This is a genomic window from Ramlibacter sp. G4-7, from assembly GCF_057784995.1.
Genome location: NZ_JBYNTT010000025.1, coordinates 1 through 55441, shown reverse-complemented (window position 1 = coordinate 55441; position 55441 = coordinate 1). Strand labels below are relative to the sequence as shown.

Sequence of the window (55441 nt, the reverse complement as noted above, 5' to 3'; positions counted from 1 at the left end):
CACCGCTCTCGCGCATGGATTCGCGGAAGAACAGGCCCACCACGCCGCCGCCGATGCCGAGCGCCGGCTCCGAGATCACCAGCGGGACGGGCAGCACGCCCTTGCGATCGAGCAGCCACTCCGACAGATCCAGCCGCCCGTCCTGCGGATCGCGAAAGCCTTCCAGCCAGTCGGCGCGCGCGCAGGCAGCGAGCAACAGCAGGCAGGTGGCGAAGGCACGGTGGTGCGGCACCCGAGCGATTCTTCGCACGCGTCCTGGGCGTGCCATGGGACCTTTGTCCAATGATGGGCAGGCGCGCGCGGCGGAGACACTGATCGCATGCGGCTTTGCCTCTTCGCGCTGCTGCTGGTGTGCGCCGGATTGCTGGCCGGCTGCGGGACGGTCGTGCCGCACCTGGCTCCCACCCCGGCGGTGATCAAGGACCCGCGGCTGGACTTCGCGCGCCACCTGCCACCCGCGCTGCGCACGACACAGGTCCCGGTGTTCTTCGCCACGACGCGCCAGGCCACCGACGGCCCCGGGCACTTCGGCGACGGGCAGGCCGACGGCGTCTCCCTGGGCGTCGCGACCGTGCGCCTGGGCGAACCCGGCTGGACCTGGGACCAGCTGCTCGCTTCCGACCTCGCCAGCAGCGTGCACGAGCCGCGGCCCGGCGCCGTCGAACTCGTGCAGGTGATGGGGCCGGCGGGGCGCGGCGAGGACCTGACGCAGGCGGACCGCGAGTTCATCGCACAGGTGGACGCGCAGGTCTCTCGCACCAGCAATCGCTCGGTGGTGCTGTACGTGCACGGCTACCGCGTGACCTTCGACGAGGTCGCGGTGCAGATGGCGTCCTTCGCGCACTACCTCGGGCAGGGCGCCACCGTCACCTTCCAGTGGCCCACCGGCACGAAGTTCTGGAACTACGTGAGCGACTGCCCCAGGGCGCGGCGCTCGATTTCCGACATCGCCCGGCTGGTGGCCCTGCTCGGGCGCACGCAGGCCCGCCAGGTGAACCTGCTTGCCTACAGCTGCGGCTCGCCCCTGCTGGCGTCGGCGCTGGCGCAGCTGCGCGCGCAGCACGCGGGGCTGGACCCCGCGCGCCTGCAGCAGCGTTTTCGCATCGGCAACGTCATCTTCGCCGCCTCCGACGTGGACCTGAAGACCTTCGCGCGCGAACACGTGAAGCCCGCGCTGGACCTCGCCCAGCAGGTGATCGTGTACTTCTCGCGCTCCGACCGGGCGCTTGGCTTCTCCTCGCTCCTCGCCGGCGCATCGCGGCTCGGTTCACCGGAGCTGGACGACCTGCAGGAGCTGAGCCAGGCCGAGCTGCGCGTGATGTCGCAGGAACCGCGCTTCCAGGCGATCGACGTCACCGACGTGCGCGGCGCCCACGAGACGGGTGGGATGAAGGGCCACGGCTACTGGTACGCCAACGAGGTGATCTCCACCGACGTCACGCTGTCGCTGCGCTATCCGATCCCGCCGGAGCAGCGCTGCCTGCGCACCAAGCCGGGCTCCAGGGTCTGGCGCATGCCGGACGGCTATGCCGACTGCGTGGCGACCCGGCTGCTGGAGGCGTACCCGGTCCTGCGCCGCTGAACGCCGCGCCTCGTGCTGCCGATGCGCGTGGTCATGGGTCCGCCGCGGCGAAGCCTACCTCTACGCGCGCGTCCTCCGGCAGGCCGGGGATCCAGGGCAGCAGCAATTCGACCACGCCAGGACGCTGGAAGTGGTCCGGCTTGGTTTCCGGATGCGGGTAATACCAGAGCCCCTGGTGCACGCTGCCCGCATGGCGCAGGGCCACTGGGGTGAGGACGAATCGCTCCTCCAGCCCAGTGAACCAGCGAAGCCGGCCGTCGAACACGGGTCGGCCCGGCGGCGGGGTGTGCGGCGCCAGGTCGACGTTCAAGGTGCCCGGGAAATACGGCGACAGGTCGACGCCCCGCTCCCGGAAGAACGGGGCCTGCAGCACGACCGTCCCCGCCGGATACGGGCTGGCCGCGGCGCGACCGCTCGCCACCCCGTAACCGCGGATCCGCCGGCCCGGCAGCCACCGCCAGGGTGCGTCATGGTGCGAATTTGCGACGTCCATGCCGGCTATTCCTGTCTGGGCGGGGTGAAAGGGCCGCAGGGTACACCTCGTTGCGGCGGCATGCGAGTTGCTACACCGTTGGGTTAGGGCCCATCCCTACAATCCCGTCCCTCTGGGAGATGTACCGTGCCGCAGTTCGGGCTCGTCAATGGAAAGCCGCGCCATCCGATGGACGCGGAAATCGCCTCCGCCATCCAGGACGCGCGCTGTCGTCCGGCGGGCGAACCACGCCTGTTCCTGGGGGTGGTCAACGAGGGCGGCGAGCTCTACCGCTACGTGACGCTCTCCGGCCTGTCGCAGGAACGGCACCTGCGCGCGCGCCTGCGCGAACTCGGCCTGAGCACCGAGTGGGACCCCGGAGTGTTGCGCAGGCTCGGCACCATCTGAAGGGCGGGACCACCCCTTTCCGGAAGCCGTCGCGCTGCGACTGGAGCCCGGCTCCTACAAGGACGCTCGCGCGCGCCCTGTGCAATGGCAAGGTACTACTTCCATGGCACACAGGCTTTTCATCGCCGAGGACAACCCGCATGCAGTCGATTCGCTGGTCGAACTGCTGCAGGCGCTCGGCGGCATGGACGTGGTGGGAACGGCCGGGTCCGAGCTCAGCGCGGCGGACTGGCTGCTGAGCCGCCCGGACGCCTGGGACGTCCTGATCACCGACCTCATGCTGCTGCCCGGCGGAACCGGTTTCGGACTGATCCGCCATGCCCGTTCGCTCGGCAACGGCCACAAGGTGGTCGTCTTCAGCGACTTCGTGACGCCCGTGGTGGCCGAGCGGTGCAAGGAACTAGGCGCGGACGCCGTCTTCGCCAAGGTCGAACTGGAGCAGCTGCTGGCCTATCTTCGTGCCCTGGACGACGCCCCCGCCGCCGACGCTCAGAACGGGATGTCGTCGTCCATGTCGTCGAACCCGGAGGCCGGCTTCGACGCGCCGCCGCCGGCACCGCCGGAGCGCGGCGCCGAGGAAGCGGGTGCGCGGCTGGGCGGCGCGGACCGGCGCGGCGCGGCCTCGTAGCCCCCGTCGTCGTCGCCGCCACCCGCCGGAGAGCCCATGCCCTCGCGCTTGCCGAGCATCTTCATCTCGTCGGCGCGGATCTCGGTCGCATACTTCTCGACCCCGTCCTTGTCCGTGTACTTGCGGGTGCGCAGGCTGCCTTCGACATAGACCTGCGAACCCTTGCGCAGGTACTCCCCGGCGATCTCGGCCAGCCGGTCGTTGAACACGACCCGGTGCCATTCCGTGAGTTCCTTCATTTCGCCGGACTGCTTGTCCTTCCAGCGTTCCGTGGTCGCGATGGTGACGTTGCACACGCGCCCGCCGCTCGGGAAGGTGCGCGTCTCGGGGTCGCGCCCCAGGTTGCCGACGATGATGACCTTGTTGACGGATGCCATGGTGTTCCTCTGTTCAGGACGGATTATGTCGCCTGCGCTTCGTCGGCCAGCACCTCCTCGGCCGACTGCCGCACCACCTGCGGCGCGCGCATGGGCCAGGCGACCACCAGCCACAACAGCATCATGGCCGCGCAGGCGCCGAACAGCCCTCCCCAGCCAACGTGCTTGGCGAGCCAGCCGCCGACCGCACCGCCGGCAAAAAGTCCCAGCGACTGGAGGGTGTTGTACACACCGAGGGCGGCGCCCCGCGACTGGGGCGGGGCGAGGCGGGACGCCAGGCTGGGCTGGGTGGCCTCCAGCACGTTGAAGCCGCAGAAGAAAAGGAACAGCAGCACGGCCAGCGCCATGATGCTCGGGTGCACGGAATCCGCCCATAGCCCTGCCTGCACGACCAGGACGAGGGCGATCGAGACCAGGAACACCGCGCGCAGGTAGCCGCGCCGCTCCAGCGGGAACAGCACGCCCCCCATCAGCACGAAGGAAGCGAGCACGGCGGGCAGGTAGACGTGCCAGTGCTGCTCCTTCGGCACGCCGGCTTGCACCAGCAGGGCCGGCACCGCCACCCACATCGCCAGTTGCACCGCGTGCAGCACGAAGACGCCCACGTTCAGGCGCACCAGCGGTGCGTAAGTGAGCACATCCGCGAGCCGGCCGCGCGGTTGGCTGACCTTCTGCTGCGGCGCCGGCGGCGTCCACCACAGCAGCACCCCGATGCAGGCGAGCGCCAGGCCGCCGGTGATCGCGAACAGGCCGTGCAGCCCGACGCGCGCCGCCAGCAGCGGCGCGGCCACCAGCGACAGCGCGAACATCAGGCCGATGCTGGCGCCGATCATGGCCATCGCCTTGGTCCGGACGATGTCCCGCGTCTGGTCCGCCAGCAAGGCCGTGACGGCGGCGGACACGGCGCCCGCGCCCTGCAGCGCCCGGCCCGCGATCAGCCACCCCAGGCTGGGCGCCGCCGCCGCCAGGAAGCTGCCGATGGCGAACACCAGCAGGCCCAGCACGATCACGCGCTTGCGGCCGAACCGGTCCGAGGCCAGCCCGTAGGGGATCTGCAGCAGGCCCTGGGTGAGGCCATAGATGCCCATGGCCATGCCCACCAGCGCGGGGTCGTCGCCGCCCGGGTAGCGCTGCGCCTCCAGGGCGAACACCGGCAGGACGAGGAACAGCCCCAGCATGCGGGCGGCGAAGATCAGCGCGAGCGACGCGCTGGCGCGGCGCTCGCCCGGGGTCATGCGGCTGGAGGCTGGGGCGGGAGTGCGATTCACGTGGACGGGGGCGGCCGCGGGCAGGTCTGCCCGCGAAAAGAGCCGATTGTCCCGTATGTGGCGACGCCGGGCAGGGCCCGGCATCAGGTGGGAACAGGCGAGGGCCTACTTCGGAATCCCCGCAGCGAACCAGGAGCCGCCAGTATTGACGATGAGCAGGATCGGGTTGCCGCACGTGGTCGGGACCGCCGGGATCAGCGGCTCGTCGAAGCGGAAGTCGCCGGCGGCGTCGAGCGCGACCAGGGTTGTGTCATGGGTGGACTGAATGCTGACGCCGTCGTTGCAGATCAGGCGTGCGCGCACGCTCTGGCCACCGTTGCGTCCGACGGCGGAGCCGCCGCCCAGCAGGAGCCCGCGGCCGTCGACCTTGGCGTTGCTGTTGGCGCCGATCCGTGCCGTGAGGCGTTCGATGACCCACGGGCGCCCGCCCGGGTTGATGCCCAACACGTCATTGGCCAAGCCACCAGCGCGCAAGGGCTGCGAGCCGATGCCGCCGTCGAAGCGGAAGGGCCCGTCGTCGGCCCGCGCGGCCGCAGGAACCATCGCAGCCAGCGCCAGCAGCGCGGCGGCGTACGCGCCGAGCAGGCGGCGATCGCAGGTGCGCAGGTGGGACCGCAGGGAAGTTTTCTTCATGCAGGGCTCCTCGTGGTGGTATGCCGCATGAACGCGGCGGCGACCGCAGCCCTTCCGCGCGGATACAAATGGCGAAACTGCTTACGCGTGGACGCCGACCGACCCGCTCGCCCTATCATGTCGGGTTTCCCTTGCCGCGGCCGAATCCCTTGAACACCACCAGCGAAGGCAAGTACCTGCACGAGGCCCTGGGCCAGCGCATCAGCATCCGCGGCGCCCGCACCCACAACCTCAAGAACATCGATCTCGACCTGCCCCGTTACCGGCTGGTGGTGATCACGGGCCTGTCCGGGTCGGGCAAGTCCTCGCTCGCCTTCGACACCCTGTACGCGGAGGGACAGCGGCGCTACGTGGAGAGCCTCTCGGCGTATGCCCGCCAGTTCCTGCAGCTGATGGACAAGCCGGACGTGGACATGATCGAAGGCCTGTCGCCGGCGATTTCCATCGAGCAGAAGGCGACCAGCCACAACCCCCGCTCGACGGTCGGCACGGTCACCGAGATCCACGACTACCTGCGGCTGCTGTTCGCCCGCGCCGGCACCCCCTACTGCCCCATCCACGACATCCCGCTGCAGTCGCAGACCGTCTCGCAGATGGTGGACGCGGTGCTGGCCCTGCCCGAAGACACGCGCCTGATGGTGCTGGCGCCGGTGGCCCGCGAACGCAAGGGCGAATTCACCGAGCTGTTCGCCGAGATGCAGGGCCAGGGCTACGTGCGGTTCCGTGTGGCCGGCGAGGTCTACGAGTACGAGAACCTGCCGAAACTGAAGAAAGCCGAGAAGCACGACATCGACGTGGTGGTGGACCGGCTGAAGGTGCGCAGCGAGGTGCAGCAGCGCCTGGCCGAGAGCTTCGAGGCGGCGCTGCGCCTGGCCGAGGGCCGCGCGGTGGCGGTGGAGATGGACACTGGCAAGGAACACGTCTTCAACGCCAAGTTCGCCTGCCCGATCTGCCACTACTCGATTTCGGAGCTGGAACCGCGGCTGTTCTCCTTCAATTCCCCGGTGGGCGCCTGCCCGGCCTGCGACGGCATCGGGACCATGGAGTTCTTCGATGCGCAGCGCGTGGTCGCCTTCCCCGAGCTGTCGCTGGCCGGCGGCGCCATCAAGGGCTGGGACCGGCGCAATCCCTATTACTTCGCGCTGATCGAAAGCCTGGCCAGGCACTACAAGTTCGACGTCGACGCGCCGGTGCAGGACCTGCCGCCGCACGTGCGCAAGGCGCTCCTGCACGGATCGGGCGAGGAGGAGATCCGCTTCAGCTACGCGCTGGAGTCCGGCGCGTCCGCCGGCCGCAAGGTGACCAAGAAACACGTTTGGGAAGGCATCCTGCCCAACATGGAGCGCCGCTACCGCGAAACCGATTCGCCTGCGGTGCGCGAAGAGCTCGCCCGCTACCGCAGCCTGCAGCCCTGCCCCGTCTGCGAAGGCACCCGCCTGCGCAGCGAAGCGCGCCACGTGCGGCTGGGCGAAGGCGAACAGGCGCGGGCGATCTTCCAGATCGGCCACATGACGCTGCGCGACAGCCAGCAGTGGTTCGAGGACCTGGAGCTGCGCGGCGCCAAGGCGGAGATCGCGGACAAGGTGGTGCGCGAGATCTCCAACCGCTTGCGCTTCCTCAACGACGTCGGCCTGAACTACCTGAGCCTGGACCGCAGCGCCGAGACGCTCTCGGGCGGCGAGGCGCAGCGCATCCGGCTCGCATCGCAGATCGGTTCGGGCCTGACCGGCGTGATGTACGTGCTGGACGAGCCCAGCATCGGCCTGCACCAGCGCGACAACGACCGCCTGATCGGCACGCTGCAGCACCTGCGCGACCTGGGCAACAGCGTGCTGGTGGTCGAGCACGACGAGGACATGATCCGGGCGGCGGACTATGTCGTGGACATGGGTCCGGGGGCGGGCATCCACGGCGGCGAGGTGGTGTCGCAAGGCACGCCGATGGAGGTGGTGAGCGACGCGAACTCGCTCACCGGCCGGTATCTCTCCGGTGCGCTGGCCATTCCGGTGCCGGCCAGGCGGGTGCGCCTGGGCGAGCAGCCGGATCCGCAAGTGATCCGCATCTCCGGGGCGCAGGGCAACAACCTGAAGAACGTGACCGTGGACATCCCGGTCGGCCTGCTCACGTGCGTCACGGGCGTGTCGGGCTCGGGCAAGTCCACGCTGGTGAACGACACGCTGTATGCCGCGGTCGCCCGCGAGCTCTACCGCGCCCACGAGGAGCCGGCGCCGCACGAGAGCATCGAAGGCATCGAGCACTTCGACAAGGTGATCAACGTCGACCAGTCGCCGATCGGGCGCACGCCGCGCAGCAACCCGGCGACCTACACCGGCCTGTTCACGCCCATCCGCGAACTGATGGCCGAGACCGCCACCGCCAAGGAGCGCGGCTATGGCCCGGGGCGCTTCTCCTTCAACGTGGCCGGCGGCCGCTGCGAAGCCTGCCAGGGCGACGGCGTGGTGAAGGTGGAGATGCACTTCCTGCCGGACGTGTACGTGTCCTGCGACGTCTGCCGCGGCCAGCGCTACAACCGCGAGACCCTGGAAGTGCAGTGGAAGGGCCGCAACATCGCCCAGATCCTGGACATGACGGTCGAGGACGCCTACGAGTTCCTCAAGCCGGTGCCGGCGATCGCCCGCAAGCTGCACACGCTGATGGAAGTCGGCCTGTCGTACATCAAGCTGGGCCAGTCCGCCACCACGCTGTCGGGCGGCGAGGCGCAACGCGTAAAGCTGGCGCTGGAATTGTCCAAGCGCGACACGGGCCGCACGCTCTACATCCTGGACGAGCCGACCACCGGGCTGCACTTCGCCGACATCGACCTGCTGCTGCGGGTGCTGCACCAGTTGCGCGACGCCGGCAACACCATCGTCGTGATCGAGCACAACCTGGACGTCATCAAGACCGCCGACTGGGTGATCGACATGGGTCCGGAAGGCGGAGACGGCGGTGGAACCGTGGTCCTCGCCGGCACGCCCGAGGAGGTGGCGGCGCATCCGCAGAGCCACACGGGGCATTACCTGAAGCGATTCCTCAGCTGATTCGCACCGGCCGGACCAGCCAGCGCCTACAGGAGGCCGGCTGCAGCCTGCCTAGGATGGCCTCGTCTTTACAAGGAAAGGGAGTTCAACCATGGCCATCCTGACCATGATCATCGTCGGCTTCGTCGTCGGCCTGCTGGCCCGCGCGCTCAAGCCGGGCAACGACCGCATGGGCATCATCCTGACCACGCTGGTCGGCATTGCCGGTTCCTTCCTGGCGGGCTGGGCCGGCCAGGCCATGGGCCTCTACACGCCCGGGCAGCCGGCCGGCTGGATCGCGTCCATTCTCGGCGCGATCGTGCTGCTGGTGATCGTGAGCCTGGTGCGCGGGCGGCGGTACCGGTAAGGCACTGCGCGCTTCGGTGGGGTTCACGTAGAGCGAACCCCACCGATCACTCCTTCGCCGCCTCCAGCAGGTCCCGCGTGCGCTTCGCCTCCCGCCGCGCCGCATCGGCGAAGTCCTCGCCCGAGGACGCATAGAGGATCGCGCGCGACGAACTCACCACGATGGGCGCATCGGGACGCCAGCCCGCCTTCACCGTGGCGGCGGCGTCACCGCCTTGCGCGCCCACCCCCGGGATCAGCAGCGGCACCGTGGGCGCGAGGGCGCGCACCCGCTCCACCTCCGCCGGGTAGGTGGCCCCGACCACGAGCCCCAGTTGCCCATTGAGGTTCCAGCCTCCCTGCGCGAGCCGGGCAACGTGTTCGTACAGCAGCGGCTGGCCTTCGACGGACGCCAGCCGCTGGTTCTGCAGGTCGTCGCCGCCCGGGTTGGACGTGCGGCACAGGAGGAAGGCGCCCTTGCCCGGGTACTTCAGGTAGGGCTGCACCGAATCGAAGCCCATGAAGGGTGACAGCGTGACGGCGTCGGCCTCGTAGCGTTCGAAGGCTTCGCGCGCGTACTGCTCCGCGGTGGAACCGATGTCGCCACGCTTCGCATCCAGGATCACGGGGACCTGGGGGAAGGCCGCGTGCATGTGCCGCACCAGCTGCTCCAGCTGCGCCTCGGCGCCGTGCGCGGCGAAGTACGCGATCTGCGGCTTGAAGGCTATGGCGAGGTCGCCGGTCGCGTCGACGATGCGGGCGCAGAAATCGAAGATGCGCGCCGCATCCCCTTTCATGCCGGCGGGGAAGCGCGTCGGCTCCGGATCCAGCCCCACGCACAGCATGGAGCGGTTGCGCTGCTGCGCGCCCAGGAGCATCTCGAGGAATGTCATGCGGAGATTCTAGTTTCCGGGCTGCAAGCAGAATGGCGCCCCATGCATGTCCTCACCCCCCGGCAACTGGTGATCCTCGTCCTGCTCACGCTCGTGTGGGGCGTCAACTGGCCCGTGATGAAGCTGGGCGTGAGCAACTACCCGCCGCTCACTTTCCGCGCGCTGTCGATGTGGATCGGCCTGCCGGTGCTGGCGCTGGGCCTCGCGGTGCTGAAGGTGCCGTTCCGCATCCCGCGCCGTGCCTGGCGCGAACTGGTCTGGCTGGCGGCGACCAACATGTTCGTCTGGCACGTGTGCATCATCCTGGCGGTGCGTACGCTTTCCAGCGGGCGCGCCGCCATCCTGGGCTACACGATGCCGATCTTCTCCGCGCTGATCGGCGCCCTCTTCTACGCGTCGCCGCTGTCGCGCCGCGCCTGGACCGGCGTGAGCGCCGCCGCCCTGGGCGTGTTGCTGCTCCTGTGGCACGAGCTGACGCAGCTCGCGGGCCGGCCGGTCGGCGTGCTGCTGGCGCTGGTCGCCGCCGCGTGCTGGGCGCTGGGGACGCAGGAGCTGCGCCGCACGCGCATGGAGGTGCCGGCGCTGGCGATCTCCTTCTGGATGACGCTGCTCACGGCCGTCCTCATGGGCGTGCTGGCCTGGTTCTTCGAGGCGCCCCAGTGGACCGCGCCGAATTTCACCGCGACCTGGACCATCCTGTTCAACGCGGTCCTGATCTTCGGGTTCGCGCACGCCGCGTGGACCTACCTCGCGCGCGGGCTGCCGCCGGTCGCATCCACCCTCAGCGTGATGCTGATCCCGGTCCTCGGCGTGTTCAGCGGGGCGGTGTGGCTGGGCGAGGCGGTGCACTGGCAGGACTGGGTCGCCGTCGGACTGATGATGGTCGCCATCGCTTCGGTGCTGTGGCCGGCGCGGCGCGTTCCGGCTTGAGCGCTGGCGCGTGGTGTGACAAAGCCACTGCCGGCCTGTAGGACGAGGCCGCGTCACGCCGGGTCACGCACAGCCTAAGCACATGCGATTTACATAATGGCGGACCCATGACCCCGTCCCTCGGCTTGCAACCCGGCAACGGCCTCGACCAGAGGCTGCAACTCCTGATCGAAGCCGTCACGGATTACGGCATCTTCATGCTGGATCCGGACGGCCACATCATGTCCTGGAACACCGGCGCCCAGAAGCTCAAGGGCTGGCGGCGCGAGGAGATCCTGGGCCAGCACTTCTCCGTGTTCTACCCCGCCGAGGCGGTCGCCTCCGGCTGGCCGCAGGAGGAGCTGCGCCTGGCCAAGGCGCGCGGCCGGTTCGAGGACGAAGGCTGGCGCCTGCGCAAGGACGGCAGCCGCTTCTGGGCCAACGTGGTGATCACGGCGCTGTACGGGCCCATGGGCGAGCTCACCGGCTACGCCAAGATCACGCGCGACCTGACCGAACGGCGCCAGCACGAGGAGGAATTGCGCGAAAGCGAGGAGCGCTTCCGCCTCCTCGTCGACAGCGTGCGCGACTACGCGATCTTCATGCTGGACCCGCAGGGCATGGTCCAGAGCTGGAACGCCGGCGCGCAGGCGATCAACGGCTACGAGGCGAGCGAGATCGTCGGCCGCCATTTCCGCGCCTTCTACACGCCGGAAGACGCCGCCGCGCGCAAGCCGGAGAAGGAGCTGGAGGACGCGCTCGCGCACGGCCGCGTCGAGAACGAAGGCTGGCGCGTGCGCAAGGACGGGTCCTTGTTCTGGGCCAACGTCGTGGTGACGCCGGTGCGGGACGCCGAGGGCGCGCTGCGCGGCTTCGCCAAGATCACGCGCGACATGAGCGACCGCCGGCGGCTGGAAGAACTCGAGAGCACCAGCCGGCGGATGAACGAATTCCTGGCGATGCTCGCGCACGAGCTGCGCAACCCGCTCGCGCCCATCCGCAACGCGGTCACGATCATGCAGCTGGAAACGCTCGCGAGCCCGGTGCTGCGCAACTGCCGGGACGTGATCGACCGGCAGCTCACGCACGTGACCCGCCTGGTCGACGACCTGCTGGACGTGGGTCGCCTGACCACCGGCAAGATCAAGCTGCGCAAGGAACTGGTGCGGCTGTCCGACGTCGTCGCGCGCAGCATCGAAACGGCGCGGCCACTGATCACCGCGCGCCGGCACACCTTCACCGTGGAGCAGCCGCCGCAACCGGTGTACGTGAACGGGGATTCCACGCGCCTGTCGCAGGTGCTGCAGAACCTGCTGGTGAACGCCGCCAAGTACACCCCCGAAGGCGGCCACATCACGCTGAAAGTCGAATCCGTCGACAGTTTCGTCTACGTGCGGGTGCAGGACGACGGGCGCGGGCTCGCTCCGGAGCACCTGCACACCATCTTCCAGCTGTTCATGCAGACCGAGGTCGGCACCTCCGCCGGCAGCGACAGCGGCCTGGGCATCGGCCTGACCCTGGCGCGTTCGCTGACGGAAATGCACGGGGGCTCGCTGGAAGCGCAGAGCCCGGGCCTGGGGCAAGGCAGCACGTTCACGGTCCGCCTGCCGATCTCCACGCAGCAGGCCGTGCCGCTGGACGACGAAGACCCCGAGGACGCCGAGGGCGGCCTGCGGGTGCTGGTCATCGACGACAACCGGGATTCCGCCGACAGCGCCAGCGACGTGCTGCGCCTGCTGGGCAACCACGTCGAGTGCGCCTACGACGGCGAGAGCGGCGTCGCGGTCGCCGCGCGGCTGAAGCCGCAGATGATCCTGCTGGACCTGGCCATGCCCGGCATGGACGGCTTCGAGGCGCGCCGGCGCCTGCGCGAGCAGAACGCCTCGGAAGGTGCCTTCCTGGTGGCGATGACCGGCTTCGGCAACGAAGACGACAAGCGCCGCACGCGCGCGGCCGGCTTCGATGCCCACCTGACGAAGCCCGTGGAACTCGATGCCCTGATTTCCTTGCTCAACGAAGCGCGCGAGCGCTCGGGCAAGCCGCCGGACACGCGCTGAGCCGCGGGCCGGCGCCCCTCAACCGACGCTGTGCCGCTGCACGCGGTCGGACACGCGCTGGCGCAGGCGCAGCCGCGCGGCGTCGGCCAGCATGCGGCCCGCCCAGCGGTAGACGTTGTATTCGTGGACGGTGCTGCGCAGGCTGGCCATGCGTTCGCGCTGCTCCGCCGGCGGCATGGTGAGGGCCTGCTGCAGCGCGTCGGCCGTCTCCTCCACGTGGTACGGATTCACCACCAGCGCCTCGGGCATTTCGCGGGCGGCGCCGGCGAAGCGGCTGAGGATCAGCACGCCCCGTTCATCGTCGCGGGCGGCGACGAATTCCTTGCACACCAGGTTCATGCCATCGTGCAGGCTGGTCACCATGCACACGTCGGCCGCTCGGTACAGGCGCATGACCTGGTCGTGGTCGTGGTGCTGGGCCAGCAGCCGCACCACCGGCGCTTCGGGCGTGCCGAAACGCGTGTTGATGCGCTCGGTGGCGCGCTCGATGCGTTCGCGGAAGGCGCGGTACTCCTCCAGCGCCCCGCGCGAGGGCGCCGCCACCTGCACGAAGGTGAAGCGCCCGCGCCATTCCGGATGCTTTTCCAGCAGGCGCTCGACGGCATTGAGCCGCTCCAGGATGCCCTTGGTGTAGTCGAAGCGGTCCACGCCGACGCCGATGCGGTGCCCCTCGGGGATCTGCAGGCGCTCGAACAGCTCGGCGCGGCACTGGCCGGGCGAAGGCCACTCGCGCGCCTCCTCGGGCGAAGGCCACTCGATGGAGATGGGATAGCTCTCCACCAGCGTGTCCTCGCCGCCGAAGGTGATCGTCGAGTGCTCGTGCTCGATGCGCGCCTCCAGGTAGCGGTCCACGGTCTCGATGAAGTTCTTGCAGTGGTAGCGCGTGTGGAAACCCAGGATCGTGCTGCCCAGCATCCCTTCGAGGATCTCGCGGCGCCACGGGCAGATCCCGAACGACTCCGGGTTCGGCCAGGGGATGTGCCAAAACGTGAGGATGGTCGCGCGCGGGAGCTTGCGGCGCACCATCGCCGGCAGCAGCGCGAAGTGGTAGTCCTGCACCAGCACCACGGGATCGTCGCCGCGTGCCTCCGCCACCACCGCATCGGCGAACAGCTGGTTCACGTGCCGGTAGTGCTCCCAGTCCTGCTCCCGGAACACGGGCCGCACGTGCGCCACGTGGCACAGGGGCCAGAGCCCTTCGTTGGCGAAGCCATAGTAATAGCCTTGCTCCTGTTCCTCGGTGAGCCACAGGCGCCGCAGCAGGTAGTCGTCCTCGCCGGGCGGCAGCGCCACGCGGTCGTGCCGATCCACTGCCTCGCGGTCGCCGCTGCCGCTGCCGTGCGCGATCCAGGTGCCCGAGCAGGCGCGCATCACCGGCTCCACTGCGGTGACGAGGCCGCTGGCGGGACGGTGCACGGCAAGGCTGCCGTCCGGCTGCTTCTCGTGGATGTAGGGCTCGCGGTTGGACACCACGATCACCTGGTCGCCGCGCAGCTGCGTGCGCAGCAGCGACTGCAGGCGCTCCGCGCTCCAGCCTTCGTCCGAGCGTGGCATGCGCCGGTACTCGTCCTCCAGGTCGCGCAGCCTCTCCCGCAGGTCGGCAGCGAGCGGCGCGAGCTCCGGGACGGGGGGCAGCATCGGCTTGAGCAGCCCTTCCCCGCGCAGCAGCGCCTGCGCGCCGGACACCCAGCCGCGCCAGCTCAGCTGGGCGACGATCACCGTGACCAGCGCGATCGCGCCACCCAGGGCGGCGATCAGGATGATCAGGTACTTGCGCGTGTCCTGGCTTCGGCGCTCGACAAAGCTCAGGTCGTGCATGAGGATGAGGTTGCCCGCGGGCCCGGCCTCACCCACGATCGGGTGGAAGCTCACGTGCACGGGCCCGCCCTCGATGTCCATCGAAGCCTCGCGCGCGAGTGCGACCTGGCGCGCCTGCTCGCACTCGAGGTCCTTCGGGAAGCGCGCGGTGCGGCGCAGCACCTGCCCGTTGGGCGAACACCAGCCGATCGCGACCAGGCGCTCGTCCTGCACGGCCCGGTCGAAGACGGCCTGCAGCCTGCGGCCGCGCGTCTCGCTGTCGGTGAGCGAGTCGGACAGCGCGTTGGCCACGAGGTTGCCGCGCATGTCGAGGTCGCGCGCGAACCAGCGCAGCGTGAGACGGTCCATGACCGGAACCGCCAGGTAGGCGGTGCCGGTGAGGATGATCACCAGCGGCACGAGGAAGCGCAACTGCAGGCGGAAAGTCTTCAGCAATACGGGTCCCGGTGAATGTTTCGTCGATGCATTCTGACAAAAGGATGTTACCGCCCCGATCCTTGCCGGTGTCCCGGGGACAGGCCTGGGGGCGCCTACCGCTCTTCGGACAGGGGGATGCCGGCGCCGCGCTCGTCCACGCCGAGTTCCTCGATCAGCAGGGCGAGGTCGCGATCGAGGCGGCCAAGCGTGCGCTTGTCCAGGCGCTCCAGCGCCTCGGGCAGCACGCCGGAGAACGGCCCCGGCGCTTTCGCCAGCAGCTTGGCGGCGCGCGCGGTGGCTTTGAGCTGCACGGCGCGGCGGTCCTCACCGCCGCGTTCGGCGGCCACCAGGGCCTTGTCGATCAGCGCACGCAGCAGGTTGCTCGCGGTCGACTGGTGGATGTCCATGGCGCGCGCGAGCTCGCCCACGCCGATGCCGGGCCGCGCATGGATCACCGACAGCGCCCACAGCTGCGCGCCGGAGATGCCCGCCTTGGTCTCCACCGCGCGGAAGTGGCTCTTGACGGCGTTGAACACCAGGCGAAACCGCCGCAACACCCGGGCAGCAGGTTCCGCCGCCTCCGGGCCCGCCGGCTTCTTGGGTGGGGTGCTTCGGGTCGGCATGGCGCCATCTTAGGGCCTGCCGCCGGGTTCGATCCTTGCGCCGGCTGCGTCCGTGCGATCAGCGGCGGGCGATCGCCTGCTGGTACAGGCCCTCCACGCGCGGGATGTTTTCGTTCAGCCTGTGCATGCGATCGGGGCCCGTCGGGTGGGTGGAAAGGAAGGCGAGGTTGCCGTTGCTGCCGGACTCGCGTCCCATCTTCTCCCACAGGGTCAGCGAGGCACGGGGATTGAACCCGGCACGCGCGCCCATCTCCAGGCCGACCAGGTCGGCCTCGGTCTCGTCGTCGCGACTGAACTTCAGCGTGAGCAGCTGCGTGCCGATGTTGGCCGCCACGTCGCCGAGCTGGCCCAGTCCGAACAGCTGCGCGCCCAGCGACAGCAGCGCGCCCGTTCCCTGGCTCTTGGCGATGCGCTCGCGCGCATGCTCGCGCAAGGCGTGTGCCATCTCGTGGCCGACCACCATCGCGGTTTCGTCGTCGGAAAGCTCGAGCCGGTCCAGCAGGCCGGTGAACACCGCGATCTTGCCGCCCGGCATGCAGAAGGCATTGATCGACTTGCTGCCGATGAGGTTCACTTCCCAGTGCCACTGCCGCGCGCGCTCGTTCCAGCGCGGTGCGTCGGCGATCAGGCGGGAGGCGATCGAGCGCAGGCGGCGCAGCTGCGGATGGTTCTCGGGGGCGAGTGCGCCCTTGGTGCGTGCCTGCTGCATCAGCTCACTGTATTGCTGCGCGGCCGCGACTTCCAGCTCGTTCGCCGGCACCAGGCTGCGCACCGTGGAGGGCGGCCCCACGTTGACCTGGGCCAGGGAGGCGCCGGCCATGCCAGCGCCGGCTGCCAGCAGGAAGGCGCGCCGGCCGATGAAGGCGCTGGACTTGGCGGCACACAGTCGACACATGGGCCAATAATACGGACGAACCAAGGTAGCCATGTCAGAACCTGTCGCAAGTTCCACCCCGAGCGCACCTGCACCGCCCAACGCACCGGCTCGCCGCCGGCGCTCCGCCTTGCAGGTCCTGCGCGAACTGCGCCAGCCCAAGGTCGCCGTCATGCTGGCCCTGGGGTTCTCCTCGGGCCTGCCCTTCCTGCTGACGGCCAACACCTTCGGCTACTGGCTGCGCGACGAAGGGACCAGCCTCATCGCGATCGGCTTCATCTCCTGGGTGGGGTTCGCCTACGCCTTCAAGGTGTACTGGTCGCCGCTGGTGGACCGGCTCGACGTCCCGCTGCTGGGACGCCTGGGGCGAAGGCGCGGCTGGATGCTCTTCTGCCAGCTGCTGGTCGCGCTCGGGCTGGTCGGGATGGCCATGGTCGGGGTGAAGGCGGGGCTGGCCGTGATCGGCGCCTTTGCCTTGCTGGTCGCGTTCGCGTCGGCGACGCAGGACATCGCCATCGACGCCTGGCGCATCGAGGCGGCGGCCGATTCGGATGAGGTGGGGCTGCTCACCTCGGCCGCGCAACTGGGCTACCGCATCGCCTTGCTGGTCACCGACGCCGCCATCATCGCCGCGGCGGAACGCGTCGGCTGGCCGATCTCCTATGTGGCAATGGCCGTGCTCATGGCCGTGGGCGTGGCGGCGACCTTCTTCGCGTTCGAACCCACGCGCGCCGACGAGGTCCTGCACAGCAAGCCGCCCCTGTGGTCGGCGCGCGGCCTGCTGGACGCGCTGATCGGCCCCTTCGTCGACTTCTTCCGCAAGCACCGCGTGGCGGGCCTCGTCATCCTGCTGATGGTCGCGCTGTACCGCCTGCCGGACTTCATCATGGGCCCCATGTACAACCCGTACTACCACGACCTCGGCGTGAGCAAGGACACCGTGGCGCTGGTGCGGGGATCGTTCGGACTGGTCGCCACCTTCGTGGGCCTGGCCGCGGCGGGGCTCACGGCCATCCGGGTCGGCATCCTGCCCACCCTGATTGTCGGCCTGGTGCTCGAAGCGCTGGGCACCGGTGCGTTCGCGCTGCTGGCTTTCCACGTGGACGACATGACCTTCGCGGCCGTGATGTCGCTCGACTCCTTCGCGCAGGCCTTCGCGGGCGTGGCGCTGGTGACCTACATGTCCAGCCTGACCAGCCTGGGCTACACGGCCACGCAGTACGCGATGCTGTCTTCCACGTATGCGCTGCTGGGCAAGTTCCTCAAGGGCTTCTCCGGCGTCGCGGTGGAAACGATGACCCCGACGTACGGCCTGCTGGGCGCCTATGCGACCGCCTTCATCGCGACCGCCCTGACCGCCATCCCGCCGATGCTGCTGATCCTCCTTCTGTGGCGGATGCAGGGACGGCACGGCACGACCCGCGCGGCGACCGCGACGCGCTGAAAAACTTGACGCGCCCGCCGCGAGGCGCGGCACGGCGCGGGCTCGCTGTAAGTGAGCCGTTCCTTACGGAGAAGCGAGCCGGCATCGCGCGGCTCGGCGCATGTCGCCTCCCATGCAGCGGGCGATTGGAGACCGGCGTTTACTTTACTTTACGGCCCCTACAAGAGGAGTCGATGGCCGGGCGGGACCATGGGCTGGACGGGCACTCGTCGGTGCCCACAACAGTAGTATTTCCACATGCAGCAACTCCTGATGATCGAAGACGACACCCGCCTCGCCCGGATGGTGGGCGAGTACCTGGAGCGATCCGGCTTCGGCGTCACGCACGCGGCCGACGCCCGGGCCGGGCTCGACCTGCTGGAGGACCCGCCCGCCGGCAACACGCCCGACCTCGTCGTCCTGGACCTGATGCTGCCGGACATCGACGGCCTGGAGGTCTGCCGCCGCGTGCGTGCGCTTCCGGGCGAAAGCGGCAAGGTGCCGGTGCTGATGCTCACGGCCAAGGGCGACCCCATGGACCGCATCGTCGGCCTGGAACTGGGCGCGGACGACTACCTGCCCAAGCCGTTCGAGCCGCGCGAGCTGCTGGCGCGCATCCGCGCCATCCTGCGCCGCCGCGCCGACGGCACGCCGCCGCCGGCCAAGACCATGAAGTTCGGCTCGCTGGAAATCGACCGCGACGCCCGCACGGTCGCGGTGAACGGCAGGATGGCGGACCTGACCTCCTACCAGTTCGACCTGCTGGTGGTGCTGGCCGAGCGCGCCGGCCGCGTGCTCACGCGTGACCAGATCATGGAAGCGGTGCGCGGGCGCGAGCTCGAGGCCTTCGACCGCTCGATCGACGTGCACATGGGCCGCATCCGTGCGGCCATCGAGGCCGACCCCAAGATCCCCAAGCGGATCCTGACCGTGCGCGGCGTCGGCTACGTGTTCGCCAAGCAGCAGGACTGAACAGGGCACACTTCGCTCGATGACTGCCTGGAACGCGCACTGGCGCTTCCCCCTCTACCTGCGCATCTGGCTCGCCGTCATCGTGGCGGTGGGCCTGCTGACGGTCGCCTTCGGCTGGCTGATGCGCCAGAGCTTCGAACAGCAGCAGGCACCGGCGCGCGAGGTCGTCATCCGCGACGAGCAGGACCAGGTGATCGGCTCCAGCATGGTCCGGCCCAATCGCGTCCGGGGCCAGGGCATCGAGTTCGAGGTGCCCCTGAAGGACGGCCGGACCATCACGGTGCAACTGCCGCCGCGCCAGCGCCAGACCGCCGATGGCGGACGGATCTGGCCGCCGCGCGGACCGAGCGGCTTCCTGTGGATGCTGGGCGTGGTCGCCATTGCCGTCGCGCTGGGCAGTTACCCGATCGTGCGGCGGCTGACGCTGCGGCTGGAAGAGCTGCGCCGCGGCGTGGAGCAATGGGGGGAAGGCGACCTGAGCGTGCGCGTGCCGGACAACGGGCACGACGAGGCGGCTTTCCTCGCCCGCCGCTTCAACCATGCGGCCGAGCGGGTGGAGCACCTGCTCAAGGCCAACAAGTCCTTGCTGGCCAATGCGTCGCACGAGCTGCGCTCGCCGCTGGCTCGCATCCGCATGGGGCTCGAGCTGATGGTTCCCGAGCCCTCGCCCCGGGCCCGCGACGAGATCACCCGCAACATCGCCGAGCTGGACCAGCTCATCGACGAGATCCTGCTCGCCAGCCGTCTCGATACGCGGGAGGCCGACGTGGGGACCGTGGAAACCGTGGACCTGACCGGCCTGGCCGCGGAAGAAAGTGCCCGGGCCGGTGCCGAGCTCGACGCGCCGGAATCGACGCAGACCGTGGTGGTCGAAGGCGTGGCGAAACTCCTGCGCCGCGCGATCCGCAACCTGCTGGAAAACGCCAGGCGCTACAGCAGCGGCCCCGTGATCGTCAGCGTGGCGCGCAGCGGCGCCGTGGCCGAGGTGCGCGTCTGCGACCGCGGGCCGGGCGTGCCGGAACCGGAACGCGAACGCATCTTCGAGCCCTTCTACCGCTTGCGCGGCGCCAGCGAGCGCGAAGGCGGCGTCGGGCTGGGCCTCGCGCTGGTGCGTTCCATCGCCCAGAGGCACCGCGGCAGTGCGCGATGCGAAGCCAACCCCGGCGGCGGCGCCTGCTTCGTGCTCAGCCTCCCCTGTGAGCAAACGTAACCTCCAGTAATAGATCCGGCGGCCCCCTCGCCAAAGGCTGGGAAAATAACGAAGATGTTCTTGCCAGCGCCGGTGGCGTCCCCAGGCATCCCCCGAAAGGAGGATGGACGCAAGCAACCGGCCGAACAAAGATACATGCATCTGTCACGCATCGTCGGACATCCGGGATTCAAGTCTCCCAACGACGTCCTTCCAAGGACTTGATACAGCCACCGCAAGGTGGCTGTTTTTTTTGCCGCGTCAGGTCCGGGCGCGGCGCCTGCCGTCATCGAGCACCTGCTCTCCGTCGGACTTGGTGAAGGGCGGCAGGGGACCCACCGGCAGGATCTCCAGGACCTCCTCCGAAGGCCGGCACAGCTTGGTGCCCAGCGGCGTGACCACGATCGGCCGATTCAGCAGGATGGGGTGCTGCACGACGAAGTCCAGCAGCTGCTCGTCGGTCCACTTGGGATCCGCCAGGCCCAGCTCGCCGTAAGGCGTCCCCTTCTCCCGCAGCACGGCGCGCACCGAAATGCCCATGTCGCGCAACAGCGCGCGCAGCTGCTCCTTGCTGGGCGGGGTCTTCAGGTACTCGACGACGGTCGGTGCGAGGCCTGCATGGCGCAGGAGCGCCAGCACGTTGCGCGAGGTGCCGCAGGCGGGGTTGTGGAAGATGGTGATGTCGGCCATGCGCCCATGATGCCGCGTCCGCCGCTCAAGCTGGAAATGCGGCGATGCCGGGCCCGGTGGCGCTGGCCTGTGCCGGCGTGCGCGCCACGTTCATCAGCCAGGACACCATGGTGAAGTAGCCGATCAGCGTGGCAAGCTCCACCACGCCTTGTTCGCCGAAGGCCTGCAGTGCGCTGGCGTAAGTGGGATCGCTGGTGCCATGCGTGTCCAGCAGCTCGCGCGTGAAATCGAGGGCCGCCTCCTCGTCGGGCGGCAACTGCTTCGGACGCGCACCCAGGCGCAGCGCCTCGATGCTCGCCTCCGACACGCCGGCCTTGATCGCCAGCGGCGCGTGCATGGTCCACTCGAACTGGTTGCTCACGTGGCGGGCGACGGCGCAGGTGACCAGCTCACGCACGCGCGCATCGAGCACGCTCTCGAAGCGCAGGTACTCGCCCATCTTCGCCGCGCGCTCCAGCAGCGCGGGGCTTCGCAGCAGCGGCAGGAAGGGCCCGTACACGCCTTTGCGTGGGCTGTCGATGAGCGACTGCGCCGCAGCGCGTTGCGCCGGCGTCATGTCCGCCTCGCTGGGCATGGGCAGGCGCTCGCGGCCAGCGTGGGCATAGCCTTGCGGCAGGGGCGAAGAATCAGGCATGGACGGTCTCCCGGGAAGTCGTGTGAAAAGCGCGGCGCCACAGCCATGCGCCGCTCGCGAGCAGGCACAGCGCGGCGGCCTGCAAGGAGAGCGCGAGTCCGCGCGGCGCCAGTGTCGCGGATTGCAGCAGCAGCGCGGAGAGCACGGGCCCGGCGATCTGGCCGAGCGCGAACGCGGCGGTGATGCGGCCCACGAGGCGTGCCGCCTGCTGCGGTGCGCGGGCGCGCATCTCCTGCACGCCGGCCAGCGTGATCACCATGAAGGTCCCGCCCACCAGCAGCGCCGAGAGTGCGATCGTGGCGCCGTTCACCCACAGGCTGGGCAGCAGCACGCCCACGCCCATGAGGAGCTGGCTGGCGGCCCACACTTGCAGGCGCGTCGCGCGCCGCAGGGACCAGCCGGCCAGCACCGTGGAGAGGGCGGCGGTGGCGCCGAAGACCGGCCAGGCGAGGCCGAACAGGCGCGGATCGTCGACGACGCCGCGCGCCAGCGCGGGCAGGAAGGTCGCGGGCAGGATGTAGCCGAAGCCCATGAGGCCGTAGCAGGCGATGAGCCCGCGCGTGCCGCTGTCCTGCGCCGGCGGCGCCGCTTGCGTCGCGGCCGCCGCCGGGTTGCTGGCCACCCGCGCGCTGATCCACAGCGCCGGCAGCGCCAGCAGCAGCGAGAGCAGGCCCAGGTGGATCCACAGCGTGCCGGCGGGCAGCCCGAGGCCGCCGGCCAGCAGGCAGTAGAGGCCGGTGAATGCGATGCCGCATCCCACGCCGGCGTAGACCAGGCCGCCGAGGTCGCCGCGGCCCTGGCGCGCGAGGGCGCCCAGGCACCACACGCTGGTGGCGACGAAGACCCACGCGGATGCCGCTCCCGCGAGGAAGCGCAGGACCAGCCACGCGGGCTGCGACGGCCACGCCATGGCGGCGGTGGTGGCTGCCGTGAGCGCCAGCGCGAGCACGGACAGGGCACGCGCATCGAGAGGCAGGCGGGCGGCGGTGAGCGCCCCGGCGAAGTAGCCGGCGTAGTTCGCCGCGGCGATCCAGCCGGCCAGCGCCAGGTCCAGGTGACCTTCGCGCGCCATCAGCGGCAGCAGCGGCGTGAAGGCGAAGCGGCCGATGCCCATCGCGACGGCCAGCGAGAGCAGGCCAGCGATGGCCAGCGCGCGGGGACCCGGATCCTTGGACATGGAAGCGATTAGACCGACAATGCCGCAGCCCCACAAATGAATAAATCTGGAGCATCGTTCTCGCCATGAGAAGCATAGACCTGGACAGCCTGGAGATCTTCCGTGCCGTGGTGCAGGAAGGCGGCGTGATCCGCGCGGCCGGCAAACTCAACCGCGTGCAGTCGAATGTCACCACCCGCATCAAGCAGCTGGAGCAGCGCCTGGGTCGCTCGCTGTTTCGCAAGCAGGGCCGCGGCCTCGTGCTCTCGCCCGAGGGCGAGCTGCTGCTGTCCTATGCGCAGCGCCTGTTCCGGCTGGCCGATGAAGCGGAGAGCGAGGTCAGGAGCGGACGGGCGATGGGCGTGCTGCGCATCGGTTCCCTGGAGAGCACGGCGGGCAGCCGGTTGGCGCCCATCCTCTCGCGCTTCCACAAGCAGCATCCCGGCGTGGTGGTGGAACTGGTCACCGGCACCACGGGCGCGCTGCTGCAGCGCGTGGCCAATTTCGAGATCGAGGCCGCGTTCGTGTCCGAACCCTTCACGCCGGGCGCGCTGGCCTCGCGCAAGGTGTTCGAGGAGGAGCTGGTGCTGATCACGGGCAAGGACGTGGACGCGGTGCGGCGCGCGTCGGACCTGCAAGGGATGACCCTGATCGCGTTCGCCAGCGGCTGCTCCTACCGGCGCCGCGTCGAGGAGTGGCTGGGCGCCTCTTCCCTGGCTGCCGCGCGCACGCTGGAGTTCCAGTCCTACCAGGCGATGATCGCCTGTGTTGCCGCCGGCACCGGTTTCGCCATCGTGCCGCGTTCGCTGCTGGTGGCGCTCAAGGCCGCGCAGGACGTGCGGCAGCATGAGTTGCCGGCGAAGGTGCGCAGGAACCATACGCACCTGGTGTGGCACGGCGAGGCGTCGACGAGCCTGGGCCGGCTGCAGGAGCTGCTGGCCTAGCTTCGGTGAGGTTTCGCTTCGGCGAAGCCGCGGCCGGTGGGCGCCGGCGAACCCCGCCGCCCGTTCACATCAACGCGCGAACGCGTTCCGGCGACACGTCGTTCAGGCAGCGGAAGTGCCCCAGCGGACATTCCCGCTGGAAACACGGTGAACAATCCAGCGGCGGCGTGTAGCCCGGATCCTGCTTCAACCACACGACCTGCGCCCGCTCGCTCAGGGGCGGCGTGTGCAAGGGGCTGGAGGATCCGAACAGCGCGACCTGCGGCACGCCGAAGGCCGCGGCGACGTGCATCAGCCCCGAATCGTTGCTGACCATGTGGCCCGCGCCGGCGATCAGGGCGAACGCATCCATCAGCGAGGTCTGGCCCGCCAGGTTGCGGCATCGCTCGGGCGCCTGCGCCGCGATGGCCTCGCACAGTGGCGCCTCCTTGGCCGAACCGAGCAGGAGCACGGGGCGATCGAGCTGCGCCGCGAGCGCGCCGAAGTGCGGCCAGCGCTTGGCGGGACCGTATTCCGCGCCGGGGGCCATCACCACGTAGGTGCCCCGGGCCAGGCCTTGCGCGCGCAGGACCGCGTCGACCTGCGCGTCCGGCAAGGCGAGGCGAGGACGATCGGCTTCGACGCCGCCCTCCCCGCTCAAGGCCGAATAGAACGCCACCATCGGCGGCCTGTCCTTCGGGTTCTTCAGCCGGTGCGTGAGCAAGCCCACGCGGGCCTCGCCCAGGTAGCCCACGCGGCGCGGGATGGCCGCCAGGAAAGGCAGCAGCGCGCTCTTGAGCGAATTGGGCAGCACGTAGGCCGTGTCGAACTGTCCTTGCAGCTGCTTGCCGAAGGCGCGCCGTTCGCGCAGCTGCAGTCCGCCATGGCGGAAGGGAAACTCGACGACCGCATCGACCTGCGGCATGGCGCGATAGACGGGCGCCACCCAGGGCAGCGCACCCACGGTGAGATGCTCGCCGCGCGCGCGCAGGCGGCGCATCAGCGGCTCCGTCATGACGGCGTCACCGATCCATTGGGGGGCGATGATGAGCGAGCGGCTCACGGCCTGTCATCCCGGGCCCGACCCGGGATCGCTGGACTGCGGGTCAAGCCCGCAATGCCATGTTCAATGCCCGCCGCCGAAATGTTCGCCTTCCCGCAGCTTGTACACCGTGCCGCAGTAGGGGCACTTGGCCGCGCCGCTCTGGGCGACGTCCAGGTACACGCGCGGGTGGCTGTTCCACAGCTTCATGTCCGCCCGCGGGCTCGGGCAGAAGATGCCGCCATTGGCATTCAGGTCCTTGGCCACCAGTTCGACGACCGCCTCTTTCCTCGTTGGGGTGCTCATGCTCAGACGCGGGTCAGCCAGTGGGCGTACTTGGGATTGCGGCCGTTGACGATGTCGAAGAACGCGTTCTGGATCTTCTCCGTGATCGGCCCGCGGCGGCCGATGCCGATCTCGACGCGGTCGAGCTCGCGGATGGGCGTGACTTCGGCCGCGGTGCCGGTGAAGAAGCACTCGTCGGAGATGTAGATCTCGTCGCGCGTGATGCGCTTCTGCACGACCTCGATGCCGAGGTCCTTGCAGATGTGCAGCGTGGTGTTGCGGGTGATGCCGTTGAGCGCGCCGGCCGACAGGTCGGGCGTGTAGACCACGCCGTCCTTGATGACGAACACGTTTTCGCCGGCGCCTTCGCTCACGAAACCGGAGCTGTCGAGCAGCAGTGCCTCGTCGTAGCCGTCGTCCAGCGCCTCCATGTTCGCCAGGATGGAGTTGCTGTAGTTGCTCACCGCCTTGGCCTGCGTCATCGTGATGTTCACGTGGTGCCGCGTGTAGCTCGAAGTCTTGACGCGGATGCCGCGCTGCATGCCTTCCTCGCCCAGGTAGGCGCCCCAGGCCCAGGCCGCGACCATGAGGTGGATCTGGTTGCCCTTGGGGCTGACGCCCAGTTTCTGCGAGCCGATCCAGGTCAGCGGCCGGATGTAGCAGGACTCCAGCTTGTTCGCCCTGACCACCTGCTTCTGCGCTTCGTTGACCTGCTCCTTGGAGAAGGGCATCTGCATGCGCAGGATCTTGGCGCTGTTGAACAGGCGGTCGGTGTGTTCCTGCAGGCGGAAGATCGCCGTGCCATTGACCGTGTTGTACGCGCGTACGCCTTCGAACGCGCCGCAGCCGTAGTGCAGCGTGTGGGTGAGGACGTGGATCTTGGCGTCGCGCCAGTCGACCAGCTCGCCGTCCATCCAGATCTTGCCGTCACGGTCGGCCATCGAGGGTACTACCGGGCTCATGGGGGGTCCTTGTCCTGTGGATTCGCGGAACCGGGCATTTTACGGCGCGGGACTTTCCCCTTGCCCGCCCCCGGCCGGCTGCTCCGGGCGGAAGAGCTCCCACTTCGCCAGCTTGCCGTGGGCGAACTCGCAGGTGACGTTGGACGCGCTGCCGTCGGTCCAGCGGTAGATCTCCGGCTGCTGCTCCTTGGCACTGAGCTGCTCGCCCAGGGCGCGCGTCATGGCGACCACGTGCAGCAGGTTGACGCCGGGACGCAGCTTCGCATTGAGCATCACGGCGCTGTCGCAATAGCCCACGGGCCGGTTGGACGCACGCTGCAGCACCTTCATCATGCGCGTGAAGTGCAGCAGCATCCACATGACGATGCCGCCGCCGGCCAGCGCGACGCCGGGCCAGCCGTAGCCGCGCCAGGCGACGGCCACGACCACCGCGCCCAGGATGGGGAGAACGATCTTCTGGAAATTCATGGGGCGGAATTGTGCTTCACGCCAAACTCCGCACCACTTCCAGCGCTTCCTCGATCCGCTCGACCGGGTGGATGGTGAGGCCTTCCAGCTCGCGCGGCGCCGCGCGCCCGCCCTTGGGCGCATTGGCCTTGGGCACGATGGCGATGGAGAACCCGAGCTTGGCCGCCTCGCGCAGCCGCTCCTGGCCGCGCGGCGCCGGCCGGACTTCGCCCGCCAGTCCGACCTCGCCGAAGGCGATGAAGCCCTTGGGCAGGGCCCGCCCGCGCAGGGAAGACGCGATGGCCAGCATCACCGCCAGGTCCGCCGCCGGCTCGCTGATGCGCACGCCGCCCACCGCGTTGACGAACACGTCCTGGTCCATGCAGGCCACGCCCGCATGCCGGTGCAGCACCGCCAGCAGCATGGCGAGGCGGTCGCGGTCCAGGCCGACCGACAGCCGCCGCGGGCTGGGGCCGCCGCTGTCCACCAGCGCCTGGATCTCCACCAGCATGGGGCGGGTGCCTTCCAGCGTCACCAGCACGCAGCTTCCGGGCACGGGCTCGCTGTGCTGGGACAGGAAGATGGCACTCGGGTTGGCGACGCCCTTCAAGCCTTTTTCCGTCATCGCGAAGACGCCGATCTCGTTGACGGCGCCGAAGCGGTTCTTGATCGCCCTCACCAGGCGGAAGCTCGAATGCGTGTCACCCTCGAAATACAGCACCGTGTCGACCATGTGCTCCAGCACGCGCGGACCGGCCAGTGCCCCTTCCTTGGTGACGTGGCCCACCAGCACGATGGTCGTGCCGCCCGACTTGGCCGCGCGCGTGAGGTGCGCCGCGCATTCGCGCACCTGCGCGACCGACCCCGGCGCCGACGTGAGCTGGTCCGAATACACGGTCTGGATCGAATCGATCACGGCCACCGCGGGCTGCTGCGCGTTGATCGTGGCCTGGATCTTCTCCAGCTGGATCTCGGCGAGCACCTTCACCTGCGAGTGGTCCAGCCCCAGCCGGCGCGAGCGCAGCGCGACCTGCGCGCCGCTTTCCTCGCCCGTCACGTACAAGGTCGGGATCCCGGAGCGCTGCAGGCCGTCGACCGCTTGCAGCAGCAAGGTGGACTTGCCGATCCCCGGATCCCCGCCGATCAGGATCACGCCGCCTTCCACGATGCCGCCTCCCAGCACCCGGTCGAGCTCATCGATGCCGGTCGGCGTGCGCGGGACGTCGGCGGCCTCGATGTCGGCCAGCACGGCCACCTCGGACGCCGGCGCGAGGGAGGCAAAGCGGTTGCGCGTTCCGGCGGCGGGCTCCGCGACGCCTTCGATCAGCGTGTTCCAGGCCGCGCAATGCGGGCACTTGCCCTGCCACTTGGGCGTGCTGCCCCCGCACTCGGTGCAGGTGTAGATCGTCTTGTCCTTGGCCATGCGCCGAGTGTAGGATGGTCCGCATGAGCACCCCGCAGCGCTTCTCCGAGTTCGAGGCCGAACAACGCGCGCTGGGCTGTTCCGAGGTGATCGCGCGCTCCTGGGAGCCGGACACGGTGCTGGACACGCACAGCCACCCGTTTCGCGCCCGCGCCCTGGTGGTGCAAGGAGAGATGTGGCTCACGCGGGACGGCGTCACGCAGCACCTGAAGGCCGGCGACCGCTTCGACGTTCCCGCGAACGCGCCGCATGCCGAACGCTACGGCCCGCAAGGCGCCACCTACTGGGTGGCGCGCAGCAACGCCTGAGGCAGCGCGGCCCTTTCCTCCCGTCCGCCGGTTCCGGCATCGCCGCCGCGTTTCCCCGCTTGACGCACGACGCCGATCATTTAACATGTTAAATATCTCGATCGCGTCACTGCCCCGATTGCACGGATGAGTACCACCTTCGCCCATCGCAACCTCCCGCGCCTGCTGCTGCAGGCACGGGAAACGGTGATGACCCACACCCGGCCCAGCCTGCGCGAGCACGGACTGTCGGACCAGCAGTGGCGGGTGCTGCGCGTGCTCGGCGAGCACGGCACCGTGGAGACCGGGCGTGTAGCACGCGAGGCCTACATCCTCGGCCCCAGCCTCACGGGCGTGCTTGCGCGCATGGAGCGCGACGGGCTCGTGCGCCGCGAGCGCGACCCGGCGGACCAGCGACGGACGGTGATCGAGGCCACGCCCAGGGGACGCAAGATGGTCGAGCGCCTGTCGCACACCATCGAGGGCCACTACCAGTGGCTGGAGAAGTCGCTGGGCAAGCAGAAACTGGTGCAGCTCTACGAGCTGCTGGATGAACTCATCGCACTGGAACAACCATGAGCCTGGTCAGGAGAGGCACGGTCTACGGCACGCTGATGAATTTCCGCGGCGAGCTGGACGCACTGGGCGACAAGATGAACCAGGCGCCGTACAACGCGCCGCCGCAGGCGCCCGTGCTGTACGTCAAGCCCGCGAACACCTGGACGGAGAACGGCGGCAGCATCGCCATCCCGGCCGGCGTGCAGGAAGTGGCCGTCGGCGCCACCGTCGCCATGGTGATGAAGTCGGCCCGCGAGATCGCCGGCTTCGTGCTGATGAACGACGTCACCCTGCCGCACGACAACTTCTACCGCCCGCCGGTGAAGTTCAACGCGCGCGACGGCTTCCTGGGCATCGGCGACCGCATCCGCGCCCGCAACGAGGCGGGCGATCCGGCCGTGTTCAAGCTGGAGGTGCGCGTCAACGGCGAGCTGAAGCAGACCGTGCGCTTCTCGCAGCTGGTGCGCCCCGCCGACCAGCTGCTGGCCGACGTCAGCGAGTTCATGACGCTGCTGGAAGGCGACATGCTCATGCTCGGTTGCGACGTGGGCCGGCCGCTGGTGCGCGCCGGGGACCGCGTCGACATCAAGATGCCGGCGCTGGGCACCCTCACCAACACCTTCGTCGCGGAGGCCGCATGAAGCGCGCGCGCGTCATCGTCAACGGCATGGTGCACAACGCGACGGAGCGCGACGGCCAGGTCGTGCTGGAGGACGGTCGCCGGCTCTGGCAGGACCAGGTCACCTGGCTGCCGCCGCTCGCGCCCGTGGACAAGCCCCGCACCGTGATCGCCCTGGGACTGAACTACGCCGACCATGCCAGGGAGCTCGCCTTCAAGGAGCCGCCCAAGGAGCCTTTGGCCTTCCTCAAGGGCGAGGCTTCGCTCACGGGCCACCGCCAGCTCACGAAACGCCCGGCCGGCGTGAAGTTCATGCACTACGAGTGCGAGCTCGCGGTGGTGATCGGCCGCAAGGCCAGGAAGGTCCAGCGCGGCGACGCCTACGACTACATCGCCGGCTACACGGTCGCGAACGACTACGCGATCCGCGACTACCTGGAAAACTGGTACCGGCCCAACCTGCGCGTGAAGAACCGCGACGCCACGACGCCGATCGGCCCCTGGCTGGTCGACACCGCCGACGTGCCCGACCCGATGGCGCTGGCGCTCAAGACCACCGTCAACGGCAAGCTCACGCAGGAAGGCAGCACGAAGGACATGATCTTCGACGTGCCCTTCCTCATCGAGTATTTCTCCGGCTTGATGACGCTGAACCCGGGCGACCTGATCCTCACCGGCACGCCGGACGGCGTCGTCGACTGCCAGCCGGGCGACGTCGTCGTGACCGAGATCGAGGGCGTCGGCGCGCTCACCAACACCATCAGCACCTGACATCATGCGGATCGAGCACCTGATCGCCGGCAAGCCCGTTGCCGGCCGCGACTACTTCACCACCGTCAATCCGGCCACGCAGGAGGTGCTGGCGGAAGTCGCTTCCGGCGGCGAGGCCGAGGTGCATGCCGCGGTGGCGGCGGCGAAGGACGCGTTCCCGAAGTGGTCGTCCCTGCCCGCGACCGAGCGGGCCAGGCTGGTGCGCAAGCTCGGCGACCTGATCGCGCAGCACGTGCCCGAGATCGCCCGCACCGAGACGGACGACACCGGACAGGTGATCGCGCAGACGGGCAAGCAGCTGGTGCCGCGGGCGGCCGACAACTTCTACTACTTCGCCGAGATGTGCGTGCGCGTGGACGGCCACACCTACCCCACCCCCACGCATCTGAACTACACGCTGTTCCATCCGGTCGGCGTGTGCGCGCTGGTCTCGCCCTGGAACGTCCCGTTCATGACCGCGACCTGGAAGGTGGCGCCCTGCCTGGCCTTCGGCAACACCGCGGTGCTGAAGATGAGCGAGCTCTCGCCCCTGACGGCCGCGAGGCTGGGCGAACTCGCGCTGGAAGCGGGCATCCCGGCCGGCGTGCTGAACATCGTGCACGGCTACGGCAAGGAAGCCGGCGAGCCGCTGGTGCGGCATCCCGACGTGCGCGCCATTTCGTTCACCGGCTCCACGGCAACCGGCAACCGCATCGTCAAGGAAGCGGGCCTCAAGAAATTCAGCATGGAGCTGGGCGGCAAGTCGCCCTTCGTGGTCTTCGAGGACGCGAACCTGGAGCGCGCGCTCGACGCCGCCGTGTTCATGATCTTCTCCAACAACGGCGAGCGCTGCACGGCGGGCAGCCGCATCCTGGTGCAGAAGTCGGTCTACGCGGGCTTCGTCGAGAAGTTCGTCGCGCGGGCCAAGAAGATCGCCGTGGGCGATCCACTGGACGAGAACACCATCGTCGGGCCGATGATCTCGCAAGGGCATCTGGCCAAGGTCCGCAGCTACATCGAGCTCGGGCCCAAGGAGGGCGCGACGCTGCTCTGCGGCGGCCTGGACGCTCCGCTGCTGCCCGACCGCGTGAAGAAGGGCAACTACGTGCTGCCCACCGTCTTCGCCGACGTCGACAACCGCATGCGGATCGCGCAGGAAGAAATCTTCGGGCCGGTCGCCTGCCTGATCCCCTTCGAGGACGAAGCAGACGCCGTGCGGCTGGCCAACGACATCTCCTACGGGCTTTCCAGCTACGTGTTCACCGAGAACCTGGGCCGGGCGCATCGCGTGGCCGCGGCGATCGAGGCGGGCATGTGCTTCGTCAACAGCCAGAACGTGCGCGACCTGCGCCAGCCCTTCGGCGGCACCAAAGCCTCGGGCACCGGGCGCGAGGGCGGCACCTGGAGCTACGAGGTGTTCCTGGAGCCGAAGAACATCGCCGTGTCGCTCGGGTCGCACCACATCCCGCATTGGGGGACCTGATGGCCAGGAAAGCATTCACCGCGGGAGCGCGGAGGTCGCATGGGTAAGCTGGCGCTGGCAGCGAAGATCACGCACGTTCCCTCCATGTACCTGAGCGAGCTGCCCGGCGCGCGGCAGGGCACGCGGCAGGACGCGATCGACGGGCACAGGGAGATCGGCCGGCGCTGCCGGGAGCTGGGCGTGGACACCATCGTCGTGTTCGACACGCACTGGCTGGTCAATGCCAACTACCACGTGCTGTGTTCGCCGCACTACCAGGGCCGCTACACCAGCAACGAACTGCCGCACTTCATCGCCAACATGGAGTTCGCGTTTCCCGGCAATCCGAAGCTGGGCAAGCTGCTGGCGGAAGTTTGCAACGAGTGGGGCGTGGAGACGCTGGCGCACGAGGCGACCACGCTGCATCCCGAGTACGGCACGCTGGTCCCCATGCGCTACATGAACCAGGACCAGCACTTCCAGGTGGTGTCGGTCTCCGCCCTGTGCATGGCGCACTACCTGAACGACAGCGCGCGGCTGGGCTGGGCCATGCGGCGCGCGGTGGAAGACCACTACGACGGCACCGTGGCCTTCTTCGCCAGCGGCTCCCTGTCGCACCGCTTCGCGCAGAACGGGCTCGCGCCCGAGTACGCGTTCAGGATCTGGAGCCCCTTCCTGGAGCAGCTCGACCACGAGGTCGTGCGCATGTGGCAGGCCGGCGAGTGGCAGGCCTTCTGCGGGATGCTGCCGGAGTACGCGGCCAAGGGCCACGGCGAAGGCTTCATGCACGACACGGCGATGCTGCTAGGCGCGCTGGGCTGGTCGGAGTACAAGGGGAAGGCTGAAGTGGTGACTCCCTACTTCGGCGCCTCCGGCACGGGCCAGATCAACGCCGTGTTCCCGGTCACGCCGGTGAGCGGCAACGCGATCCCCAAGGCGCAGGCCTCATCGGCCGAGGGCTACACCAACGTCGCCCAGCGTCTGTGAAATTGGAATCTGACCCCAATTCGTCATGCCCCACTGCGTCATCCTCTACACGCCCGACATCGAGAAGAAGACGGACGTGAGCGCGCTGTGCCGCAAGCTCGCGGATCGCATGCTCACCGTGCTCGATGAGCAGGGCAGGCAGGTGTTCCCCACGGGCGGCACCCGGGTGCTGGCCTATCCGGCGGCGCATTCCGCGGTGGCGGACGGCAAGGGGGACTACGGCTTCATGTACCTGAACGTCCGCATGGGAATGGGGCGCAGTGAGGCGGTGAAGAAGAAGGCGGGCGACGACCTGATGGACGTGGTCAGGCAGCACTTCGCGCCGATCTTCGAGCAGGAGCTGCTGGGCATCACCCTGCAGATCGACGAGAGCCCCGGCCAGGTCTACGACGCCAAGCACAGCACGCTGCACCCGCTGTTCAACAAATGAGCTTTTCACCGGAACTGGTCCAGCAGCTCGCCCGCGAGCTGCACGAGAGCGAGAAGTCGCGCGTGCAGGTGGAGCACTTCTCCAGGCGCCACGCGGGCATGAGCATCGAGGACGGCTATGCCGTCTCGCGCGCGTGGGTGGCAATGAAGATCGCCGAAGGGCGGCAGGTGCGCGGCCACAAGATCGGCCTGACCTCGCGCGCCATGCAGCAGTCCAGCCAGATCGACGAGCCGGACTACGGCACGCTGCTGGACGACATGTTCTTCGAGCCCGGCGACATCCCGGCCGGGCGCTTCATCGCGCCGCGCGTAGAGGTGGAGCTGGCCTTCGTCCTCAAGCGCCGGCTGCAGGGCGCCCAGGTCGGCGTCGACGAGGTGCTCGAAGCGACGGACCACGTCCAGCCGGCCATCGAGATCATCGACGCGCGCATCGAGCAGTTCGACCGCCACACCAAGGTGATGCGCAAGGTCTACGACACCATCAGCGACAACGCAGCGAACGCCGGCATCGTGCTGGGCGGCCGCAAGGTGAAGCCGCACGAGGTCGACCTGCCCTGGGTGGGCGCGGTGCTGCGCCAGAACGGCGTGGTGGAGGAGACCGGGCTCGCCGCCGGCGTGCAAGGCCATCCCGCCGTGGGCATCGCCTGGCTGGCGCAGAAGCTCGCACCCTGGGGCGAGTGCCTCGAGGCCGGCGAGGTCGTGCTCGCAGGTTCCTTCACGCGCCCGGTGGCCGCGAAACGCGGCGACCTGTTCGATGCCGATTACGGGCCCCTGGGCCGCTTCCAGTTCCGCTTCGTCTGAGGAGACCCGAATGAAAACCCCCGTCAACGCCTTCAAGAAGGCCATCGCCGAAAAGCGCACCCAGGTCGGCCTGTGGGTGAGCCTCATGGGCCCGCTGAACACCGAGATCTGCGCGGCCGCCGGCTTCGACTGGCTGCTGCTCGACGCCGAGCACACGCCCAACGACCCGATGAACCTGATGCAGCAGTCGCAGGTGATCGCGGCCTACCCCGGCGTGCACGCCATCGCGCGCGTGCCCATGGGCCACGGCTACGTGGGGCAGGCGCTCATCAAGCAATACCTCGACGTCGGCATCCAGACCTTGCTCGTGCCGATGGTGGAAACGGCGGAACAGGCCCGCGAGCTGGTGCGCTGCATGCGCTACCCGCCCGAGGGCATTCGCGGCATGGCGGCGACGCGCGCCTCGGGCTGGGGGCGCAACGCGGCCTACGCCAAGGAAGCCAATCGCGAGGTCTGCCTGCTGGTGCAGGTGGAGACGCAGGAAGGCGTGCGCAACGTCGACGCGATCGCCGCGGTGGACGGCGTCGACGGCGTCTTCATCGGCCCGTCGGACCTCTCCGCCGCCTTCGGCCACGTGGGCGATCCCTGGCACTCCGACATGCTGAAGCTGCACGAAGACCTGTTCGCGCGCATCAAGAAGGCGGGCAAGGCCATCGGCATCCTCACGCTCGACGAGCCGCTGGCGCGCAAGCACATCGAGATGGGCGCCACCTTCATCGCCGTGGGCACCGACAGCAACCTGCTGGTGAAGTCCACCAGCGCGCTGTCGGCCAAATTCAAGGGCTCCGCGGCGCAGCCGGCCGCCAAGGGCAACTACTGACCATGGCCGAAAGCCCCAGGCGACGCTTCCGTTCGTCGACCATCTCCGAAGGCCTGATCCGCGCCACCACGCGCAGCTTCCTGCTGGGGCTGGGGCTGGACGAGGAGGAGCTCCAGCGCCCGCGCGTCGGCGTGTTCCATACCGGCGGCGAGATGAGCCCGTGCAACATGAACCTGCGCGAGCAGGCCCAGCACGCCAAGACCGGCATCTACGCCGCGGGCGGCATGCCGCACGAGTGCCCGGTCGTCTCGATCTCCGACGGCCTGACGATGGCCCATTCGGGCATGCGCTTCTCGCTGATCTCGCGCGAACTGATCGCCGACAGCGTGGAGGCGTCGACGCGCGGCCACCAGTGGGACGGCATCTTCGCGATCGGCGCCTGCGACAAGAACCTGCCCGGCCTCATGATGGGCATCGTCCGCTGCAACGTGCCCGGCGTGTTCGTGCACGGCGGCGCGGCAATCCCGGGGCAGCTGCAGGGCCGCGACGTGAACGTCGTCAACACCTACGAGACCATCGGCAAGGTGCTGGCCGGCGCGGCCAGCGAGGACGACCTGGCGGACATGAGCCATGCCTGCCTGCCCACCGCGGGCGCGTGCGCCGGGCAGTTCACCGCCAACACGATGGGCATGGTGTCGGAGGCCTTGGGGCTGGCGCCGATCGGCTCCTCCATGGTTCCTGCCGTGTTCAGCGAACGCGCGCCGCTGATGCGCCGGGCCGGCCGGCAGCTGATGGCTGCGGTGATGGGCGAGGCGCCGCTGCCGCGCGACATCGTCACCCGCAAGGCGCTCGAGAACGCGTGCGCCGTCGTGTCGGCCACCGGCGGCTCCACCAACGCCGCCCTGCACCTGCCGGCCATCGCGCACGAGGCCGGCATCCGCTTCCACCTCGACGACGTCGCCGAGGTCTTCGCGCGCACGCCCTTGATCGGCAACCTGAGCCCCGGCGGCCAGTACCTCGCGCGCGACGTCTACTACGCCGGTGGTGCACAGGTGATCCTGCGCGAACTGCTGCGTGGCGGGCACCTGCATGGCGATGCGCTGACCTGGACCGGGCGCAGCCTGGCCGAGGAACTCGCGGATGCTGCGCAGCCGGACGGCCGCGTCGTGCGCAAGGTCGAGGAAGCGATCTCGCGCGACGGTGGCGTCGCGGTCCTGAAGGGAAATCTCTGCCCGGACGGCGCGCTGCTGAAGGTCGCCGGCCTGCAGGCGCTGGTGCACAGCGGGCCGGCGCGGGTCTTCGAATCCGAAGAGGAAGCGCAAGCCGCCGTGCAGAACCGCCGTTACGAAGCCGGCGACGTGATCGTGATCCGCAACGAAGGTCCGCGCGGCAGCCCCGGCATGCGCGAGATGCTGGGCATCACCGCGCTACTGTACGGGCAAGGCATGGGCGACCGGGTCGCCCTGCTCACCGACGGCCGCTTCTCCGGCGCGACCCGCGGGCTGTGCATCGGTTATGCAGGGCCCGAGGCCGCGGCGGGCGGGCCGATCGCGGCGCTGCGCGACGGTGACCGCATCCACATCGACGCGCGGCCGCAGGCCCGCAGCATTCGCGTGGACCTGTCGGATGCCGAGGTGGCCCAGCGCCTCGCCGCCCGCGAACCCCGGCCGCAGCCGCGCGGCGGATTGCTGGAAAAATACGCCGCGACCGTGCGGCCCGCGCGCCAGGGCGCCGTCACCCATTCGGGTGGCGTCGTCTGGCTGCGGGACGAATCCTGAACCACGAACCCCCAACCGAGGAGACACCATGACCGTCAACCGCCGCCAGGCCCTGCAATCCGCCGGGGCCGCCGCCCTGCTCGCCGCCATCGGCCGCGATGCCTTCGCCCAGGCGCAGATCGAAACGACCAAGATCGTCACCGGCTTCGCCGCCGGGGGCACCTCGGACACCACCTGCCGCCGCGTGGCGCAGAGGCTGCAGGGCGACTTCGCGAAGGTGGCGGTGGTCGAGAACAAGACCGGCGCGGGCGGCCAGATCGCCGTCACGACCGTGAAGGCGGCCGCCCCGGACGGCACGACCATCCTGCAGACGCCGACCTCCATCCTCACGATCTATCCGCACATCTACAAGAAGCTGCCGTACGAGCCGCTGGCGGACCTCACGCCGGTGACGCTGGGCTGCGTGTTCGACTTCGGCCTCGCGGTCGGACCCGCGGTGCCCGCCAGCGTGCGCAGCGTCAGCGACTTCGTCAGCTGGGTAAAGGCCAACCCGCAGGGCGGCAACTTCGGGTCGCCCGCGGCCGGGTCCACGCCGCACTTCATCGGCGCGCTGCTCGGCAAGGTCGGCGGCGTGGAACTCAAGCACGCCGCCTACCGCGGCACGCAGCCCGCGATGCTGGACCTCGTGGGCGGCAACATCTCCGCCGTCTCCGGCCCCATCGGCGACCTGACGCAGCACCTGGCCACCGGCAAGGTCCGCCTCCTGGCGACCTCCGGCAGCAAGCGCAGCCGCTTCGCGCCCGACGTCCCCACCTACGCCGAACAGGGCTTCCCGACGCTGACGCACAGCGAGTGGTTCGCCTTCTTCCTGCCGGCCAAGGCCAGCCCCGAGCTCGTCGCGCGCCTGAACGCCTCCATGAAGACGGCGCTGGCCCACAAGGACGTCGTCGACGGCCTGGCCACCTTCGGCCTCGAAGCGATGTCGTCCACGCCGGCGGAACTCACCGACCTGCTGCGCCGCGACACCGCCAAGTGGGCACCCATCGTCAAGCAGGTCGGCTTCACCGCCGAGGGCTGAACCCGGGGAGACCGACCATGAACGCCGTCCTGCAGAACCGCGCACCGGACATGCACCCCGAGGAGTGGGCCGCGCGCGTGCAGCTCGCCGCCGCCTACCGCATCTTCGACATGCTCGGCTGGGCCGAGATGATCTACAACCACATCACGGTGCGGCTGCCCGACAGCGTCACCCGCGGCGAGAAGCAGTTCCTGATCAACCCCTTCGGGCTGCACTACGCCGAGGTCACCGCGAGCAACCTGCTCAAGATCGACGTGCACGGCAACAAGCTGGACGCGCACAACCCGTGGCCGGTGAATCCCGCGGGCTTCACCATCCACGCCGCGATCCACGACAGCATTCCGCAGGCGCACTGCGTGATGCACACGCATACCACCAACGGGCTGGCGGTGGCCTGCACCGAAGGCGGGCTGGCGCAGAACAACTTCTATTCGGCGCAGCTGCACGACATGGTGGCGTACCACGACTTCGAGGGCATCACCATCCACGCCGACGAGGCGCCGCGCCTGCTGGCCAGCCTGGGCGACAAGCCGCTGATGATCCTGCGCAACCACGGGCTGCTGGCGGCCGGCCCCACCCTGCCCCTGACTTTCGTGCGCCTGTGGACGCTGCAGCGCGCCTGCGACATCCAGGTCGCGCAGGCGGCCCTGGGCAAGGCGATCGCCATCCCCGAAGCGGTGGCCAGGAAGACCACGGTCGACTCCTTCCAGTTCGACCAGCGCTTCGGCGCCGGGCAGGACGTCTTCGATGCGATGACACGGATGGTGGAACAGCGCTCGGGCACCAGCTACAAATCATGAAGGTCTGCATCTACGGCGCCGGCGCCATCGGCGGCTGGATCGGGGTGAAGCTCGCGCGCGCGGGCTGCGAGGTGGGCGTCGTGGCGCGTGGCGCCACGCTACAGGCCTTGCAATCCGAGGGGCTGCGCCTGCAGGAAGCCGGCGAGACGCTCACCGTGCCGGTCAAGGCCAGTGCTTCGCCCGCCGACCTCGGCGTGCAGGACCTGGTCGTCGTGGCCGTCAAGGCGCCGGCCATGGCCGATGTCGCGCAAGCCATCCGCCCGCTGCTCGGCACGGACACCATGGTGCTCACCGCCATGAACGGCGTGCCCTGGTGGTTCTTCCAGGGCTTCGGCGGCGACTACCAGGGCCGCAAACTCAAGACGATCGATCCGGAAGGCTCCATCGCGCAAGCCATCCCGGCCAAGCACATCATCGGCTGCGTGGTGCATGCGAGCAACGCGCTGCGCGGCCCCGGCTTCGTGCAGCACCACTTCGGCAAGGGCCTGATCGTGGGCGAGCCGTCCGGGGCGAAGTCGCAGCGGGTGCTGCAACTGGTCGAACTGCTGCGCAAGGCCGGCTTCGACGCCACCTTGTCCGAGCAGATCCAGAAGGACGCCTGGTACAAGCTCTGGGGCAACATGACGGTCAATCCGATCAGTGCGATGACCGGCGCCACCACCGACCTGATCCTCGGCGACGACCTCGTGCGCGGCTTTGTCTCCGCCGTGATGCTGGAGGCGCGCGAGATCGGCGCGCGCATCGGCATCCCGATCGCGCAGACGCCGGAGGACCGGCACCAGGTCACGCGCAAGCTCGGGTCCTTCAAGCCGTCCATGCTGCAGGACGTCGAAGCCGGCAAGCCGGTGGAGATCGATGCGCTGGTGGCGGTGGTGAAGGAGCTCGGCGAAATGACCGGCGTGCCCACCCCTTTCACCGACGCCTTGCTGGGCCTGTCCCGCCTGCACGCCCGCGTGCACGGCCTGTACTGAGATGGCGGCGATCCCGGCGCCGGCGCGCGCCATCAGCGGCGCCGCTTTTGCCACGCTGCTGCTGATCGCCCTGATGATGGGCGCCAACCACGTGGCGGCGCGCATTGCCTTCAACAACGGCGCCGACGTGGCGACCGCCGTCGTCTTCCGCAGCACGGTGACGGCGCTGGTGATCGTCGCGATCCTGGCCTCGCAAGGTGTGCGCGTGCGCTTCACGGCGCGGCACAAGCGCTCCCTGCCCGCGATCGGCCTGCTGATCGGCGTGCAGAGCCTGTGCCTGTATTCCGCGGTCGCGCGGCTGCCGGTGGCGCTGGCGCTGCTGGCCTTCAACACCTACCCGATCTGGACGGCGTTCTGGTCCTTCGTCGTGTACCGCAAGCAGCCGGAGAAAGCGATGCTGGTGGCGATGCCGGTCATCCTGGTCGGCCTCGCGCTGGCGCTGGACGTGTTCGGCGCGACCTCGGGCCTCGGCGCTTCCGGCCAGTGGGCGCGCATCGGCGCCGGCGTGGGCTTCGCGCTCGCGGCCGCGGCGACCTTCGGGCTGGCCCTGGTGCTGACGCAGCACGAAGCGGGCGACGTCGACGGACGCGTGCGCACGGCCACGACCATGTCGATCGCGGGGCTGGTGGCGCTGGTCATGGTCGTGTCGCAAGGCGGCTTCCACCTGCCGACGGCGCCGGCGGGCTGGGGCGGGCTGGCGGCGCTGACCTTCCTCTACGGCACCGCCTTCACCATCATGTTCACCGTGCTGCCGCGCCTGGGCGTGGTCGGCAACTCCGCGATCATGAACGTGGAGCCGGTGTTCGCGCTGGTGCTGGCGTGGCTGATCCTGGGGCAGGCGATCGCGCCCGTGCAGGTGGGCGGGGCCCTGCTGGTGGTGGGGGCGGTGATGGCGCTGGGGCTGCGCAAGAAGTGATCGGAATGGCGCGGTGCGGTTAGCTCCGCTCACCGTCCGCCTCAGCGAACCCCCACCGCCTCCGCTCACTCCACCGCCACCGGCACCCGCGGCGCCAGCGCGCACATCAGCTCGTAGCCCAGCGTCCCGGCGCTGGCGGCGATCTCGTCGATCGTCACGACCGCGCCATTCGAGGCGCGTCCCCACAAGGTGACCTCGCTGCCGAACCCGGCCTCGGGGACGGGGCCCAGGTCCACGGCCACCATGTCCATGCTGACCCGCCCGACCAGGCGCGTGCGCACGCCATCCACCAGCACCGGGGTGCCCGTGGTGCAGTGCCGCGGGTATCCGTCCGCATAGCCGCAGGCCACGACGCCGATGCGCACCGGCGCCTCGGCGGTGAAACTGGAGCCGTAGCCCACCGTGTCGCCGGCCCGCAATTGCTGCACTGCAAGAATCCGGCTGGCGAGCGTCATCGTGGGCTGCAACTGCCAGTGCGCGATGTCGTGCTCGGGGAAGTCCGGCGCACTGCCGTACACGGCGATGCCGGGGCGGATCCAGTCGCCGCGCACCGAGGGGTCGGCGGCGTGGCGCAGGGAAGCCGCGCTGTTGGACAGCGAGCGCTCGCCGGGCAGGTCCCGGGTCGTCTCGGCGAACACGCGCAGCTGGTGGGCTATGCCGCGCGGGCCGTCGGCATCGCTGAAATGCGTCATCAGCGAGATCTCCTCCACCTGCGGCAACGCGTCCAGCCGCGCCCAGGCCGAGCGCAGGCGCTGCGGCCCGAAGCCCAGGCGGTTCATGCCCGAGTTCATCTTGAGGAAGACGCGGTGCGGCACCTGCGTCTTGTGCGCGGCCAGCCATTCGATCTGCTCGTCGCAGTGCACCGCGTGCCAGAGCCCCAGGCGCGAACACAGCTCCAGGTCGCGCGGCTCGAACACGCCTTCCAGCAACAGGATGGGGCCGCGCCAGCCGAGGGCGCGCACCCGTTCGGCCTCGGTCAGGTCCAGCAGGGCGAAACCGTCGGCGCCCCGCAACGCGCTGTACACCCGCTCGATGCCGTGGCCGTAGGCGTTGGCCTTGACGACCGCCCAGACCTTCGCGTCGGGGGCGGCGGCGCGCATGCGCTCCAGGTTGTGGCGCAGGGCCTCGGTGTGGATGGTGGCGAGGATGGGACGCGGCATGACGGGGGCTTTCGATGCCATTCTGTCATTACCCAGCGTGATATAACCCCGTGTCCCTGGGAGACAGCACAACCTTGAAGGGCCCCGTCCGCAGGAACAGGGGCCCCGCCTACACACGCACGCATGAAGCGCGGTTTCTACACGATCATGGCGGCGCAGTTCTTCTCGTCGCTTGCCGACAACGCGCTGTTCATTGCGGCGGTCGAACTGCTCAAGTCCTCCCGTGCCGCGCCCTGGCAGGCGGCGGCGCTGGTGCCCATGTTCGCGCTGTTCTATGTGGTGCTGGCTCCCTTCGTCGGCGCCTTTGCCGACGCCAAACCCAAGGGACAGGTCATGTTCTACAGCAACGCCATCAAGGTGGTGGGCTGTCTCATGATGCTGTTCGGCTCGCATCCGCTGCTGGCGTATGCGATCGTGGGCCTGGGCGCAGCCGCCTACTCGCCCGCCAAGTACGGCATCCTCACCGAACTGCTGCCGCCTTCGCAGCTGGTGAAGGCCAACGGCTGGATCGAGGGGCTCACCATCGCCTCCATCATCCTGGGCATCCTGCTGGGCGGCCAGCTCGTGGGCCACGCGCTGTCCTCGCGCATGCTCGCGCTGGACCTCCCCCTCCTCACCACCGGTGTCGACACGCCGCCCGAAGCCGCGATCTCGGTCCTGATCTTCGTGTACGCCCTGGCGGCCTGGTTCAACACACGCATCCCGCGCACCGAAGTCGAGATGCGGCCGCTGCCCAAGAACCCGCTGGAACTGGTGCCGGACTTCTGGAGCTGCAACGGCCGGCTGTGGCACGACCGCCTCGGCCAGATCTCGCTGGCGACCACGACGCTGTTCTGGGGGGTGAGCGGCAACCTGCGCTACATCATCCTCGCGTGGAGCGCCGCCGCCCTGGGCTACAGCACGACCCAGGCCTCCTCGCTGAGCGGCGTCGTCGCGCTGGGGACGGCCGTCGGCGCGATTGCCGCATCGATCCGCGTGCGGCTGGACCGTGCGACCAGCGTCATGCCGCTGGGCATCGCGATGGGCCTGCTGGTCGTCTGCATGAACTTCATCGGCAACGCCTGGCTCGCCGCCCCCTTCCTGATCCTCATGGGCGCACTGGGCGGTTACCTGGTCGTGCCGATGAACGCGCTGCTGCAGCACCGCGGCCACAACCTGATGGGCGCCGGGCGGTCCATCGCAGTGCAGAACTTCAACGAGCAGGCCTGCATCCTGGGCCTGGGCGCGTTCTACAGCCTGTCGGCCGGCCTGGGCCTGTCCGCGTTCGGCGCGATCACGGCGTTCGGCCTCGTGGTCGCCGGCGTGATGTGGCTGATCCAGCGCTGGCACAAGCGCAACTGCGTCGTGCACAAGGACGAAGTGGATCACCTCCTGGAGATCGCCCGGCACGACAACGTGCATGGCTGAACGCGGTGGCCGGCTGGCGCCGGTGCTGGCGCTGGTCGTCAATGCCTTCGTCTGGGGCTGCTCCTGGTGGCCCTTCCGCTCCCTGCAGGACCAGGGCATGCATGCCCTGTGGTCCACCGCCCTCGTCTACCTGGTGGCCTTCGTCGGCTTCACGCTGCTGCGGCCCGCGGCCTTGCCGGAGCTCCTGCGCACGCCGGGGCTGTGGCTGCTGGCGCTCGCGGCGGGGCTGACCAACGTCGGCTTCAACTGGGCGGTCAGCATCGGCGACGTCGTGCGCGTGGTGCTGCTGTTCTACCTGATGCCCGCCTGGTCGGTGCTGCTCGCCTGGCTGCTGCTGGGGGAGCGGCCGTCGGCGGCGGGTCTGGGCCGGCTGCTGCTGGCGCTGGCAGGCGTCGCCACCGTGCTGGATACGGCCGGCACCGGCCTGCCCTGGCCGCGCGTGCTGCCCGAGTGGCTGGCGCTGGCGGGCGGCTTCAGCTTCGCGCTCACCAACGTCATGCTGCGCCGCCTCAATTTCGTGACCGCCGGCTCGCGGGTGCTCGCCATGTTCGGCGGCGGCATGCTGCTGGCCGGCGGCGTCGCCTTCGCCGGCACGCAACACGGCGGCATCGCGCCGCTGCCCATGCTGCATGGCAGCGGCTGGCTGCTGGCGCTCCTGCTTGCCGCGGGATTCCTGGCCGCCAACCTCGCCTTGCAGTACGGCGCCTCGCGCCTGCCGGCGCACACGACCGCCCTGGTCATGCTGTCCGAGGTGGTGTTCGCCAGCCTCTCCTCGGTGGCGCTGGGCGCGGCGCAGCTCACGCCCCGCACCCTGGCCGGCGGCGCGCTGATCCTCGGGGCCGCCGCCTGGTCGGCCTGGCCTCGCGCCCGCGGGCGTGGCGGCGCACAATAGCCGCATGGCCAGCGTCTACGACTTCGAAGCGCAGCGCATGGGCGGGCAGCCCGTGCCCCTGTCGCAGTTCCGCGGCAAGCCCTTGCTGATCGTCAACACCGCCAGCGCCTGCGGCTTCACGCCGCAATTCGCCGGCCTGGAGGAACTGCATCGCCGCTACGGCGAGCGCGGACTGGTGGTGCTGGGGTTTCCCTGCAACCAGTTCGGCCACCAGGACCCGGGCAGCAACGAGGAGATCGCAAGCTTCTGCCAGGTGAACTACGGCGTGAGCTTCCCGATGATGCAGAAGACGGATGTCAACGGCGCCGAGGCGCATCCGCTCTATCGCTGGCTCACCGCCGAAGCGCCGGGGCTGCTCGGCTCCAAGGCGATCAAGTGGAACTTCACGAAGTTTCTGGTGGGCAAGGACGGCCACGTCCTCAAGCGCTATGCGCCACAGGACGCGCCGCAGAAGCTGGCGAAGGACATCGAGGCGGCGCTGGCGGCCTGAGCGCCCATTGCTGGGGTTCGCGTCCCCTCGCCGGCCGCGGCGTGCGCTGCGCTTTGCGCCGCCACCCTGCGCGAACCGGGCGGGCGCCCTGCGCCCACGCCAGCCACGCACCACCCCTTTACCCCGCCAGCGCCTCGTCCAGCAGTTCCACCCAGTGCCTCACCGGCAACGCCGTCCCGCCTTGCAAGTGCTGGATGCACCCGATGTTCGCCGACAGGATCGCCTGCGGCTGCAGCGCGTCCAGGTGTCCCAGCTTGCGGTCGCGCAAGGTGTGCGCGATGTCCGGGTGCAGCACGGAATAGGTGCCGGCCGAGCCGCAGCACAGGTGCGATTCGTTCAGCGCGACGCGCACCGTGAAGCCCAGGGCGGACAGGCCCTGCTCGACGCCACCGCGCAGCTTCTGCCCGTGCTGCAAGGTGCACGGCGGGTGGTAGGCGAAGGTGCCGGGCCGCGCCTTCACCTTGTCCCGCAGCGCCGGCACGAGGTCCGGCAGCAGCTCGCTCAGGTCACGCGTGAGGGCGGCTATGCGCCGGGCCTTCTGCGCGTAGGCAGTGTCGTGCTGCAGGTAGTGCCCGTACTCGCGCACGGTCACGCCGCAGCCCGAGGCGTTCATCACGATCGCCTCGACTTCGCCGCGCTCCACGGACGGCCACCAGGCGTCGATGTTGCGGCGCATCTGTTCGCGGCCGGCGTCCTGCTCGTTCAGGTGGAACTTCAGCGCGCCGCAGCAACCCGCCTGCGGCGCGACCACCGCCTGGATGCCGGCCGCATCGAGCACGCGCGCCGTGGCGCTGTTGATGTTGGGCATCATGGCCGGCTGCACGCAGCCGGCGAGCAGCAGCACCTTGCGCGCATGCCCGCGCGTGGGCCAGTTCCCCGCGTCCTGCTTCGCGGGCACCTTCTCGCGCAGTCGACCCGGCAGCAGCCCGCGCATCGCCTGGCCCAGCTTCATGGCCGGAGCGAACAGCGGCGACGTCAGCCCCGCGCCCAGGCTCCAGCGCAAGGCCCGCGACGGTGCGCCGCGCGGCACCTTGCGATCGACGATGTCGCGGCCGATGTCCACCAGGCGCCCGTAGTCCACGCCGCTCGGGCAGGTGCTCTCGCAGTTACGGCAGGTCAGGCAGCGGTCCAGGTGCAGCTGCGTCTTGCGCGTGGGCTGCGCGCCTTCGAGCACCTGCTTCATGAGGTAGATGCGGCCCCGCGGTCCGTCGAGCTCGTCGCCCAGCACCTGGTAGGTCGGGCAGGTCGCGGTGCAGAAGCCGCAGTGCACGCACTTGCGCAGGATGGCTTCGGCCTCCTCGCCTTCGGGCGTGCCCAGGAATTCCGGGGAAAGAGATGTCTGCATCAGGAGTCCGGGTACAGCCGGCCGCGGTTGAAGATGCCCGCGGGGTCGAACTGCTGTTTCAGTCGTTGGTGGAGCGCGGCAAGGGCAGGGGCGAGCGGCGTGAAGCGGCGCGAGGCATCGGTGCGCGAAGTGCGGAACAGGGTTGCGTGACCGCCTGCTCGCACCGCGGCCTCCCGCAGGCGGGCAGCATCGTCGGCGGAAGCGCCCACCCAGCGCTGGCCGCCATGCCACTCGACGAGCGGCGGCTCGGGCAGTTCCAGCACCGGCGCAGTCTGCGGCACCGACAGGCGCCAGAGCTCCCGCCCCGCGCCGGCAGCGAACCAGGGCAGGCTCTGCTCGCGCAAGGCGGCCCACAGCGCGGCGGCATCCTCCAGGCGTTCGCCACCCAGCACACGGCAGGCGGATTCGACGGCGGCCCCGGCGCCGCGCAGGCGCAGGTACAGCGTGCCGGCGCCCTCTTCCTCCAGCCAGCAGCTCGCATTGAGCGGCAAGGGCTGCCCGCCCCAGGCGTTCAGGCGCTGCAGGGCCTCGGCCTGAGACAGCCGGAAGCGCAAGCTGGCTTCCGCCGTCGGGACCGGCAGCACCTTCAGGCTCACTTCGGTGAGGAGCCCCAGCGTGCCGAGGGCGCCGGCCATGAGGCGCGACACGTCGTAGCCCGCCACGTTCTTCATCACCTGGCCGCCGAAGACAAGTGACTCGCCGCGCCCGTTGACCATCTGCACGCCCAGCACGAAATCCCGCACGGACCCGGCGCTCGCACGCGCCGGGCCCGCCAGCCCGGCGGCCACCATGCCACCCACGGTGGCGCCCGGCGCGAAATGCGGCGGCTCGAACGGCAGGCACTGGCCGCTGGCGGCCAGCACCTGTTCCAGGTCCGCCAGCGGCGTGCCCGCGCGCACCGTCACCACCAGCTCGCTGGGCTCGTAGCTGACGATGCCGGACAGCGACCGCGTGTCCAGCGGCTCGCCTTCCAGCCGCTCCCCGTAGAAGTCCTTGCTGCCGCCGCCGCGGATGCGCAGCGGCGTACCCGCGGCGGCGGCGACGCGGACGCGGTCCTGGACTTCGGCGATCAGGGCTTCCATGGGCGGCGATGTTACGGCGCGCCGGCGCGGCATCCCGCCGCACCGGGCTTGAAATGATTTGCGCTCAGTCGATGAAGAAATTGGCGGGCAGGCCCGGAACCTCCACCCGCGCGGCAAGAACGCAGCCGGAGTGCGGGAAGGCGGCGAGTTCCTCCGCCGGCCGCCCCTGGCGCGCGCTGGTGAGGTACAGGCTGCGTCCGTCCCGGCCGCCGAAGCAGGGCATGGTGGGGCAGCGCAGCGGCACCTCGAAGGCGGCCAGCACCTCGCCGCCCGGCGACAGGCGCAGCACGCGCCCGCCTTCGAACATCGCCACCCAGTAGCAGCCTTCCGCGTCGACGGCGGCGCCGTCCGGCCGGCCTTCGTAACCGGGCTGCCCCGGCTTCCAGCCGGCGGGCTTGTCGGCAAAGCGCCGGAACACGCGGTGCCTGCGCATCACGTTGGCGCGTGCCTCCCAGTCCCAGGCATGGATCGTATGGGCCGCCGTGTCGCTCCAGTAGAGCGTGTGCTGGTCCGGAGACCACGCCAGGCCGTTGGCGCTGGTCGCGTTGTGCGCCTTCAGTTGCACGATCGGCTTGCCGCGCTCGCCGTTGTCCGGGCGGCAGTCCACGCTGTAGAGATCGGCCTTGCGCGCGTCCTTTGGTTCGTAATAGGTGCCGGCCCAGAAGCGCCCGGCCGGGTCGGCCTTGCCGTCGTTGAAGCGCGTGGTGGCGCCATGCTGGAAGCGCACGATGGGCTCCAGCGCGCCGGCCCAGCCCCGCGCGCGGTAGACGCCGTCGCGCAAGGCGAGCACCAGTCCGCCGCCGGCCGCCGGCGCGATGCAGCCGGGCTCCTGCGGCAAGGACCAGGCCTCCTGCGTGCCGCCGGCCGGATGCCAGCGGCGCACCCGGCGGCCCGGGATGTCGACCCAGTACAGGCGCTGCTCCCGTGGATGCCAGAACGGTGACTCGCCCACGCCGTCGGGCCCGGCCACGGCGAGCTCCCAATTCATGCGGGGTCCTCCAGCGCGATCGCCACCTCGGCGAGCAGCGATTCACCCGGCTGCAGCAGCGCCACGCCGAGGTCGGCCGCGGACGCCCCCGAGGCATAGAGGTGCACGGCGTTGGGCGAGTGGCTGGCCGGCACGAGCAGCAGGCCGTCGTCCTGCAGCGCCACGCACAGGCGCGTGAGCCCGGAGCGCAGCGCCAGGCGCGCGGGACCGCCACCCACCGCGAGCGCGCCGTCCCAGCCTTCGAAGCAAAGCTGCGCGGGGATGTGGTCGATCGCGCCGGCCAGCCCCGCGTCGGCGCTGCGGTGCGCCGGCAGGAAGTCGGCATCGAACACGCAGTGCGCCGTTGCGCGGGCGTCCACGCGTGCGCCTTTCCACCGCGGCAGCGCGATGCGCCAGCCGAGCCCGGCCGGCGCCGCCTGTCGCGACTGGTTGGTCAGCGCCAGCGTCAATTCCAGGCCGGAAGGCCGCAGCCGCACGGTGTGCGAGCAGTCGAAGGCGAACGGCCAGGAGGCGGCCGAACGGTGCTCGTAAGCCAGCATGGCGTAGCTGTCGTCGCCATCGAGCACGGACCATGGCCGCTGCCAGGCCAGCCCCTGGATCGACAGCGGCGGGTCGCCCGCGTGCCGCACCAGTGGCTGCTGGGTGCCGCGCCAGACCACCTCGGCATGCCCGATGCGGTTGGAAAAAGGCACGAGCGGGCGGACACCGTCTCCGGACAGCATGGCCTGGCCGTCACGCCACAGCCCGGTGACGGCACCGCCTTGCTCGGGCGCGAGTTCACAGCGCAGCCTGCCGGCCCGCAGTTCGATCATGGGCTTGTCTCCTGGTCCTGCCTTTCCATTGTGCACGGCAGGGCGCGTCCTTGGCCCAAGGTCCAAGTTGCCCGACCGTGCCGCGGCTGTCCAGAATGCCCGCGGGACCGGAGGAACCCGAACGATGCGCCTGGACCCCCAGATCTCGCTGCTGGCTGCCCTGTTGGTGCTGCTCGTTGGCACCCTGCTGAACCGGCGCATCGGCCTGCTGGCGCGCTACAACATCCCCGACCCGATCACCGGCGGACTGCTGTTCGCCGTCGTGGCCTCGGTCGTTGCCAGCGCCGGCGGCGGCCACGTGGCCATCGACCAGACCCTCAAGCCGCTGCTGCTCCTGTTGTTCTTCGCCGGCGTCGGCATGGGCGCCGACCTGCGCCTGCTGGGGCGCGGCGGCAAGGCGCTGGCGATCTTCCTGGTCGTCCTTTTCCCCTACATCCTGGTGCAGAACGCGGTGGGCGTCGCCGGCGCGCTGGGGCTGGACCTGCATCCCATCTTCGGGCTCGTCTCGGGCTCCATCACGCTGGTGGGCGGGCACGGCACGGGCGCCGCGTACGCGGAGCGCTTCGCCGACGTGAACAACCTGCAGTCGGTGATGGACCTGTCCATGACCGTGGCGACGCTGGGCCTGATCATCGGGGGCATCATCGCCGGCCCCGTGGCGCAGTACCTGATCACGCGCAACGGCCTGCGCTCGGAAGCGGCGCAGGACGCCGCGGCCGAGGGGGACCGGGTCGAGCCGGAGAAGGTGACCAGCGTCGGCGTGGTGGGCGCGCTGGCGGGGATGCTGGCGGCCGTGCTCGCCGGCCAGTGGCTCGCGTCGCGCTTCTCCGGCGGCGCCATCACCGTGCCGGCCTTCCTGTGGTGCATGTTGCTGGGCGTCGCGATCCGCAACCTCGGGCCCTTCGTCGGCCTGCGCTTCGACGACCGTGCTTCGGACCTCATCGCCGGTGTCTGCCTGTCGCTCTTCCTGGTGATGACCATGATGGCGCTGGACCTGGTGGAGGTGGCGCTCGCAGCCGGCCCGCTGCTGCTGATCCTCGCGCTGCAGGTCCTGGTCATCGTCCTGTACGCGCTCGTCGTCTGTTTTCGCTTCATGGGCAGGGACTACGAGGCAGCCGTGACCTGCGCCGCCTTCATCGGCTTTTCCATGGGATCCACCGCGACGGCCATGGCCAACATGCAGGCGATCACCTCGCGCTACGGGCCGGCGCCGCAGAGCTATCTCATCGTGCCGCTGGCCGGCGCCTTCTTCATCGACCTGATGAACGCCTTCCTGCTGACGCTGACGCTGTCGCTGCCGTTCATGGGCGGGGGCTGAGATGGCGCGCCTGCTGCTCGTCACCATGGTGCTGATGCTGGCCGCCTGTGGCGCCGAACCGGACACCCAGGCGCTGCGCAGCGATGTCGAGGCGCGGATTGCCCAGGCGCTTCCCGGGGGCGCGCTCGTGGTGCAGGAACTGACGCGCCGCGGCTCGCAGCGGGACCGCAAGGGCCCGCCCGGCGAGACCCGCCGCATCGTCTATTTCGATGCCGAACTGCGCCTGGCACGCGACATGGACTTCGGCGCCTGGGACGCCCCGGGCGTGGCCGGCCTGGTGTCGGCGCTGGGCGCGGGACCGAAGGGCGTGAGCGGCATCGCGTCCGGCGGCAACAAGGCCGGCGACGTCGTGGTGGCGCACGGCACCGCGCTGTACAAGCGCGAAGGCGAACGATGGGTGGCGGTGGCCGGCGGCGGCTTCCGTCCGGCGCAGGCGCCCGCGTACGCGACCAACATGCCCTCCGGCCCCGCTGCCATGCTGGACGAGATGCGAAAGGTGATCGAGTCGATCCCCAAGGAGACGGCGCCCGCTTCCCTGGCCGTCGTGCAGGAGGAGCTGACCGCCGCGCAGGCGGCCATCCGCGCGCGGCTCGCGCGCGCGAATTCGGGCTACGCGATCGCCGCCGGGCCCGAGCATGGCCAGTACCTGCGCTTCGCGCGCGCCCTCGCGCAAGCGGGCCCCGAACGCGTGGTTCCACTGGTCACGCGTGGCGGCGAGGAAAACCTGGACCTGCTGCGCGAGGGCCGGGTGCAGCTGGCGCTGGCACAGGCCGACGCCGCGCTGGCTGCCTACGAAGGCAGCGGCCCCTTCCAGCAGCGCGGGCCGGCACCGGCGCTGCGCGCCATCGGCAGCCTCTACCCGGAAGCGGTGCACGTGCTGGCGCGCTCCGACGCGCCCTTCGCCAGCCTCTCGGACCTGCGCGGCCGCCGCATTGCCATCGGCGTGCCCGGCGCCGCCTCGCGCACGACGGTGCTGCGGGTGCTGGAGGCGCACGGCATGTCCCTGCGCGATTTCCAGCCGCGCGAGCTGGCCCTGGCCGATGCGATGGTCGCGCTGGGCCGGCGCGAGCTCGATGCCGTGTTGCAGGTGATCGGCGTGCCGGCGGACAGCGTGCGGGACGCGCTTGCCGAAGTGCCTCTGAAGTTGCTGCCGCTGAACGACCGGGCAATCGCGCAGCTCGCAGCCGCACGCCGCGGCCTGTTCGCGCACACGATCCCGGCGGGCAGCTACCCCACGCAGCCGCGCGAGGTGCGGACCGTCGCCACGGCGGCCCTGCTGCTCGCGAGCGCGGAACTGTCGGAGACGGAGGTGGGGCACCTGACGCGCTTCGTGTTCCAGAAAGGCCGCGACTTCGCCGCGGCGGGCAGCGCCCAGGGCCTGCAGGTCTCCGAGGCCACCGCCCGCCAGGGACTCACCGTGCCACTGCACACAGCGGCGGCGCGGGCCTTGGCTCCCGCCTCCGCGCCGGCCGCAGTGCCACCAGCGAGCGCCGCGCGCTGACGCGCCGGGACGGGGTTCCCCCTTGTCCAGCAAGGGTGATCCTTGCGCACAGAAACCTGCTCTTCGGCGCCAAGCGCTTGGACACGCTCGCTCCCGTGCTCCCGAAGCAGGAGCGGTGCGATGGAATAAACCGTCGCTTTTCGATCCGCCGCCAACCGCCACACTGCGCTCCGAGGCACCGCGCTGGCGGACCTCGCATCCGGGGACTCGCAGGAGCAGACCCCCGGTGCCGTCGTCTTTTCCACCCTACCAGGAGACAAGCATGGCAGTCATCACGGGCACACCCGGCGCCGACTTCTTGTTCGGCACCGAGGAGAACGACACCATCACCGGGCTCGGCGGCGACGACGTCCTGAACGGCGCCGGCGGCGCCGACCAGATCGACGGCGGCGCGGACAACGACAGCTTGCAGGGAGACAGCTTCGGCTTCTTCACCGGCAAGGGCGCCGACACGCTGACCGGCGGCGCCGGCAACGACAACTTCGAGTTCTCGGTGTTCGACGGCGACTCGACGATCGGGACGCTGGACCTCGTGCGCGACTTCCAGGGTGCCGGCGTGGCCGGCGGCGACAACCTCGTGCTGCGCCCCTCCTTCTTCGTGACGGGTCCGCGCCTGAGTTTCGGCGGCGCGCGCGCCGCGACGGCCCTGGGCGCGACCCTCGGCGTCGCCGGCGATGGCGTCGCGGCCATTTTCCATACCGTCTCGGGATCCAGCACGACGGTCTTCGGCGACACCAACGACAACGGCATCTACGACGCGGACGACTTCACCCTGCGCCTGAGCGGCCGGCAGAACCTCATCGCCTCGGATTTCGGCGACACGCGGTTCGTGATCGCGGGCACGAACGGCAATGACACCATCAATGGCACGGCGGCCGGCGAGGAGATTCTGGCCCTGGGCGGCAACGACGTCGTGAACGCGCTGGGGGGTGCGGACCGCGTCGACGGCGGCAGCGGCGACGACGTCGTCCATGGTGGCGATGGAGACGACCAGGGCGACTTTCCCGGCGACATCGCCCTGCTGGGGGGCGATGGCAACGACCAGGTGTTCGGCGACGCGGGCAACGACAGCGCGGACGGCGGGGCCGGCAACGATCTCGTCAGCGGCGGGGACGGAGACGACGTCGTGTTCGGCGGATCCGGCGACGACCAGGTGTCAGGCGGCAGCGGCCTCGACTTCGTGCAGGGCGGCGAAGGCAACGACCAGCTCGATGGCGGCGACGGCGATGACGCGCTCAACGGCGGCAGCGGCAACGACACGTTGGTCGGCGGCGCGGGGGACGATACCCTCAGCGGCGACGACACCTTCTCGGGCATTCTCGGCGCCGACGTCCTCACCGGCGGTGCCGGCACCGATTCGTTTGCCTGGCACGTCAGCAGCACCAACTCCACGTCGGCGGTGCAGGACCGGGTGACGGACTTCGAGGGTGCCGGGGTCGCGGGCGGTGACGTGATCGTGCTGCGCCTGCCATCCTTTCCGCAGCTGCAACTGAGCTTCGGCGGCAACCGGCCGCTGCCGGCGCCTGGCGCGGGCATCGGCACCGCGAACGACGGATTGGCCGCGCTCTACTACGCGTTCGCCGCGGGCGACACCATCATCTTCGCCGACTCGAACGACGACGGCGTCTTCCAGTCCAGCGACTTCTCGGTTCGGCTGGACGGGCTTCACAACCTGGTGCAGACGGACTTCCGGCTGACCAATGACAGCGGAGACACCAGCTTCGTCATCGCAGGCACTGCCGCTGCGGACACCCTCAACGGAACCGAAGGAAACGACACGATCTTCGGCCTCGGCGGCAACGACACGATCAACGGAAATGGCGGCAATGACCGCGTCGACGGCGGCGACGGCGGCGACACCATCAACGGCGGCGCCGGAGACGACAACCTGAGCGGCGGCGCCGGGGGGGATACGGTGAGCGGCGGCCTGGGCAACGACGTGCTCAGCGGAGGTGCCGGCAACGACGCCCTGAACGGCAACGACGGCATCGACCGCATCACCGGCGGCGACGGCAACGACGTCATCGATGGCGGCGCCGGCCGCGACACCGTGCTGGCCGGCGGAGCGGGCAACGACGTGGTGCGCGGCGGGGATGGCAACGACACGCTCGACGGCGACGACGGCAGCGACGTTCTCAGCGGCGGCAACGACAATGACGTGCTCTTCGGCGGCGACGGGGACGACACCCTCAACGGCGATGCCGGCAATGACGAGATCTTCGGGGGCTTCGGCAACGACCAGCTCAATGGCGGCGCCGGCGACGACGAACTCGAGGGCGAGGAAGGCACGGACACCGTCACGGGCGGAAGCGGCGTCGACCAGTTCAATTTCAACGCAGGCAGCTTCCAGCCCGACTCGGTGCTGGCGGCCCAGGACGTCGTCACCGATTTCCAGGGTGCAGGCGCAGCCGGCGGGGACGTGCTGCGCCTGCGCGGCGACAGCTTCGCCTTCATCGGCAACCTGGGCATCAACCCGAACGCCGGCGCTGCGTTACCGGGGGCCGGTGATGGCGTGACGCAACTCGGATATGCGCAGCGCGGCGGCAGCACCTACCTCATCGCCGACAGCAACGACGATGGCGTGCTGAACGCCAGTGACTTCGTAGTGCGCTTCCAGGGCAGCCACAACTTCACCGTCGACGACTTCACCGGCACCGATTTCGTCATCGCCGGCAGCAACGGCAACGACGTGATCTCCGGAACCGAAGGCGACGACCGCATCTTTGCCGCCGGCGGCAACGACCAGGTGTTCGCGCTCGGCGGCAACGACGAGGTCCACGGCGGGGCGGGGGACGACTTCATCGACGGCGGCCCCGGCGGCTTCGACAACCTCTTCGGCGACGATGGCAGCGACACGCTCACCCTCGCGAACAGCGACGGCGGCGGGACCGCGGACGGAGGGGCCGGCAACGACATCCTGTTCGGCAGCGACACGTCCTTCGGCAACTTCGACAACACGCTGAACGGCGACGCGGGAGACGACGTGCTGAACGCAGGCGCGGTGGGGTCGACCCTGAACGGCGGCACGGGCGCCGACCGGCTGGTGAGCGGCGCCGCCGACGACCAGATGAGCGGCGGCTTCGGGGCGGACCTGGCGCAGGACCTCTTCGTCTACACCGGCACGCAGCGCTGGAACACGGAGGGCAGCTTCTCCGGCGACACGATTTTCGACTTCGAGGACGGGGTCGACCGGATCGACCTGCGCGGCAGCGGCCTCACGCTGGCCGACCTCACGATCGTCAACGACGACTTCCAGACGACCATCACGTCCGACCGCGGCCAGATCACCCTGTTCGAGAGCTTCGACCAGCCGGCGACCATCACGGGCGACGACTTCCTGTTCGGCTCATAAAAAAAAGGGCCCGCGCGAGCGGGCCCAACATCCAAAGGAGATCCTTGCTGCTCGCGCGGCGTCCGCCGTGCCTGGCAGGCGCCGCTTGCCTCCTGAATCAGCGGTTGTAGGCGGTCTCGCCGTGGCTGGTGATGTCCAGGCCCTCGCGCTCGTCCTCTTCGGACACGCGCAGGCCGATCAGCAGGTTGACGACCTTGTAGGCGATCAAGGCCACCACGCCGGACCAGACGATGGTGGTCAGCACGCCCTGGAACTGGATCCAGACCTGGCTGCCGATCGAGTAGTCGGGGTTCACCTTGTTGGCCACGTAGTCGTAGACACCCGTGCCGCCCAGCGAAGGCGAGGCGAACACGCCGGTCAGCAGCGCGCCCAGGATGCCGCCCACGCCGTGGACGCCGAACACGTCCAGCGCGTCGTCGGCGCCCAGCAGGCGCTTGAGGCCGTTGACGCCCCACAGGCAGATGAAGCCGGCCAGCCCGCCGATGACGAGGGAGCCCATCACGCCGACGAAGCCGCAGGCGGGGGTGATGGCCACCAGGCCGGCAACGGCGCCGGAGGCCGCACCCAGCATGGAGGCCTTGCCCTTGGTCAGCGCCTCACCGGCGATCCAGGCGAGGGTCGCGGCCGCGGTGGCGAACAGCGTGTTGGCAAAGGCCAGGGCAGCGGTGCCGGTGGCTTCCAGGTTGGAGCCGGCGTTGAAGCCGAACCAGCCCACCCACAGCAGCGCGGCACCGACCATCGTGAGGGTCAGGCTGTGCGGCGTGAGCGATTCCTTGCCGTAGCCGATGCGCTTGCCCACCAGGTAGGCGCCCACCAGGCCGGCGACACCGGCGTTGATGTGCACCACGGTGCCGCCCGCGAAGTCCAGGGCGCCCTTGGCCCACAGCCAGCCGCCTGCGGCCGTCACGGTGTCGAGCGACTTGGCGTCGGTGATCGCGTCCGGGCCGTCCCAGTACCAGACCATGTGGGCGATCGGCAGGTAGGCGAAGGTGAACCAGATCGCGCAGAACAGCAGCACCGCGGAGAACTTGATGCGCTCGGCGAAGGAGCCGACGATCAGCGCGCAGGTGATGGCCGCGAAGGTTGCCTGGAAGGCCACGAAGCTCAACTCCGGGATCACCACGCCCTTGCTGAAGGTCGCCGCCACGGAGTCCGGCGTGATCCCCGAGAGGAAGATCTTGCTGAAGCCGCCCATGAACGGGTTCGCCGCCGTGAACGCCACGCTGTAGCCGTAGATGGCCCACAGCACGAAGATCATGCACGCGACCACCATGACCTGCATCAGCACCGACAGCATGTTCTTGCTGCGGACCAGGCCGCCGTAGAACAGCGCCAGGCCGGGCACGATCATCAGCAGCACCAGCACGGTGGCCACCGTCATCCAGGCGGTGTCGCCCTTGTTCGGCGTGGGGGCCGGCGCCGCGGTGGCGGCGGCGGGAGCCGCGGCAGCGGTGGCAGCCGCCGGAGCGGCCGCGGCCGCAGGAGCCG

General features: G+C 69.8%; 53 protein-coding genes and 1 pseudogene (1 of these 54 cut by a window edge). 31 read left to right on the top strand and 23 right to left on the bottom strand.

Features of this window, described 5'->3' with window-relative positions:
- Positions 1-232, bottom strand: the start of a protein-coding gene (locus AC3EGR_RS23835) for a BamA/TamA family outer membrane protein (protein WP_488549023.1). The gene continues 896 nt to the left of window position 1, outside the view; the window shows 232 of its 1128 coding nt (coding positions 1-232); it begins with the start codon at positions 230-232; its stop codon lies off the left edge, out of view.
- An 87-nt stretch (positions 233-319) separates the two neighbouring features.
- Between AC3EGR_RS23835 and AC3EGR_RS23830 the strand changes: the two genes are divergently transcribed.
- Positions 320-1582, top strand: coding sequence for an alpha/beta hydrolase (locus tag AC3EGR_RS23830; protein WP_488549022.1), 1263 nt, complete (start codon positions 320-322; stop codon positions 1580-1582).
- 31 nt (positions 1583-1613) lie between these two features.
- On the opposite strand, the gene AC3EGR_RS23825 is transcribed toward AC3EGR_RS23830, so the two are convergent.
- The gene (locus AC3EGR_RS23825; protein WP_488549021.1) at positions 1614-2075 is read right to left on the bottom strand and encodes a hypothetical protein; all 462 of its coding nucleotides are present in this window, start codon (positions 2073-2075) and stop codon (positions 1614-1616) included.
- A 126-nt stretch (positions 2076-2201) separates the two neighbouring features.
- Here AC3EGR_RS23825 and AC3EGR_RS23820 point away from each other — a divergent pair, with 126 nt between their 5' ends.
- Positions 2202-2462, top strand: a complete 261-nt coding sequence (locus tag AC3EGR_RS23820; RefSeq protein WP_488549020.1) for a hypothetical protein — start codon at positions 2202-2204, stop codon at positions 2460-2462.
- A gap of 103 nt (positions 2463-2565) precedes the next feature.
- A pseudogene (locus tag AC3EGR_RS23815) lies at positions 2566-2904 on the top strand (response regulator); the annotation flags it as partial.
- Between the two features lie 47 nt (positions 2905-2951).
- On the opposite strand, the gene ssb reads toward AC3EGR_RS23815, so the two are convergent.
- The 3 genes from ssb to AC3EGR_RS23800 all read right to left on the bottom strand — a co-directional run bounded on the left by ssb (position 2952) and on the right by AC3EGR_RS23800 (position 5368).
- Complete coding sequence (ssb, locus tag AC3EGR_RS23810) at positions 2952-3467, bottom strand: single-stranded DNA-binding protein (protein WP_488549019.1); 516 nt, start codon at positions 3465-3467, stop codon at positions 2952-2954.
- 23 nt (positions 3468-3490) lie between these two features.
- Complete coding sequence (locus tag AC3EGR_RS23805; protein WP_488549018.1) at positions 3491-4702, bottom strand: MFS transporter; 1212 nt, start codon at positions 4700-4702, stop codon at positions 3491-3493.
- A 138-nt stretch (positions 4703-4840) separates the two neighbouring features.
- Positions 4841-5368, bottom strand: coding sequence for a hypothetical protein (locus AC3EGR_RS23800; RefSeq protein ID WP_488549017.1), 528 nt, complete (start codon positions 5366-5368; stop codon positions 4841-4843).
- A 68-nt stretch (positions 5369-5436) separates the two neighbouring features.
- Here AC3EGR_RS23800 and uvrA point away from each other — a divergent pair, with 68 nt between their 5' ends.
- Positions 5437-8409 carry an excinuclease ABC subunit UvrA gene (uvrA, locus tag AC3EGR_RS23795; protein ID WP_488549016.1) on the top strand — a complete coding sequence of 991 codons (2973 nt, stop codon included), beginning with the start codon at positions 5437-5439 and terminating at the stop codon, positions 8407-8409.
- Positions 8410-8500: 91 nt separating this feature from the next.
- Positions 8501-8755 carry a GlsB/YeaQ/YmgE family stress response membrane protein gene (locus AC3EGR_RS23790; protein ID WP_488549015.1) on the top strand — a complete coding sequence of 85 codons (255 nt, stop codon included), beginning with the start codon at positions 8501-8503 and terminating at the stop codon, positions 8753-8755.
- A gap of 46 nt (positions 8756-8801) precedes the next feature.
- Here the strand turns inward: AC3EGR_RS23790 and pyrF are convergent, their stop codons facing one another.
- Positions 8802-9626 carry an orotidine-5'-phosphate decarboxylase gene (pyrF, locus tag AC3EGR_RS23785; protein WP_488549014.1) on the bottom strand — a complete coding sequence of 275 codons (825 nt, stop codon included), beginning with the start codon at positions 9624-9626 and terminating at the stop codon, positions 8802-8804.
- Between the two features lie 42 nt (positions 9627-9668).
- On the opposite strand from pyrF, the gene AC3EGR_RS23780 reads away from it, so the two are divergent.
- A complete protein-coding gene (locus AC3EGR_RS23780; protein WP_488549013.1) occupies positions 9669-10556 on the top strand; it encodes a DMT family transporter in 888 nt (295 codons plus the stop codon).
- Positions 10557-10663: 107 nt separating this feature from the next.
- Entirely contained in the window at positions 10664-12592 is a 1929-nt protein-coding gene (locus tag AC3EGR_RS23775) for a PAS domain-containing hybrid sensor histidine kinase/response regulator (RefSeq protein ID WP_488549012.1), read from the top strand.
- A gap of 18 nt (positions 12593-12610) precedes the next feature.
- On the opposite strand, the gene AC3EGR_RS23770 is transcribed toward AC3EGR_RS23775, so the two are convergent.
- The 3 genes from AC3EGR_RS23770 to AC3EGR_RS23760 all read right to left on the bottom strand — a co-directional run bounded on the left by AC3EGR_RS23770 (position 12611) and on the right by AC3EGR_RS23760 (position 16345).
- A complete protein-coding gene (locus tag AC3EGR_RS23770) occupies positions 12611-14845 on the bottom strand; it encodes an alpha,alpha-trehalose-phosphate synthase (UDP-forming) (RefSeq protein ID WP_488549011.1) in 2235 nt (744 codons plus the stop codon).
- 95 nt (positions 14846-14940) lie between these two features.
- Positions 14941-15450 carry a MarR family winged helix-turn-helix transcriptional regulator gene (locus tag AC3EGR_RS23765; RefSeq protein ID WP_488549010.1) on the bottom strand — a complete coding sequence of 170 codons (510 nt, stop codon included), beginning with the start codon at positions 15448-15450 and terminating at the stop codon, positions 14941-14943.
- 58 nt (positions 15451-15508) lie between these two features.
- Positions 15509-16345, bottom strand: coding sequence for a M48 family metallopeptidase (locus AC3EGR_RS23760; protein WP_488549009.1), 837 nt, complete (start codon positions 16343-16345; stop codon positions 15509-15511).
- Positions 16346-16376: 31 nt separating this feature from the next.
- On the opposite strand from AC3EGR_RS23760, the gene AC3EGR_RS23755 reads away from it, so the two are divergent.
- The 3 genes from AC3EGR_RS23755 to AC3EGR_RS23745 all read left to right on the top strand — a co-directional run bounded on the left by AC3EGR_RS23755 (position 16377) and on the right by AC3EGR_RS23745 (position 19929).
- Positions 16377-17768 (top strand): AmpG family muropeptide MFS transporter, encoded by a 1392-nt coding sequence (locus tag AC3EGR_RS23755; protein WP_488549008.1) that lies wholly within the window; start codon positions 16377-16379, stop codon positions 17766-17768.
- Positions 17769-18005: 237 nt separating this feature from the next.
- Positions 18006-18719 carry a response regulator gene (locus AC3EGR_RS23750; RefSeq protein ID WP_488549007.1) on the top strand — a complete coding sequence of 238 codons (714 nt, stop codon included), beginning with the start codon at positions 18006-18008 and terminating at the stop codon, positions 18717-18719.
- A 19-nt stretch (positions 18720-18738) separates the two neighbouring features.
- On the top strand, positions 18739-19929 hold the full coding sequence (locus AC3EGR_RS23745; protein WP_488549006.1) for a sensor histidine kinase: 1191 nt from the start codon (positions 18739-18741) through the stop codon (positions 19927-19929).
- A gap of 240 nt (positions 19930-20169) precedes the next feature.
- Here AC3EGR_RS23745 and arsC read toward each other — a convergent pair whose 3' ends face one another.
- Genes arsC through AC3EGR_RS23730 form a run of 3 tightly spaced genes read right to left on the bottom strand, consistent with a single transcriptional unit; the run spans position 20170 to position 22409 of the window.
- The gene (gene arsC, locus AC3EGR_RS23740; RefSeq protein WP_488549005.1) at positions 20170-20598 is read right to left on the bottom strand and encodes an arsenate reductase (glutaredoxin); all 429 of its coding nucleotides are present in this window, start codon (positions 20596-20598) and stop codon (positions 20170-20172) included.
- A 25-nt stretch (positions 20599-20623) separates the two neighbouring features.
- Positions 20624-21232, bottom strand: coding sequence for a carboxymuconolactone decarboxylase family protein (locus tag AC3EGR_RS23735; RefSeq protein WP_488549004.1), 609 nt, complete (start codon positions 21230-21232; stop codon positions 20624-20626).
- Positions 21225-22409 (bottom strand): YbfB/YjiJ family MFS transporter, encoded by a 1185-nt coding sequence (locus tag AC3EGR_RS23730; RefSeq protein WP_488549003.1) that lies wholly within the window; start codon positions 22407-22409, stop codon positions 21225-21227. The genes AC3EGR_RS23735 and AC3EGR_RS23730 overlap by 8 nt, the downstream gene beginning before the upstream one ends.
- Positions 22410-22474: 65 nt before the next feature.
- On the opposite strand from AC3EGR_RS23730, the gene AC3EGR_RS23725 reads away from it, so the two are divergent.
- Positions 22475-23332 (top strand): LysR family transcriptional regulator, encoded by an 858-nt coding sequence (locus AC3EGR_RS23725; protein WP_488549002.1) that lies wholly within the window; start codon positions 22475-22477, stop codon positions 23330-23332.
- Between the two features lie 64 nt (positions 23333-23396).
- On the opposite strand, the gene waaF is transcribed toward AC3EGR_RS23725, so the two are convergent.
- The 5 genes from waaF to radA form a co-directional block, all read right to left on the bottom strand.
- Complete coding sequence (gene waaF, locus AC3EGR_RS23720; RefSeq protein WP_488549001.1) at positions 23397-24374, bottom strand: lipopolysaccharide heptosyltransferase II; 978 nt, start codon at positions 24372-24374, stop codon at positions 23397-23399.
- Between the two features lie 63 nt (positions 24375-24437).
- Positions 24438-24659, bottom strand: coding sequence for a zinc-finger domain-containing protein (locus AC3EGR_RS23715; protein WP_488549000.1), 222 nt, complete (start codon positions 24657-24659; stop codon positions 24438-24440).
- Positions 24660-24661: 2 nt separating this feature from the next.
- Complete coding sequence (locus tag AC3EGR_RS23710) at positions 24662-25600, bottom strand: branched-chain amino acid transaminase (RefSeq protein ID WP_488548999.1); 939 nt, start codon at positions 25598-25600, stop codon at positions 24662-24664.
- A 39-nt stretch (positions 25601-25639) separates the two neighbouring features.
- On the bottom strand, positions 25640-26068 hold the full coding sequence (locus AC3EGR_RS23705) for a glycerate kinase (RefSeq protein ID WP_488548998.1): 429 nt from the start codon (positions 26066-26068) through the stop codon (positions 25640-25642).
- Positions 26069-26084: 16 nt separating this feature from the next.
- Entirely contained in the window at positions 26085-27470 is a 1386-nt protein-coding gene (gene radA / locus AC3EGR_RS23700) for a DNA repair protein RadA (RefSeq protein ID WP_488548997.1), read from the bottom strand.
- Positions 27471-27493: 23 nt separating this feature from the next.
- Between radA and AC3EGR_RS23695 the strand changes: the two genes are divergently transcribed.
- The 14 genes from AC3EGR_RS23695 to AC3EGR_RS23630 all read left to right on the top strand — a co-directional run bounded on the left by AC3EGR_RS23695 (position 27494) and on the right by AC3EGR_RS23630 (position 39606).
- The gene (locus AC3EGR_RS23695) at positions 27494-27778 is read left to right on the top strand and encodes a cupin domain-containing protein (RefSeq protein WP_488548996.1); all 285 of its coding nucleotides are present in this window, start codon (positions 27494-27496) and stop codon (positions 27776-27778) included.
- A 126-nt stretch (positions 27779-27904) separates the two neighbouring features.
- Positions 27905-28336: a homoprotocatechuate degradation operon regulator HpaR gene (gene hpaR / locus AC3EGR_RS23690; protein ID WP_488548995.1), complete on the top strand. Its 432-nt coding sequence runs from the start codon at positions 27905-27907 to the stop codon at positions 28334-28336.
- Positions 28333-28956, top strand: coding sequence for a fumarylacetoacetate hydrolase family protein (locus tag AC3EGR_RS23685; protein WP_488548994.1), 624 nt, complete (start codon positions 28333-28335; stop codon positions 28954-28956). The genes hpaR and AC3EGR_RS23685 overlap by 4 nt, the downstream gene beginning before the upstream one ends.
- Positions 28953-29705 carry a fumarylacetoacetate hydrolase family protein gene (locus tag AC3EGR_RS23680; protein ID WP_488548993.1) on the top strand — a complete coding sequence of 251 codons (753 nt, stop codon included), beginning with the start codon at positions 28953-28955 and terminating at the stop codon, positions 29703-29705. Before AC3EGR_RS23685 ends, AC3EGR_RS23680 begins: the two co-directional genes overlap by 4 nt.
- Before the next feature lie 4 nt (positions 29706-29709).
- A complete protein-coding gene (gene hpaE, locus AC3EGR_RS23675; RefSeq protein ID WP_488548992.1) occupies positions 29710-31167 on the top strand; it encodes a 5-carboxymethyl-2-hydroxymuconate semialdehyde dehydrogenase in 1458 nt (485 codons plus the stop codon).
- Between the two features lie 39 nt (positions 31168-31206).
- The gene (gene hpaD / locus AC3EGR_RS23670) at positions 31207-32133 is read left to right on the top strand and encodes a 3,4-dihydroxyphenylacetate 2,3-dioxygenase (RefSeq protein WP_488548991.1); all 927 of its coding nucleotides are present in this window, start codon (positions 31207-31209) and stop codon (positions 32131-32133) included.
- A gap of 25 nt (positions 32134-32158) precedes the next feature.
- A complete protein-coding gene (locus AC3EGR_RS23665; RefSeq protein ID WP_488548990.1) occupies positions 32159-32563 on the top strand; it encodes a 5-carboxymethyl-2-hydroxymuconate isomerase in 405 nt (134 codons plus the stop codon).
- On the top strand, positions 32560-33363 hold the full coding sequence (gene hpaH, locus AC3EGR_RS23660) for a 2-oxo-hept-4-ene-1,7-dioate hydratase (protein ID WP_488548989.1): 804 nt from the start codon (positions 32560-32562) through the stop codon (positions 33361-33363). Before AC3EGR_RS23665 ends, hpaH begins: the two co-directional genes overlap by 4 nt.
- A gap of 10 nt (positions 33364-33373) precedes the next feature.
- Positions 33374-34183, top strand: a complete 810-nt coding sequence (locus tag AC3EGR_RS23655) for an HpcH/HpaI aldolase family protein (protein WP_488548988.1) — start codon at positions 33374-33376, stop codon at positions 34181-34183.
- Between the two features lie 2 nt (positions 34184-34185).
- Positions 34186-35901, top strand: coding sequence for a dihydroxy-acid dehydratase (gene ilvD / locus AC3EGR_RS23650; protein WP_488548987.1), 1716 nt, complete (start codon positions 34186-34188; stop codon positions 35899-35901).
- A gap of 28 nt (positions 35902-35929) precedes the next feature.
- On the top strand, positions 35930-36919 hold the full coding sequence (locus tag AC3EGR_RS23645) for a Bug family tripartite tricarboxylate transporter substrate binding protein (protein WP_488548986.1): 990 nt from the start codon (positions 35930-35932) through the stop codon (positions 36917-36919).
- A 17-nt stretch (positions 36920-36936) separates the two neighbouring features.
- Positions 36937-37719 carry a class II aldolase/adducin family protein gene (locus AC3EGR_RS23640; RefSeq protein WP_488548985.1) on the top strand — a complete coding sequence of 261 codons (783 nt, stop codon included), beginning with the start codon at positions 36937-36939 and terminating at the stop codon, positions 37717-37719.
- Positions 37716-38690, top strand: coding sequence for a 2-dehydropantoate 2-reductase (locus tag AC3EGR_RS23635; protein ID WP_488548984.1), 975 nt, complete (start codon positions 37716-37718; stop codon positions 38688-38690). The genes AC3EGR_RS23640 and AC3EGR_RS23635 overlap by 4 nt, the downstream gene beginning before the upstream one ends.
- A 1-nt stretch (position 38691) precedes the next feature.
- Positions 38692-39606: an EamA family transporter gene (locus AC3EGR_RS23630; RefSeq protein ID WP_488548983.1), complete on the top strand. Its 915-nt coding sequence runs from the start codon at positions 38692-38694 to the stop codon at positions 39604-39606.
- Between the two features lie 65 nt (positions 39607-39671).
- On the opposite strand, the gene alr is transcribed toward AC3EGR_RS23630, so the two are convergent.
- A complete protein-coding gene (alr, locus tag AC3EGR_RS23625) occupies positions 39672-40766 on the bottom strand; it encodes an alanine racemase (RefSeq protein WP_488549025.1) in 1095 nt (364 codons plus the stop codon).
- 123 nt (positions 40767-40889) lie between these two features.
- On the opposite strand from alr, the gene lplT reads away from it, so the two are divergent.
- From lplT to AC3EGR_RS23610, 3 genes are read left to right on the top strand one after another with little or no spacing between them, the layout of a single operon-like run.
- Entirely contained in the window at positions 40890-42173 is a 1284-nt protein-coding gene (gene lplT, locus AC3EGR_RS23620; protein WP_488548982.1) for a lysophospholipid transporter LplT, read from the top strand.
- Entirely contained in the window at positions 42166-43065 is a 900-nt protein-coding gene (locus AC3EGR_RS23615; RefSeq protein WP_488548981.1) for a DMT family transporter, read from the top strand. The genes lplT and AC3EGR_RS23615 overlap by 8 nt, the downstream gene beginning before the upstream one ends.
- A gap of 4 nt (positions 43066-43069) precedes the next feature.
- Positions 43070-43555, top strand: a complete 486-nt coding sequence (locus tag AC3EGR_RS23610; RefSeq protein WP_488548980.1) for a glutathione peroxidase — start codon at positions 43070-43072, stop codon at positions 43553-43555.
- Between the two features lie 118 nt (positions 43556-43673).
- Here the strand turns inward: AC3EGR_RS23610 and glcF are convergent, their stop codons facing one another.
- From glcF to AC3EGR_RS23590, 4 genes are all read right to left on the bottom strand, one after another.
- Positions 43674-44900, bottom strand: coding sequence for a glycolate oxidase subunit GlcF (gene glcF, locus AC3EGR_RS23605; RefSeq protein ID WP_488548979.1), 1227 nt, complete (start codon positions 44898-44900; stop codon positions 43674-43676).
- Positions 44900-45982, bottom strand: a complete 1083-nt coding sequence (gene glcE, locus AC3EGR_RS23600) for a glycolate oxidase subunit GlcE (protein WP_488548978.1) — start codon at positions 45980-45982, stop codon at positions 44900-44902. The genes glcF and glcE overlap by 1 nt, the downstream gene beginning before the upstream one ends.
- A 64-nt stretch (positions 45983-46046) precedes the next feature.
- Positions 46047-46970, bottom strand: coding sequence for an SMP-30/gluconolactonase/LRE family protein (locus AC3EGR_RS23595; protein WP_488548977.1), 924 nt, complete (start codon positions 46968-46970; stop codon positions 46047-46049).
- Entirely contained in the window at positions 46967-47782 is an 816-nt protein-coding gene (locus AC3EGR_RS23590) for an aldose epimerase family protein (RefSeq protein WP_488548976.1), read from the bottom strand. The genes AC3EGR_RS23595 and AC3EGR_RS23590 overlap by 4 nt, the downstream gene beginning before the upstream one ends.
- A gap of 124 nt (positions 47783-47906) precedes the next feature.
- Between AC3EGR_RS23590 and gltS the strand changes: the two genes are divergently transcribed.
- From gltS to AC3EGR_RS23575, 3 genes are all read left to right on the top strand, one after another.
- Positions 47907-49100, top strand: a complete 1194-nt coding sequence (gltS, locus tag AC3EGR_RS23585) for a sodium/glutamate symporter (RefSeq protein WP_488548975.1) — start codon at positions 47907-47909, stop codon at positions 49098-49100.
- A gap of 1 nt (position 49101) precedes the next feature.
- Positions 49102-50601, top strand: coding sequence for a TAXI family TRAP transporter solute-binding subunit (locus AC3EGR_RS23580; RefSeq protein WP_488548974.1), 1500 nt, complete (start codon positions 49102-49104; stop codon positions 50599-50601).
- A 262-nt stretch (positions 50602-50863) separates the two neighbouring features.
- Positions 50864-53953 carry a hypothetical protein gene (locus AC3EGR_RS23575; protein WP_488548973.1) on the top strand — a complete coding sequence of 1030 codons (3090 nt, stop codon included), beginning with the start codon at positions 50864-50866 and terminating at the stop codon, positions 53951-53953.
- Between the two features lie 97 nt (positions 53954-54050).
- Here AC3EGR_RS23575 and AC3EGR_RS23570 read toward each other — a convergent pair.
- Positions 54051-55441: ammonium transporter (locus tag AC3EGR_RS23570; RefSeq protein WP_488548972.1), on the bottom strand; the 1391-nt coding region annotated here is incomplete at its 5' end.

Excerpts from the sequence above, each read along its gene's own strand:
- AC3EGR_RS23705 (WP_488548998.1), bottom strand. The coding sequence starts at position 26,068 with ATGAATTTCCAGAAGATCGTTCTCCCCATCCTGGGCGCGGTGGTCGTG.
- AC3EGR_RS23635 (WP_488548984.1), top strand. The coding sequence starts at position 37,716 with ATGAAGGTCTGCATCTACGGCGCCGGCGCCATCGGCGGCTGGATCGGG.
- lplT (WP_488548982.1), top strand. The coding sequence starts at position 40,890 with ATGAAGCGCGGTTTCTACACGATCATGGCGGCGCAGTTCTTCTCGTCG.
- AC3EGR_RS23715 (WP_488549000.1), bottom strand. The coding sequence starts at position 24,659 with ATGAGCACCCCAACGAGGAAAGAGGCGGTCGTCGAACTGGTGGCCAAG.
- hpaE (WP_488548992.1), top strand. The coding sequence starts at position 29,710 with ATGCGGATCGAGCACCTGATCGCCGGCAAGCCCGTTGCCGGCCGCGAC.
- AC3EGR_RS23775 (WP_488549012.1), top strand. The coding sequence starts at position 10,664 with ATGACCCCGTCCCTCGGCTTGCAACCCGGCAACGGCCTCGACCAGAGG.
- AC3EGR_RS23830 (WP_488549022.1), top strand. The coding sequence starts at position 320 with ATGCGGCTTTGCCTCTTCGCGCTGCTGCTGGTGTGCGCCGGATTGCTG.
- AC3EGR_RS23755 (WP_488549008.1), top strand. The coding sequence starts at position 16,377 with ATGTCAGAACCTGTCGCAAGTTCCACCCCGAGCGCACCTGCACCGCCC.
- AC3EGR_RS23685 (WP_488548994.1), top strand. The coding sequence starts at position 28,333 with ATGAGCCTGGTCAGGAGAGGCACGGTCTACGGCACGCTGATGAATTTC.
- ilvD (WP_488548987.1), top strand. The coding sequence starts at position 34,186 with ATGGCCGAAAGCCCCAGGCGACGCTTCCGTTCGTCGACCATCTCCGAA.
- ssb (WP_488549019.1), bottom strand. The coding sequence starts at position 3,467 with ATGGCATCCGTCAACAAGGTCATCATCGTCGGCAACCTGGGGCGCGAC.
- AC3EGR_RS23710 (WP_488548999.1), bottom strand. The coding sequence starts at position 25,600 with ATGAGCCCGGTAGTACCCTCGATGGCCGACCGTGACGGCAAGATCTGG.
- AC3EGR_RS23575 (WP_488548973.1), top strand. The coding sequence starts at position 50,864 with ATGGCAGTCATCACGGGCACACCCGGCGCCGACTTCTTGTTCGGCACC.
- hpaR (WP_488548995.1), top strand. The coding sequence starts at position 27,905 with ATGAGTACCACCTTCGCCCATCGCAACCTCCCGCGCCTGCTGCTGCAG.
- hpaD (WP_488548991.1), top strand. The coding sequence starts at position 31,207 with ATGGGTAAGCTGGCGCTGGCAGCGAAGATCACGCACGTTCCCTCCATG.
- AC3EGR_RS23665 (WP_488548990.1), top strand. The coding sequence starts at position 32,159 with ATGCCCCACTGCGTCATCCTCTACACGCCCGACATCGAGAAGAAGACG.
- AC3EGR_RS23615 (WP_488548981.1), top strand. The coding sequence starts at position 42,166 with ATGGCTGAACGCGGTGGCCGGCTGGCGCCGGTGCTGGCGCTGGTCGTC.
- alr (WP_488549025.1), bottom strand. The coding sequence starts at position 40,766 with ATGCCGCGTCCCATCCTCGCCACCATCCACACCGAGGCCCTGCGCCAC.
- AC3EGR_RS23595 (WP_488548977.1), bottom strand. The coding sequence starts at position 46,970 with ATGAATTGGGAGCTCGCCGTGGCCGGGCCCGACGGCGTGGGCGAGTCA.
- AC3EGR_RS23680 (WP_488548993.1), top strand. The coding sequence starts at position 28,953 with ATGAAGCGCGCGCGCGTCATCGTCAACGGCATGGTGCACAACGCGACG.
- arsC (WP_488549005.1), bottom strand. The coding sequence starts at position 20,598 with ATGGCCGACATCACCATCTTCCACAACCCCGCCTGCGGCACCTCGCGC.
- glcE (WP_488548978.1), bottom strand. The coding sequence starts at position 45,982 with ATGGAAGCCCTGATCGCCGAAGTCCAGGACCGCGTCCGCGTCGCCGCC.
- AC3EGR_RS23800 (WP_488549017.1), bottom strand. The coding sequence starts at position 5,368 with ATGAAGAAAACTTCCCTGCGGTCCCACCTGCGCACCTGCGATCGCCGC.
- AC3EGR_RS23630 (WP_488548983.1), top strand. The coding sequence starts at position 38,692 with ATGGCGGCGATCCCGGCGCCGGCGCGCGCCATCAGCGGCGCCGCTTTT.
- AC3EGR_RS23760 (WP_488549009.1), bottom strand. The coding sequence starts at position 16,345 with ATGTGTCGACTGTGTGCCGCCAAGTCCAGCGCCTTCATCGGCCGGCGC.
- uvrA (WP_488549016.1), top strand. The coding sequence starts at position 5,437 with ATGGCGAAACTGCTTACGCGTGGACGCCGACCGACCCGCTCGCCCTAT.
- AC3EGR_RS23610 (WP_488548980.1), top strand. The coding sequence starts at position 43,070 with ATGGCCAGCGTCTACGACTTCGAAGCGCAGCGCATGGGCGGGCAGCCC.
- gltS (WP_488548975.1), top strand. The coding sequence starts at position 47,907 with ATGCGCCTGGACCCCCAGATCTCGCTGCTGGCTGCCCTGTTGGTGCTG.
- AC3EGR_RS23790 (WP_488549015.1), top strand. The coding sequence starts at position 8,501 with ATGGCCATCCTGACCATGATCATCGTCGGCTTCGTCGTCGGCCTGCTG.
- AC3EGR_RS23735 (WP_488549004.1), bottom strand. The coding sequence starts at position 21,232 with ATGCCTGATTCTTCGCCCCTGCCGCAAGGCTATGCCCACGCTGGCCGC.
- AC3EGR_RS23655 (WP_488548988.1), top strand. The coding sequence starts at position 33,374 with ATGAAAACCCCCGTCAACGCCTTCAAGAAGGCCATCGCCGAAAAGCGC.
- AC3EGR_RS23750 (WP_488549007.1), top strand. The coding sequence starts at position 18,006 with ATGCAGCAACTCCTGATGATCGAAGACGACACCCGCCTCGCCCGGATG.
- hpaH (WP_488548989.1), top strand. The coding sequence starts at position 32,560 with ATGAGCTTTTCACCGGAACTGGTCCAGCAGCTCGCCCGCGAGCTGCAC.
- AC3EGR_RS23730 (WP_488549003.1), bottom strand. The coding sequence starts at position 22,409 with ATGTCCAAGGATCCGGGTCCCCGCGCGCTGGCCATCGCTGGCCTGCTC.
- AC3EGR_RS23580 (WP_488548974.1), top strand. The coding sequence starts at position 49,102 with ATGGCGCGCCTGCTGCTCGTCACCATGGTGCTGATGCTGGCCGCCTGT.
- AC3EGR_RS23780 (WP_488549013.1), top strand. The coding sequence starts at position 9,669 with ATGCATGTCCTCACCCCCCGGCAACTGGTGATCCTCGTCCTGCTCACG.
- AC3EGR_RS23645 (WP_488548986.1), top strand. The coding sequence starts at position 35,930 with ATGACCGTCAACCGCCGCCAGGCCCTGCAATCCGCCGGGGCCGCCGCC.
- AC3EGR_RS23640 (WP_488548985.1), top strand. The coding sequence starts at position 36,937 with ATGAACGCCGTCCTGCAGAACCGCGCACCGGACATGCACCCCGAGGAG.
- AC3EGR_RS23765 (WP_488549010.1), bottom strand. The coding sequence starts at position 15,450 with ATGCCGACCCGAAGCACCCCACCCAAGAAGCCGGCGGGCCCGGAGGCG.
- AC3EGR_RS23695 (WP_488548996.1), top strand. The coding sequence starts at position 27,494 with ATGAGCACCCCGCAGCGCTTCTCCGAGTTCGAGGCCGAACAACGCGCG.
- AC3EGR_RS23805 (WP_488549018.1), bottom strand. The coding sequence starts at position 4,702 with ATGACCCCGGGCGAGCGCCGCGCCAGCGCGTCGCTCGCGCTGATCTTC.
- AC3EGR_RS23725 (WP_488549002.1), top strand. The coding sequence starts at position 22,475 with ATGAGAAGCATAGACCTGGACAGCCTGGAGATCTTCCGTGCCGTGGTG.
- glcF (WP_488548979.1), bottom strand. The coding sequence starts at position 44,900 with ATGCAGACATCTCTTTCCCCGGAATTCCTGGGCACGCCCGAAGGCGAG.
- radA (WP_488548997.1), bottom strand. The coding sequence starts at position 27,470 with ATGGCCAAGGACAAGACGATCTACACCTGCACCGAGTGCGGGGGCAGC.
- AC3EGR_RS23825 (WP_488549021.1), bottom strand. The coding sequence starts at position 2,075 with ATGGACGTCGCAAATTCGCACCATGACGCACCCTGGCGGTGGCTGCCG.
- AC3EGR_RS23745 (WP_488549006.1), top strand. The coding sequence starts at position 18,739 with ATGACTGCCTGGAACGCGCACTGGCGCTTCCCCCTCTACCTGCGCATC.
- AC3EGR_RS23590 (WP_488548976.1), bottom strand. The coding sequence starts at position 47,782 with ATGATCGAACTGCGGGCCGGCAGGCTGCGCTGTGAACTCGCGCCCGAG.
- pyrF (WP_488549014.1), bottom strand. The coding sequence starts at position 9,626 with ATGACATTCCTCGAGATGCTCCTGGGCGCGCAGCAGCGCAACCGCTCC.